Raw genomic sequence first — 55,370 nt, forward strand, 5'->3', positions numbered from 1 at the left:
GTACTCGTCCAGCGCGTCCGGTCCGGTCTCCGCGACGGCGACCTCGAACCCTTCCTTGCGCAGGACGTACGACAACGCGTCGCTGTAGCTTTCTTCGTCTTCGACGACCAGCACTCGGGTCACGAAGCTGCCTCCTTAGCGGTGTGCTCTGACGGGGTAGGCGCCAGATCGATGGCCGGCTTCTCCTGGACGGAGCAGTCGGTCGGTTGCCCGGTCGCGGGATCGAGCCGCAGCGGGAGTCTCACGGTGAAGGTCGAACCCTGGCCCTCGACGCTCCAGACCCGCACGTCGCCGCCGTGGATCGAGGCGATGTGCTTGACGATGGACAGGCCGAGTCCGGTCCCGCCGGTCTCCCGGCTGCGGGCCCGGTCGACCCGGTAGAAGCGTTCGAAGATGCGTTCCAGGTCGCTGCTCGGGATGCCCACGCCCTGGTCGCTGACGGTGATCTCGACCAGGTCCCCGATCGGGTGCGCGGCGACCGCGACCCTGGTCCCGTCGGGGCTGTAGTTGACCGCGTTCTCGACCAGGTTGCCGATCGCGATCGCGAGCTGGTCCTCGCTGCCCATCACCTCGAGCGCGGGATCGGTCTTCACGACCAGGTTGATGTCGCGGTCCTCGGCGTCCACCCGGCAGCGGTCGACGGCCTGCTCGACCACGGCGCTGATGTCGACCGGGCCGGGATTCTCCAGCGGGTCGTCGCCCTGCAGCCGGGACAGCTCGATGATCTCCTTGACCAGCCGGCTCAGCCGGGACGCCTCGATCCGCATCCGGCCGGAGAACCGCTGCACGGCCTCAGGGTCGTCGGACGCCTCGGAGACCGCGTCGGCCAGCAGGATCAGCGCCCCGATCGGCGTCTTCAACTCATGGCTGACGTTGACGGTGAAGTCGCGGCGGATGGCGTCGATGCGGCGTTCCCTGGTCCGGTCCTCGACCAGCACCAGCACCAACTGGCTGCCGAGCGGCGCGACCCGGGCACTGACGTACTGCGTGGCGCCGAGCCGGCCCCGGACGATCTCGAGGTCGCGCTGGCGTATCTCGCCGTCACGGCGAACCGCCCGGACCATGTCCAGCAGGTCGTCGGCGACCAGCCGCTCGCCCCGGACGATGCCGAGCACATGGGCAGGCGCGCTGGCCTGGAGCACCTGGTCCTCCGGGCCCATCACGACCGCCGATGAACGCAGTACGGACAAGACGGTGGCGACGCCGGTCGGGACGATCGGGTCCGGGGACTCGGGGATCTTCTGCTGGGAACGCTCACTGAGCATCAAAGCGCCGAGTGAAAGCAGAGCCAGGGCCGCGCCGATGACGCCGCCCAGCACCGCAGCCAGCGTGGGGTCCACAGTGACGATGCTACGCGGGCAACCAGCAGGGAAAGACCGAATGAGCACCCGATGACCGGAACGCGTCCTAACTGTTCATCAGGCGTTCACCACTCGTCGCCGACCGGCAACCTCGACGGCATACGGTCCACCGTGGGGCGGTACTGGCTTGTGCCCCGCCTCGGCAGGACCGGACACCACAGATCGGAAGCAGACAACGATGCGCGACACCTATCACGAGCAGCTCGACGACATCCTCGCCGAGCTCGAACGGATGACCCGGACGGTGTCGACCGCCGTACGCCGCTCCACCACCGCCCTGCTCGCGGCCGACATCAGGCAGGCCGAGGAGGTCATTGCCGCCGACATCCAACTGGACGCGGCCGGTGAGGGTGTCGAGGAGAAGGTCTTCGAACTGATGGCCCGGCAGGCCCCGGTCGCCAACGAACTGCGGATGCTGGTCGCCGCGCTCCGGATGGTCGCCGACCTCGAGCGGATGGGCGATCTGGCCGCGCACGTGTCGAAGATCGCCCGGTTGCGCTACCCGGCGCCGGCGATCCCGGCCGAGCTGCACAGCGTGATCGAGGAGATGGGCGCGGTCGCGGGCCGGATGGTCGACTCCGCCGGTGACGTGATCAAGTCCCGCGACGTCGCGGCGGCCAACGCGCTGGAGGCCGTCGACGACGAGATGGACAAGCTGCGCAGCAACCAGTTCCGCCTCATGATGGACGACACCTGGCCGCACGGCGTCGAGGTCGCCGTCGACATCGCCCTCCTCGGCCGGTACTACGAGCGCATCGCCGATCACGCCGTCTCGATGGCGCGCCGCGTCGTCTACCTGGTCACCGGCGAACTCCCGGTCGCCGTCGGCGGCACCGCAGCCGGCTCAGGCGCCGGCGCCTCCGCCCCGTCCCCGAACGGCAACTGACTCTCACGAAGTAGCCCTCGGCAACCAATCGGTTGCCGAGGGCTACTTGTTGTGCGGGTACTACGCCGTACGCGGCTCCAGCACCCAGCTCAGGCCAAGGAACCTCAGTCCTATCTGACTAGGTGGAGGCGGTCCTGTGGTCCTAGCCGATGCCGACGATCAGCCTTCGGCGGCGGGCGACCACCGACCTAGGCGCGACGCAGGAGCGCCGTGCCTGGGTGGGTGGGAGGAGCGGCGTGGGGACTGGTGTTCTTACCGGCCCTGGTTCTTGACTGCTTCGATGGCGGCGGCTGCTGCGTCTGGGTCGAGGTATTCGCCGCCCTTGACGATGGGGCGGAAGTTCTCGTCCAGTTCGTAGTACAACGGCACGCCGGTCGGGATGTTGAGGCCGACGATGGTCTTCTCGTCGAGGTTGTCGAGGTGCTTGACGAGGGCGCGCAGGGAGTTGCCGTGGGCGGTGACGAGGACGGTCTTGCCGGCGCGGAGGTCGGGGACGATCGCGTCGTACCAGTAGGGCAGCATCCGCTCGACGACGTCAGCCAGGCATTCGGTTGCCGGGAGCAACTCGGGCGGGAGGCCGGCGTACCGGGGGTCGCCGGCCTGGTCGAACTCCGAGCCGCGCTCGATCGGCGGCGGCGGGGTGTCGTAGGAGCGGCGGAAGAGCATGAACTGCTCCTCGCCGAGCTCCTCGAGGGTCTGCTTCTTGTCCTTGCCCTGCAGGCCGCCGTAGTGCCGCTCGTTCAGCCGCCAGGACCGGCGAACGTCGATCCACTGGCGACCGGCGACCTCGAGGGCGATGTTCGCGGTACGGATCGCGCGGCGCAACACCGAGGTGTGCACGACGTCGGGCAGCAGGTCGCGATCGCGGAGCAGCTCACCGCCGCGCTGGGCTTCCTCGATGCCGCCGGCGTTCAGGTCGACGTCGACCCAGCCGGTGAACAGGTTCTTGGCGTTCCAGTCGCTGGTGCCGTGGCGGAGCAGGATCAGGCGATAGGTCATGGCCACAGCCTAGCGAGGCTCCAGCCAGCCCATGAAAGCGTCCAGATTCCGGGTCGACTCGCCCCGGGACAGCCGCCACTCGTACTCCTTGCGGATCGACGACGCGAACCCGAGCTCCAGGATGGTGTTGAACGACGAGTCGGCATATTCCAGTACTGCGCCGAGCAGGCGGTCCACCTCGACCGGCGTGATCGCGTGCAGCGGGACCCGCCCGTCCAGGTGGATGTCGCCGAGGTGGTCCACCGCGAAGGCGACGCCGTACATCTTCAGGTTCCGCTCCAGCAGCCAGCGATAGACGGCCTCGTGGTTCTCGTCCGGCCGCCGGGCGACGAAGGCGTGCACATGCACCGCCTGACTACCGACGGTGAGCATCACCGTGGTCTTCAACTTCCGCTCGCCCGGCAGGTCCACGGCGAACGCGCCCGGGGTCGTCTCGGTGAAGTCCAGGTCGTTCTCGGTCAGCACCTGGCGGATCACGTCCGCGGCCGACACCCTCATCCAGTCACCTCCGCGGCGAGCTCCGCCGCCATCGTCTCCTGGGCCGTCCGGTACGCCGCCAGGGTCTTCTCGGCGGTCAGTTCCCAGCCGAATCCCCGGGCATGCTTGACCGCCGCCTGGCTCATGCTCTCGCGGGTGGCCGGATCCGTCGCGATCCGCCGCAGCGCGTCGGCGAAGTCGGCCACGTCGTGCCCACGCACCAACAGCCCCGTGGTTCCATCGCTGACCGCCGTCGTCAGCCCACCCACGGCCGCCGCGACCACCGGCGTCCCGCAGGCCTGTGCTTCCAGGGCCACCAGGCCGAAGGATTCGGAGTACGACGGTACGCAGACCACCGAGGCCGCTCGGTACCACTCCGCGAGCCCGGCCCCCGCGATCGGCTTCACGAACCGGGTGACGTCGTCGACCTTCAGCGCGCGGGCGAGTTCGGCGTGCGCCTCGGGATGCTCCATCCCGTTGCCCGACGGTCCACCGATGATCGCCACGATCAGCCTGTCCCGGAGCGCCGGATCCTGCTCGAGCATCCGGGCAGCCGCCTTGATCAGGATGTCCGGCGCCTTCAGCGGCTGGATCCGCCCCACGAACGCGAGCAGCAGCGCATCCTCCGGTACGCCGACCGCCCGCCGCGCCGCCGCCTGATCACCTGGCTTGAAGATCTCCAGATCGACACCTGGGCTGACCACACCGACCTTGGCCGGCTGCGCGCCGTACAGGTCGATCAGCTCGCGGGCCTCGTCCTCGGTGTTCGCGAGCAACCGGTCCGCCGCCTCGACGACCTGCTCCTCACCGATCAGCCGGGCCGGCGGCTCGGGTACGTCGTCGTCGGCGAGGCTGGCGTTCTTCACCTTCGCCATCGTGTGCATGGTGTGCACCAGCGGCACGGCCCACCGGTCGCGAGCGAGCAGACCGACCTGGCCGGACAGCCAGTAGTGCGAGTGGATCACGTCGTAGTACCCGGGCTCGCGGATCGCTTCAGCGCGTAGTACGGCGCGGGCGAACGTGCACAGCTGGGCCGGGAGCTCGTTCTTGGACAGGCCTTCGTACGGCCCGGCGGCGACGTTGCGAACAGTCACCCCCGGCATCAGTTCGACCTTCGCCGGCAGCGCCGACGCGGTCGCCCGGGTGAACACGTCGACCTCGATCCCCAGATCCGCCAGGCGTTTCGACAACTCCACCACGTACACGTTCATCCCCCCGGCGTCCCCGATCCCGGGCTGGTCCAGCGGAGAGGTGTGCAGACTGATCATCGCGACCCGCCTCGGAGGGCGGTCGGCGGAGGGGAAGGTCACCTGGTCAGGGTAACTCCGGGGCACCTTCCGCAGTCCGGGTGTGGAGTGGCGGCTCGACGGTGGGGGCGGTCCAGCTGGCGAGCAGGCCGAGAGCCGACTCGGACTGGGTGCCGGGCTCGGCGGAGTAGGTGACGAGCAACTGGTCCGGATCGCCCGGCATGACGAGCGTCTCGTACTGCAAAGTCAGCTCGCCGACCATCGGATGAACCATCCGCTTCACGCCGAAGCTCTTGTCCCGTACGTCGTGCCGCGCCCACTGCGTGCGGAACTCCTCGCTGTGAATCGACAGCTCACCGATCAACTCGGCCAGCTCGGGATCGTCGGGGTTGCGGCCGGCGTACATGCGCAGGTAGTCGACCGTCTCCGCGGCGATCGCCTCCCACTGCGGATAGAATCCCGCAACGCGGTCTCCATTGATAACTCTGTCGCGGCAGGACTCGTCGAGGAAGACCAGTCTGGGCATGTTCCGTTCCTTCGCGGACAGTGCCCCGAAGTCGACGATCAGCGCGGCGGCCAACGGGTTCCAGGCCAGCACGTCCATCCGGCGACCGAGCAGGAACGCCGGTACGCCGTCGAGTGCGTTCAGCAACTGTTGCATCGCGGGCCGAACCCGCTGCGCCGTACGACGTTGCTTCGGGCGACGAACCGGTTTCGCCAACCGGGCCAGGTGATCCCGCTCGTCCTCGGTCAGGCCGAGCACCTCGGCGACGGCGTCCAGGATCTCCTGCGAGACGTTGTCCGTCCGGCCTTGTTCGAGACGGACGTAGTAGTCGGCGCTGACCCCGGCAGCCTGGGCGAGCTCCTCGCGCCGCAGCCCGGGTACGCGCCGGCGACCGTTGCCGAACACCTTCAGCCCGAGATCCTCAGGACGGATCCGGGCCCTTCTGGTCTTCAGGAATTCGGTCAGTTCCGCACGGCGATCCATGACGTCAAGTATCCCCGGCGGCTGTTCTGCAAGGGTGGTCCTGTCAGAACCAGGTTCGGCAAACCCCAGGGTGAAGAGAGAGCTGGGTAGCTCCTCGCCGCCGAACGAGGCTGAGGTCATCAACCTTCACTCGTAGGAGCAAGAGATGACCGTCCTTCAGCAGCAGACCAGCACACTTCCCCTGACCGGCCGGCACGCGGTCGTGACCGGCGCCGCCAGCGGTATCGGCGCCGCGATCGCCGAACGGCTCGCAGCCGACGGCGCCTCGGTCGCCCTGCTGTCGCGCCGGACCGACCGGCTCGACGACCTGGGTGCTCGGATCACAGCGGCCGGCGGTACGGCGTACAGCGTCGGCGTGGACGTCACTTCACAGGAGTCCGTCGACCGTGGCGTCGAGGTGATCGCCGAACGGCTCGGCCGCGTCGACCTGGTCGTGAACGCGGCCGGTGTGATGCTCGCGGCACCGATCCAGGAGGTCCGCGCCGACGACTGGTCCCGGATGATCGACACCAACCTGACCGGCGTACTGCGGCTGATCGGTGCCTTCACCCCCGATCTCATCGCCGCCGCGGCCGACGGCGGAACGGCCGACCTGGTGAACATCTCCTCGATCGGCTCCCACCTGGTCTTCCCCGGCTACAGCGTGTACGGCGCGACGAAGGCCGCGCTCACCCAGTTGTCGAACGCGATCCGCGCCGATCTGTCGCCGCTCGACGTCCGGGTCACCAACGTCGAGCCCGGCCTGACCGAATCCGAACTGGGCACCCACATGTCGGACGAGCAGCAGGCGATGCTGGCCGGCATGTTCGAGGCGATCGGCCCACTCACCTCCGCCGACATCGCCGACGTGGTCGCCTTCGCCGTCTCCCGCCGCCGCGAACTCAACCTCCGCCACCTCATCGCCCTACCAACCCGCCAGGCCTGATCCCCGGCATACGAGGCTTGGCGAGAGCTGCGCACAGCGCACCGCCTCACCGTCCGCCGAGAGCCGCGTGTGCCGGCGTACCCGCGAGAGCCGGGTGCGGCGTACCGGCGTACGGGGGTGAGACGGGTGGGCAGGGTCGGGCGGGGGTTTGTCAGACTCGGGGTATGACTTCTTCGCCGCGTCCAGTCGCTGTTGTCACCGGAGCCAGTAGTGGGATCGGGGCCGCGTCGGCCCGTCGTCTCGCCCGGGAAGGGTTCGAGGTGGTGTGCGCGGCCCGTCGGCTGGACCGGATCGAGGCGCTGGCCAAGGAGATCGACGGCCGCGCGATCCAGTGCGACGTCACCTCCGCAGCAGACGTCGCGGCGCTGGCCGAAGCTGTCGGCGATCGGGTCGACCTGCTGCTGAACAACGCAGGCGGCGCCTTCGGCTTCGAACCAGTCTCCGAGGCGGACCTCGACGCGTGGCGCCGGATGTTCGAGGTCAACGTGATCGGCGTCGCCGCCGTCACCAAGTCGTTGCTTCCGGCACTCATCGCCGCCGAGGGCCAGATCATCGTGATGGGCTCGACGGCCGGCCAGGTCGCCTACGAAGGCGGTGGCGGCTACGTCGCCGCGAAGCACGCCGCCAAGGCCGTCGTCGACACCCTCCGGCTCGAGCTGTACGACCAGCCGGTCCGCGTCTGCGAGATCGCCCCCGGCATGGTCAAGAGCGAAGGCTTCGCCCTGACCCGCTTCGAAGGCGACCAGGCCAAGGCCGACGCCGTGTACGCCGGCGTCGCCGAGCCCCTCACCTCGGACGACATCGCCGACATCGTCGCCTGGATCGCCACCCGCCCCGCCCACGTCAACATCGACCGCCTAACAGTCCGCCCCCGAGCCCAAGCCGCCCAACACAAAGTCCACCGCGTCCAGTAGCTCGGCTCAGCCGACCCAACGCCGCTCGACCGGATCCCATCGCGTTTCCGCCGGAGCTTCACGAAGCAGGCCGTCGCCGAAGGTCACAACGGCATGCATCAATTCCTCGAAGTGCTGAGGAAGATGATCGCCCTCCTGACCGAGGTTCCGCCGATAGGCCGCGTACGCCGGTGACCGCAGCGCGACGATGCCGGTCACCACCTCCGACAAGGGCACCATCGGCGTACCGCGGAAGAGAACCGTCGCCATCAACGCTGCCCGTACACAGGACTGGGTGAAGGCCCGCAGACCAGTCAGCACATAGAGGTCGGCGAAATCCCGCACTCTGGTGTTGGCCGGGCCCAGCGCGATCGCAGTCGCCAGCTTCTCGGCCAGCACCGTCTCCATCGGGTAGCCGAGTATTTTGATCGGCTCCACCCCCGGCCTCAGCGCCGGCAACTCCACCAATCGGGGACCGGGCGTCACCGGATCGCCAAAATTGACGTCGAGTCGGAGCTTCACCGCCGCGGTCGCGATCCGGGCATCCATCGTGACCCGCACCCCGGCGTAGAGAGCACCGTCACGAATGAGCCGCGTCGTCAGACTGTCGGTCAGGAACTCGACTCCGTCCTCCGGGTCGTCCGCGGCCGCGATTTCCGCCACCCGAGCAGCGACCACTTCCTGGTCGCTCCGGAAGTTGCGCGCCAGCGCATCGAGATCCACCGTCGGGCGGCGCCGCCCGAAAGCGGCAAGCAGCATCCCGCCTTTGAGGACGAAATCATCGACGTGTTTCGACCGGCTCAGTCTGGCGAGCCACCGCTCAACGACGTACAGCGTCAGCAACTCCTGGGTTCCGCGACGATCCCGGCGTGCTCTGTTCTGCAAATCGAGGTAAGCACGCCCGGCCGGCGTCGAGCGATTGGTGGGAGTCATCCGGCAGAAGCCACGTCGAGAGCTGCTCGCAACGGGCCGTAGACGCCCAATTTCTCCGCATAATCCAGCAGCACTGCGGGGCGCGCGGTCGGCAGTCGGAGGTATCGCTGCAATGCCGAGTAGGCCACTGCATCACCCCAGCGGTTCCGCAGCCGCATCAGATCCACGACAGTCCTGGCCGGTTCATACACCCGCACCCATTCGTCCGGGGCGGCTTCGAGCCGGGAAAGTCCCAGCTCGAAGGTGCCGGGATCGAAACGGAATGCTGACGTCGGCGGATAGTCGATCTGCGGTGCGCGCGAGCTTCTGGGCACCGCGATCTGCACCGAGGCCGGCAACTCGTCGGTCAGGTCCTGGGTCGCCGCGGCAGACAGACAGCAGACGATCCCGCCGGGCACCCGATGGGCAACGGCGAGGAGATCTGGAAAGGTCGCCGCCGGGGCATCGGTACGGCGAAAGACCCCTCGGGACAACTCGACGATCTGCCCGCTGTCACGCCACCTGTACAAGTCGCGCGGGTGCACTCCGAGGGCACGAGCCGACCTCGTGGCGAAGGTCCTCGGCAGACGGCTTTCCAGCTCCCTCATGGATAAAAGTGTTACATGGCATTGCAGTGCGTGCGACATATCTGTCCATCCCCCAGGCCGTGACCGTGCCGTTACATCTAACCCTGAGTAATCGCTCCATCGCAAATCCGCGAAGCCGATTCACTGGATCAGTGGGCGCGGAGGCGGTCGGGGGGTGGGGAGTGGATGGGGAGGGGTGTGGTGGGGGTGGGGAGGGCGTAGCCGGCGTACAGGCGGTGGCGGATGGCTTCCAGCGGGAAGGTGCTCGGGTAGATCGCCATTTTGACGGTGATGCCTTCGAGGGTTGCTCTGAGCAACATTTCTTCGACGGTCGGGTCGGGGGCGCCGCGGGCGGCGAAGATCGAGCGGATGGCGTCTTCGACCTGGGACAGGCGGGCCGACTTGGCGGCTTCCACCTCGGCGAAGACGGGGTGGGTGCCGGGCTGCATCATCAGGGAGATCGCGAGGCGCTGGATCGGCAGGGTCGAGGCGGCTGCCATCAGGGCCCCGTCGATGATGCCGGCGAGCCGTTCGTCCGCCGTACCTGGGAGTTCGATGATGCCGGCGATGCCGTCGAGCCAGCGGTCGAGCAGTTCGGCCGCCAGCCGGGTCTTGCCGGGGAAGTAGTAGGTGACCAGCCCGCGGGACACCCCGGCACGCTCCGTGACGTCGGAGATCGACGCGGCCTCGTAGCCCTTCTCGGCAAAGACCTCGAGCGCGGCCGCGAGGATGCGTTCGCGGGACTTCTCCCGCAGTTCGGCATTGGTACTGGCGGAGCGCGGCAAGCGGATCGCTGCCCTTTCTTCCAACCCGGGAGGAACGGATCGGGGCGTTCGGACCCGGGCCGGGCCGAGCAACCCCCCACGGACACTCGGCACGCCCGGGACCGCCCCCGGAGCCTGCGGCCGCGGATCGCGACACTCATAGACTGTACGGACAGCGAACGAATGTCACAACCGGTTTCGTGGACACCGTGTGTCACCGGTACCATGGACCGGCTGCGCCCTGCCTGTCGAGTGGCACGTAGATCCCCCGTAGCCACCGCCTGAACCCATCTGGCCGAACGCCTCGCAGGCCGACGCCGACGAATTATGCTTGGAGCGCTTCCGCATGCCCCTCCGTAATGATCTGCGCAACGTGGCCATCGTGGCCCACGTCGACCACGGGAAGACCACCCTGGTCGACGCGATGCTGTGGCAGTCCGGCGCGTTCGGAGCCCACCAGCACGTCGACGAACGGGCGATGGACTCCGGCGACCTGGAGCGTGAGAAGGGCATCACGATCCTCGCCAAGAACACCGCCGTGCGGCACAAGATGGCCAACGGCGAGCAGATGACGCTGAACATCATCGACACCCCCGGCCACGCCGACTTCGGTGGTGAGGTCGAGCGCGGCCTGTCGATGGTGGACGCGATCGTCCTGCTGGTCGACGCTTCCGAGGGCCCGCTGCCGCAGACGCGGTTCGTACTGCGTAAGGCGCTCGCCCGCAACATGCCGGTCATCCTGGTCGTGAACAAGGTGGACCGGCCGGACGCCCGCATCGCCGAGGTCGTCGACGAGACCTACGAGTTGTTCCTGGACCTGCTGGACCACGACGCCGACCAGAGCGCGCTCGACTTCCCGGTCGTGTATGCCTCGGCCCGGGCCGGCCGCGCCTCGCTGAACCAGCCGGCCGACGGCGGCCTGCCGGACTCCGAGGACCTCGAGCCGCTGTTCGAGACGATCCTGGCGAACGTGCCGGCTCCGTCGTACACGGAAGGCGCTCCGCTGCAGGCGCACGTCACCAACCTGGACGCCTCCCCGTTCCTCGGCCGGCTCGCGCTGGTCCGCGTGCACGAGGGCACCCTGAAGAAGGGCGCCCAGGTCGCCTGGTGCAAGCACGACGGCTCGATCCAGAAGGTCAAGATCACCGAACTGCTGATCACCGAGGCGCTCGAGCGGGTGCCCGGCGACTCGGCCGGGCCGGGTGACATCGTCGCGATCGCCGGCATCCCGGAGATCATGATCGGCGACACGCTGGCCGACGCCGACGACCCGAAGCCGCTGCCGCTGATCACCGTGGACGAGCCGGCCATCTCGATGACGATCGGCACCAACACCTCGCCGCTGGCCGGCCGGATCAAGGGCACCAAGGTCACCGCCCGGCTGGTCAAGGACCGCCTCGACCGCGAACTGGTCGGCAACGTGTCGCTGAAGGTGCTGCCGACCGAGCGTCCGGACACCTGGGAGGTGCAGGGCCGTGGCGAGCTGGCGCTGGCCATCCTGGTCGAGCAGATGCGCCGCGAGGGGTACGAGCTGACCGTCGGCAAGCCGCAGGTGGTCGCCAAGGAGATCAACGGCAAGCGGCACGAGCCGGTCGAGCGGCTGACGATCGACTGCCCGGAGGAGTACCTCGGCACCGTCACCCAGCTGCTCGCGGTCCGCAAGGGCCGGATGGAGCAGATGACCAACCACGGCACCGGCTGGGTCCGGATGGAGTTCCTGGTGCCGGCCCGCGGCCTGATCGGCTTCCGCACCGAGTTCCTCACCGACACCCGCGGTACGGGTATCGCGCACCACGTCTTCGAGGGTTACGAGCCCTGGTTCGGCGAGCTACGCACCCGCCCGTCGGGCTCGCTGGTCTCCGACCGCACCGGCGTCACCACGTCGTACGCGATGGTGAACCTGCAGGAGCGCGGCACGATGTTCTGCGAGCCGGGCACCGATGTCTACGAGGGCATGGTGGTCGGCGAGAACTCGCGCGCCGACGACATGGACGTGAACATCACCCGTGAGAAGAAGATGACCAACGTCCGGTCGAACGCCGACGAGTTCGAGAAGCTCGTCCCGGCCCGCAAGCTGTCGCTCGAGCAGTCGCTGGAGTTCTGCCGCGAGGACGAGTGTGTCGAGGTGACTCCGGATGCCGTTCGCATCCGTAAGGTCGCGCTGACCCAGATCGAGCGCGCGAAGCTCGGCCGCAAGAGCAAGGCCTGAGTTTTCTGTCTGTAGGGCCTGAGCAATCTGTCGGTGGGGCTCGATAGGCTGAGCCCAACGCGGTGGTCGCTGACCTGGTTGTGGGATCCGGCGGGGAGAAAGTTTCGGATCGTTATCAACCAGGCGGGCCGCCGCTGCGTCTGTCTAGTTGTAAGTCACTCAGTTGGGGGAAGGAAAAAGAGACATGAGCATTCTGCGTAAGCTCGGCGCCACCACGACGGCAGTCGCGATGTTGGGTGTAGGCGTTCTGACGGCCGCCACGGCGGACGCTGCCGCACCTGTCGCCCAGGCCGCACCGGTCCTGGCGGCAGCGCCGAAGGTTGCGCCCAAGGCTGTCGTCGCGCCGAAGGTCGCCACGAAGTCGACGGCGGCCAGCACACTGGTCCCGGGCAAGCTGCGGCTGGACAAGCGCTGCATGACCGGCCGGATCCTCTGCTCGAACAAGAAGACCCGCAAGCTCGTCTTCATGGTCAACGGCAAGCTCCAGGCCGTCGTCGACGCCCGCTACGGCGCGCCGCGGACGCCGACCCGGAACGGCAGCTTCAAGGTCTACCGCAAGTCGAAGAACCACGTGTCCTCGCTGTACAAGTCGCCGATGCCGTACGCGATGTTCTTCAGCGGCGGCGAAGCGATCCACTACTCGGCCGACTTCCGCGCCCGCGGCTACAACGGCGCGTCGCACGGCTGCCTGAACGTCCGCGACAAGGCCAAGCTCGCTTGGATCTTCGCGCGCGTCCCGGTCGGCACCAAGGTGCTCATCTACAGCGCCTGATCGGTACTACGTTTTGCGCGGCGGCCCGGATTCCGGGTCGCCGCGTTCTTCGTTCTCCAGCGCCTTCGCGAACGCCTTGTAGAGCCCGGGATTGATGAGGCAGAAGGTCGCCTGGGTCACCTCGGTCGGCGTACGAAGCAATGTCCGTACTGCGATGTCGGCTGCTTCCTGCGCAGGCCAGCCGTAGATCCCTGCCGACACGGCCGGCAGCGTCATCCGGCGTACGGACAACTCGTCGGCGATCCGCAGCGCGTTGCGGTAGGCGGACTCCAGCAAGGCCGGATCGCGTTGCCCTGCGACGTAGTTGGGCCCGACGACATGGATCACGTACTGCGCGGGGAGGTTGCCCGCTGTGGTCCAGCCGGCCTGGCCCGTCGGCACCCCGTTCGGGTACCGCTCGATGCACTCGGCCAGGATCGAGGGCCCACCGGCTCGGTGGATGGCGCCGTCCACGCCGCCCCCGCCGCGAAGGGCATGGTGGGCCGCGTTGACGATCGCGTCGGTGGCGACCGTGGTGATGTCATCAGTACTGAGCACGATCTCCATCGGGCTCCTCCTTGTGTGACAGGTCACGAACTGCTCACGAGAGGTGACCCGGTTGTGTTCTGCAACCTACGCTGGGCGCGCACCGGGGTGACACTCCGGTACCGGCGCCCGCCCGGCGCCAACCAAGCGGTCCGTGAGGACGTCCCAGCTTATGCGGGGGCAGATCGACCACGAGGGGTCCCGATGCGTTTCTTCCGTAAGGCGCCGGCCTTCCGCCACGTACTGGCCGCAGCCGTCGTCACGGCCGCGATCGCCGCCGTGGCCGGTGCCGGAACGACGGCGACCGCGGCACCCTCGTCGACCGGCTCGACGGGCTCGACCGCTTCGACGGCTTCGACCGCTTCGACGGCCTCGACGGCTGAGCTGAAGACGGTGCCGTTCGAGGTGTCCGGTGAGCTGCCGATCTACCCCAAGGCGCTGTGGCGCAACGGTTCCAGCGGAGCCGACGTACGCAAGGTGGAAGCGCGCCTCGTCCAGCTCAAGCTGCTCACCAAGCAGTACCAGGACGATTCGTTCGGGACGATGACGCGGGCCGCGGTGAAGAAGTTCCAGACCGCGCACGGGATCCCACCGCTCGGCTATGTCGACCAGAACACCTGGACGAAGCTGACCGCCGCAACGCACGAGCCGACCCAGACCGAACTCTTCCCGCCCGCCCCTGTCGTCGACGGCAAGAAACTCGACCAGCGGTGCGCGACCGGCGTCGCTCTCTGCATCGACAAGACCAGCCGCAAACTACGCTACGTCGTCGACGGCGTCGTCAAGATGACGATGGACGTCCGCTTCGGCGCCCAGAAGACCGCAACCCGCGAAGGCGGCTTCACGGTCGGCTGGAAGAGCATCGACCACGTCTCCAAGCTGTACGACTCGAAGATGCCGTACGCGATGTTCTTCAGCGGCGGCCAAGCCGTCCACTACTCCTCCGACTTCGCCGCCCGAGGCTACGCCGGCGCCTCCCACGGCTGTGTCAACGTCCGAGACCTCACCAAAATCAAGTCCCTCTTCGCCCAGGTCCACGTAGGCGACAAGGTCATCGTCTACCGCTCGTAGATTCAGCTCGTACTACGGGGAAAATCCCCCGCATCGCGCCTCCTCCGTCGGCCGCTCGACCCACCCACCCCAGCACGCCGCTCCTCCGTCGCGGCTAATCGCCAAGGCGGGCCAAGTCGCCTGGCGCGATCGCCGGAACCAAGGTCGTACAACAAACGCCCGCAGCGCGCCTCCGCGTCGACCACCCACCCCACGACGCCGCTCGTCCGTCGCCGCTAGGTCGTCGGCAGCGCAGTCTGCATGCGACCGCAAGGATCACTCAGCGGTTGCGAACCAGGAGCTCCAAAGATTGGTCGCCGGACCGGTGCGTTGCGGTTGTACCGGGCCGGCGGGGCGAACCTCGGTCTGGCCTCCGTCCCAGGAGACGATGAACGCACCGCTCGCGGGCGGGCCGTCCCAGCCCGCCCAGCCGACTGGCGCAATCGCCCTTTCGCCCGGACTCAGTACGACGTACCCGGGTAAGCGAGCCTCCAGCGACACCGCCCCTATGGCGTCCAGCGGTTCCCCGTCGGCGCCGAGCGGCATGAGTCCCGGCTTGCCAGTCAGCCTGACGGGATGTTCACAGATGTTGACCGCTTCGAGCGTGCCTTCCAGTCCACCAGACGTGTCCTGCCACGCCAGCTTGAACTCGACCTCACCGGCCCGCGCCTCTGCTATCTCGATCTCGTTCATAGCTCCAGCATCCCCCCGGCACCCACCTCAGCCCGGCGACCTCTCCGGCAGCGAGCGGGCAGATGAACTACAGCGGGCGGGGGCCTCGGCGGCGGCGGATGCCCCAGCCGCCTCGGCCTCGGCCGGCGGCGGCGCGGAGGGCGGGGCGGGCGTCGACGAGGTAGACGCCGGCGGCGACGATTCCGATCAGGCCGAAGAAGCTGAGCCAGCTCTGGAAGATCTGGCTGAGGGTGAAGGTGGCCAGGATCAGGACCCAGCCGGGCTTGGTGAGCTTGTCCGCCGCGACGAAGACCGCGCGCGGGCGGAAGGCGGCGTCGAGCAACGCGACCAGCTTGAGGCCGAGCAGCACCCACCAGATGACGTCGATCGGATTCGCGAACCCCGGGAACAGGGTAGGGAACGTGGCGAGTGCGAGCATGCGTACGAGCCTAACGCAGCGATGGGTGGCCCACCTCTGCTCAGCGGCAGAAAGTGGACCACCCATGCTGGTGGTGTCACGGCCTGGCGGTCGCGGAACTACGCTCAGTCGCCGACCTTGGACGCCGCGGCCGAGGCGGCCTTGGTGGCGCTCTTCGCGGTCTTGCGGGCGCTGGTCGTGGTCGCCTTGACGTTGCGCTCGGCGGTCTGGGCCGTCTTGCGCGCGGTGGTGCGGGTGGCCTTGGCCTTGCTCACCGTGGTCTTGGCCTGCGCGACCAGGTCCTCGGTGGCCTTCTGGTGGCGGATCCGGCCGACGATCTCCTGACCGCGGGCGGCCAGTTCCTCGTAGGTCTCCTCGGCCTGGCCGAGGACGGTGGTGAGACCGGCCTGGGCGACGGCGGGCAGGCCGGCGAGCTTGGCCGGTACGGTCTTGGCGTCGGCAGCGAGCGCCTCGAAGCGCTTGGCCAGCTCGGCCTGCCGCTTGGCGAGTTCGGCCTGGAGCTCGGCCTGACGCTTGGTCAGCTCGGTCTGCAGGGTGGTCTGCACGGTCTTCTGGTCCAGCTTGGCGAAGCGGCTGGACACGTCGCCGCTGACCGCGCGGAACTTCTCGACGGCCAGGTCGCCGGCGCCGGCGATGACGTAAAGGGGCGTGACGGAGGTACGGGTTGCCATCAGGCATCTCCTCGGAGCATTGGTTTCAGCGGGGTCTGTACTGCGGTGGTTCGGGCGCGGCCGGTCCGTGAGGGGCCGGCTAGCCGGTAGTGCGTTTTCTTGCAGGGGTCTTCTTGGCGGCCGGCTTCTTCGCCGCGGCTGCCTTCTGGGCGGCCGCGGTCTGCGCCGGCTTCTTCGCCGGGGCGGCCTTCCGGGCGGTCGGCTTCGTTGCCTGGGCGACCTGCTCGGCGGCGGCGTCGGTCGCCGCTGCCTGGGCCGGGGTCGCGACCGCGGTGTCGGGTGTGTTCTCACGGACGAAGGAGCCGTACACGTCTAGCAGGACGCGCTTCTGCCGCTCGTTCAGCGCGGGATCGAGCAGTACGGCGTCAACCACGCCGGTCGCCCGGCGAGCGCCGTCGGAACCGTCGTCCGGATCGAGGATGCCGGCCCGCACGTACAGGGTCTCTGCGGAGATCCGCAACGCCTTCGCGAGCTGCTGCAGCACATCGGCCGACGGTTTCCGCAGGCCGCGCTCGATCTGGCTGAGGTACGGGTTCGACACACCGGCGAGATCGGACAACTGCCGCAGCGAAAGCTGCGCGTGCCGGCGCTGCTCGGCGAGGTACTCCCCCACCGAACCCATCCCACCGGCAACACGATCACCCAATCTGGCCATATCCCCAGTGTGCTAGCACCCGCTTGCAATTGCAAGCACTCCCCACCGTGAGCCCAATCACCCTGCACTACACGCGACTGCCGCGAGCCAGTCAGCGGTCTCTCGTGGAGAGCGAAGGCGAACTACCGTCACGTGCGCCCACTGGGGATCAGTTGTTCGTGCTGTCAGCTCCTGCTGCCTGACAGCCGTCAGTCGCCACGCCTTGCGGATCGGATGATCGGTACGCAGCCACCAGAGTGGCGATTCGCGGTGCCCGTGCCAAAGTCGTTGCCTGGTAAGGATTCTTCGCAAGGAGCGCCGAATGGCTCTGGCCAGCACCACTCGCCGTGGATAGTCGAGCCACACCAGTGTGTCGGCGCACTCCCACAGCCTCGCCCGCACCCGGGGCGGCGCCGCGGAATCCACAGGCGGCCCCTGGGAGTCGAGCAGCCAAGAGCCGGAACCGAGGAGGTGTTCGATGTCTTCTTCAAACGTCGGGGACATGCGTAAGTCGGGCCCGTAGTACATGGTGTCGAGCTCGTACACCGGCAGCCCTAGGACAGGTCCGAGGGCTCGCGCGAGTGTGGTCTTGCCGGATCCGCCGAGGCCCGCGATGAGAACCCTCTGACCGGGTCGGGCCGAGTCGCGATACGTCATAGGCCCACTCTTTTGCCGCGCCGGCGCGGTGTCCAAGCCAGATGTCGAATGAGCCGACACGCTCCGCTTATGGACGCACCGGTACGGCGGTCGGCAGCATCCCGGACTAGTTGAAGAGGGTCGGGCTCGGGTGGACCGAGCCGACCTCGACGCCGCCGCCGTACAGGGGATAGCGGGTCTGGGCGTCGATGACCTCGTTGGTGATGTCGAGGTGTTGGAGTACGGCGGCCATGACAACCGCGCGGGCTCGGGGCTGGCCGTCTTCTACCTTGACGGCGAGGCCGCGGCCGTCGGCGAGACCCACGGCGTACACGCTTTCGGCGCCTGCCTTGCAGAGGAGGCCCGGGACCGATTTCATCAGGGCGGCTTCGTCGCGCCTACTCCCGCTCGCGTACTCGGGGTAGCCGCGGAAGGCGTTCGCGATGCGACCCTCGAAGGTCTCCGGCGCCGCACTGGCGAAGAGGCCGAAGGAGCGCGCCAGGCCGGCCAGGCTGATGGCCAGCAAGGGTGCGCCACAGCCGTCGACCGCGACGTACGAGACCTTCTCGCCGGCCGAGTCCTCGATCGCGGTGCGGATCGCCTGCTGGACCGGGTGTTCGGGCGAGCGGTAGTCGTCGCGACCCCAGACGCCGTCCGGGCTCTTGGCACGCGCGTCGTCGTGGATCGGCCAGCCGTTCACCGCGCAGGTGGCGATCATCGCGGCGTGCTTGCCGGAGCAGTTCATCGTGATCGGCTCGATGGCGTGACCGGTGCGGACCCACTCGTCGCGTGCCTGCTCGTCGATCGGGTACGCCGGCGGCGTACGCAGCGCGGTCTCGTCCAGGCCGGCGCCCGCCAGGATTCGCCGTACGCCGTCCAGGTGGAACTCCTCGCCCGAGTGCGACGCCCCGGCGAGCGCGAGGAGTTCGCCGTCGAGGTCGAGCCCGCTGCGAAGCATGCCGAGTGCCTGCATCGGCTTGTTCGACGAGCGCGGGAACATCGGCCGGTCGACGACGCCGACGGACCACTCCACGGATCCGTCCGGGGCGGTCACCACGACGGAGCCACGGTGATGGCCCTCCACGAAACCGCTGCGGACGACGTCGGCGAGGATCACAGGTTCGGTCACGGCTGCACTGTACGGCTCAGACGACAGGTGCAAAAACCCAGGTTGACCATGATCCGTCTCACAGGGTTTCAGAGCCGGGCGCGGACGTGCAGACCGACCTCGGGATCGACCAGGATTTCCTGCGTCGCCGTGACGGTCGGCTGATCGTCGGCGACAACCTCCAGAACCGCCTCGGGGTCCACCGAGCGCTTGATCAACGCGAGCGCGATCGGCCCGTACTCGTGATGCCGCGCAGCCGACCCGACGAACCCGACCTGCTTGTCCCCAACCCGTACTGCGTACCCATGGCCCGGCAGGTGATCGACCGACCCGTCGAGATGCAACCGCACCAGCCGACGCGGCGGCCGCCCGAGATTGTGCACCCGCGCGACCGTCTCCTGCCCGCGATAGCAGCCCTTCTCGAGATGTACGCCGACGCCGAGCCAGCCCACCTCGTTCGGAATCGCGCGCTCGTCCGTGTCCAGCCCGAGCCGCGGCGCACCCGCCTCGATCCGAAGCGCCTCGTACGCCCACACCCCCGCAGGCTGCCCGGCCGACGCGACGTACGACGCCAACTCACCCCGCGGCACGAAAACCTCATGCCCACCAAGCGAATCCGCACCGGACCGGACCACGTAGCCCGACTCACCCGAAGGCGCTCCCGGCCGCCAGACGATCGCGTAGTCGTCGGTCACGTCCTTGATCTCGACGCGCGACATGAACACCATCTTCTGCAGCCACTCGACGAGCGCCGCCGCGGCACCCGGCTCGGTGTGCAGCCAGAACGTCTCGCCGTCGTCGAAGCCGTACATAGCGTGCTCGATGTGCCCGGTCGGCGACAGCAGCAGCGCGGTCGTCGAAGTACCGGGTCGCATGCCCTCGAAATACTGGGTCGTCAGCGCGTGCAGCCAGGTGAGCCGGTCCGGGCCGGTGATCGTGACCACGTCGCGATGGGACAGATCGACATACCCCTGACCGGCCGCCAGCGCCCGTTGCTCGCGGAGATCCGACCCGTAGTGAGCCGCCACCCCGGCGTCGAGCCCGTCGGCCTCGACCGCGCCGGGCAGGTCCAGCAAAGGGCTGCGTGCTCTCAAGGGCTTCGTTGACATATCACCAGAGTACGTCTCCCGGCGTACGCCGAACGCCTCCCGTCGTGGGATGTGGACAACCCCGATCACGGCGACGCTGGAAGCACAAACCCGGTGAGAGGAGACAACGATGACAGGCAAGCGATTCCGGTTCGGTGTGGTCGCCAGTCCGGACCGAGGCGCCGAGGCCTGGCAGTCGACCGTACGACGGGCCGCCGACCTCGGGTACAGCACGATCCTGATGCCCGACGGGCTGCAACTGCTGTCGCCGTTCCCCTCGCTGGCGATCGCGGCGGCGAGTGCCGACATCCGGGTGGGGACCTTCGTCGCGGCGGCTCCGCTGCGGCCGCCGCGAGCAGCGGCGTGGGACGCGCACACGCTGACGGTCCTGACCGATGGACGGTTCGACTTCGGGATCGGTACCGGGCGTCCGACCGCGGCGGAGTTCGCGGCCGAGCTCGGGTTGCCGTTCGGGACCGCGCAGGAGCGGCGTGCGCAGGTGCTCGAAACGCTGGATCACCTGATCAAGCTGGACGGCGAGCGGCGTACGCCGATCATGCTGGCCGCGGGTGGGCCCAAATCGCTGGCGATGGCGGCGGAGCGGGCCGACATCGTCTCGCTCGCCAAGCCGGCGATGACGCCGCGCTCGGAGGTCGCCGCGCTGGCGCGAGACCTTCGGGAGCTGGCAGGTTCGCGAGCCGACGACATCGAACTGGCGATAAATCTGTTCGCGGTCGGCGACGGCGACCTGCCGCCCTGGACGAAGCAGGCCGCTGGGGTGGACGCCGAGACGCTGGCCAAGAGCGATTCGCTGATGCTGCTGCCTGGCACGCCGCAGCAGATGGCCGACGAGCTCCAGCGCCGCCGCGACGACTTCGGCGCCTCCTACATCAGCGTCAACGCGACCTACCTGGAAGAACTGGCCCCGGTCGTCGAACTCCTCGCCGGCCGCTGACAACCACCCGGCCCGGGCCTACCGCCAGTCACCGGCGCAGGCCCGGGCTCAACGGCTCTGCGCGACCGGGCTCAGCGGCTCTGGCCGAGGCCTTGGTCGCGGGCGAGCAACGCGGCTTCCGTCCGGCCCGCGACGTGCAACTTCGTGAAGATCGAGGACGTCAGGTTGTTCACGGTCTTCAGCGACAGCCCCAGGTGTCCGGCGATCACCGAGTTCGAGCAACCGGTCGCCAGCAGGTCGAGCACCTCCCGCTCGCGCGGGGTCAGCTGTGGGAACGGGTCACGCGGCGCGGTCAGCTGCCCGAGCAGCCGGCGCGCCACCGCCGGGCCGAAGATCGCCTCGCCGGCGGCGACAGCGGTCACGGCACGGAGGATCTCGTCCTTCGTGGCGCCCTTCAGCAGATATCCCTTGGCCCCGGCATGGACCGCGCGGCTGAGCGTCCGGTCGTCGTCGGTCATGGTGAGCACGAGGACCGCGACCTCCGGCGCGACCCGGCCGATCTCCGCGGTCGCCGCGAAGCCGTCGACGTCGGGCATGGCCAGGTCCATGATCACCACGTCGGGGCGCTCGGTGACCGCGGCCCTGATCGCCTCCCGCCCGGTCGCCGCCTCACCGACCAGCGCGACGTCCGGCAGTTCGTCGAACAGCGCCCGCAATCCGTCCCGGACGACGGGATGGTCATCGGCGACGAGAACTCTGATCATGAGGCTCCCCGGTACGGCAGTACTGCGGCCACCCGACCGCCCTGGGCCGTCGGACCTGCCTCACACGCGCCACCGAGTTCGGTGGCACGGGCGCGGATCGACTCCAGACCGACGCCCGTCGGCCAAGCACGCACGGACTCGCCGTCATCGGTGATGGTGAGCTTCAGCGCGCCCGCGTCAGCAGTCAGCGACACCACGGCCTGTCGTGCGGTCGAGTGCCGGACGATGTTCGTCAGCGCCTCGCTCGCGATCCGGTAGGCGGCCACCTCGACAGCGGTCGGCAGCTCCGGCAGGGCCTGCGGCGCATCGACAGTGAGGGCGACATCGCCGAGACCATGCTCCTGCTGCCGCAGGGCCGCGACCAGTCCGAGCTGATCCAGAACCGGAGGCCGCAGCGCATACACGATGCGTCGTACGTCGGTAATTGCCTCGCGCAACTGCATCCCGAGCTGCGTCGCGAGTTGCCCGGCCCGCTCGGGATTCGTGCGGGCGGCCAGGGCGGCACCGTCCGCGGTGAACGCGGCTCCGGTCAGCACGGGGCCCAGGCTGTCGTGCAGATCGCGGTGCAGTCGGGCCCGCTCATCGATAGTTGCCGTAAGCAACCGATCGCGCGATTCCCGGAGCTGGTCGCGGAGGGCGGTCGAGTGCAATGCAACGGCCAATGGTGTAGCCAGCAGGTCGAGCACGGCCTGGTCCGCCTTCGACAGGTGCCGCTCCCCCCGGCGGGCGCCGATGACGAGACATCCGACGACATCAGCCTTGTGTCGCAACGGAAAGACCGCTACCTCGACCGGCCGGTTCCCGCTGGTGGCCACGCTCTCCTCGCCGCGTTCGATCGCGGCGTACGGAAGCCGGAGCGCCTCTCGCAGCGATTCCAGGACACCAGTGAGATCGTCGCCGGCGAGTTGACGGCCAACGACGGAGACCGCTTGGACCGGGTCGCGGCGAACGCCGTACAAGGCTTGATCGACCAGCCGCTGGAGCCGCAGGCGGACCGGGTTGAACACGAGCGCGACCACCAAAGTGGCCAATACCGGCGCACCGGCCGAGTTGAGGACCTGGTTGAGCACAGCGACCAACGCCAGATAGCTGCCAACCACGCCGGCCGTCAGTACGCCGTACAGGAGGAGTCGTGAGAGCACGAGCCGTACGTCGAACAGCCCGTGCCGGAGCACCGCGACCGTCATCGCCGCCGGGATCAGCGGGAAGCTCAGCAGCAGGAAGATCTCCCCTCCTGTCGGCAGGGAGAACCACGACGGGACGTTGACGATGATCACCAGCAGGACGGCGACGACGAGCCAGAGCAACTGTTGCCGCACCACTTCATCGGCCTTGACGAACCGCACGATCAGACCGGCGACGGTCAGCAGTACGACGAGCGGCGCGAGAACCCCCGCGACCTGCTCGCCAGTCTTCCACCACGGCGAGACCAGGTACGACGAGGCGCCGTACTCCGGGGTCGGCCCGGTCGAGAAGCCACCGATGACCGACATGATCACCGTCAACCAGATCAGCCCGCGCCACCGGGGACTGACCGGCCTGCCGGTCGGGAACAGCTGCAAGGCGAGGGGCAGGCAGCAGAAGACACCCCAGGCCCAGCTGAAACTCATGATCGTGACAACCAGCCGCAGCGCCGGCTGAGGCCAGCCGGCTTCGTTGCCCGCGGCGATCAGCGGCACCATCGCGGCCGTGAGCAGCGGCGCGATTCCGAGACCGAGCAGCAGCCAGCCGATCGGGCTCGAGGGTCGGTAGCGAGCGATCAGGTAGCCGCCCGGAGTGGCGGACAGTCCGATGGCGACGTTGGTGACCAGATAGCTCGATACCGCCGTACTCGCGTCGAGACCGACCACCAGCGCCCCGCCGACCGCGACAGTGGCGAGCAGAAGAGCGATGGCCGCGACGGCTGCCGCGAGGTTTCCCCTCCGCATACGGCCATGATCACCCCGTTCGCCCCACTCCGACAGGGAGTCGACTCCCGGCCCGGCCGGGCAACCACCCGGCACGCCTGGGAGGTGTTGCACTGCCGGCCGTCGTGCCGTCCTTCCACGATCGGAAGACTTCAACATTTCCGGAGGGGACGATGACCACTCTCAAACCAACCGCGGCCGCCGCACCGGCGGTCCGGGTCCACGACGTACGACGGTTCCGCCGGCGCGTCGCCGCGCTCGTCCTGGTGGTGCCCGCGACCAGTGTCGGCATCGGGCGGCTGTTCCAGACCAACGACGACAACACGCGCCGAGCGCTGGACCAGATCGCAACGAACCCGGAGCGCCAGTTCGTCTTCGCTCTGCTGGGCTACATCGGCATCGTGACCGTCGTACCGGCGTTCCTCGCGGCCGCTCGGCTCTCCCGGCGTCGTCGGCCGGTGCTGACCACGATCGCGCTGGGCGTGAACCTGATCGCGTACCTCGGTGCATGGGCGATGGGTGCGGTCGACAACTTGTTCCTGATCGGCGCTCAACTGCCGGCCGACCAGCGCGACACCGCGGCGGCGGTGATCGACAAGATGTGGTCATCCGGGCTGGCCGGCGTGAGCACGGGCCTGTTCGTACTGGGTCACGTGCTCGGGGCGATCCTGATGGCGTTCGCGTTGCGCGGCAGTATTCCGACGTTCGGGTGGGTCGCGATGCTGCTCACCACTCCCGCGCATGTGGTCGCGTTCGTCGTACTGCAGCAGCCGGTCGTGGACATGGCCGCTTGGCTCCTGATGACCATCAGCTTCGCCTACTGCGCAGTCGCCACTCTGCGCACTCCGGACGACGCTTGGGACGTCCCGCCCATCAGATGATCCGGCAGCACGCAGCACAGAAGACGTCCGTACTGCGTCCGCCAGGTGGTGCGTAGTACAGGTGGGCAGCGCGCTGCCCGTCGGCTCTCGGCGGAAGGAGAGAGCCGGCGGGCAGCGCTGAGGGGTGGGACAGATGGTCTAGTGGTCGCCGGGACGTCCGTCCACCGCAGCGGATGCGGTCACGGGGACCCCGGCGGTTTCCTGGACGTCACCGCCGTGGGTGTCACCGGCGGCGAAGGCCTCCTCGTCGAAGGGGTCCTCGCCGGCGAACACCTGGCGCGCCTGCTCCTTGTCGAAGGCTCCGACCCAGTGGCCGACCAGGATCGTCGCGACCGCGTTGCCGGCGAAGTTCGTCAGCGCGCGAGCCTCAGACATGAACCTGTCGATGCCGACGATCAGACCGACGCCGTCGAGCAGTTCCGGCCGGTGCGACTGCAGACCGCCGGCCAGCGTCGCCAGGCCCGCGCCGGTGACACCGGCCGCGCCCTTCGAGGCCACGATCATGAACACCAGCAGGGAAATCTGCTGCCCGATCGAGAACGGCTGGTCCATCGCCTCGGCGATGAACAGCGACGCCATCGTCAGGTAGATCGCGGTCCCGTCCAGGTTGAAGGAGTAGCCGGTCGGGACCGTGATGCCGACGACCTCCTTGCTGACCCCGACGTGTTCCATCTTCCCGATCAGTCGCGGCAGCGCCGTCTCCGACGACGAGGTCGACACGATCAGCAGGAACTCGCGGCCGAGGTACCTCAGCAACTGGAAGATCGAGACCCCGGTGACGACGCGCAGGATGGTGCCGAGGATGACGACCACGAAGAGCAGACACGTTATGTAGAAGGCGATCATGATCATCGCCAGGCTGCGCAGCGCCTGCCCGCCGGCCGCGCCGACGACCGTCGCGATGGCCCCGAAGGCGCCGACCGGAGCGGCCCACATGATCATCGACAGCACCTTGAACAGCAGCCGCTGGAGGTGCCCGATGCCGGTCAGGATCGGCGTACCGACGTTGCCCATCGTCTGCAGCGCGAAGCCGACCAGCAGCGCGACGAACACGGCCTGCAGGACCTGGCCTTCTGTCAGCGAGGACAGGATGGTCTTCGGGATGATGCCGAGTAGGAAGTCGGTGGTGCCCTCGTGGGCGCCCTTGGCCTGCTGCTGGCCGGTCTTGCGGAGCGCGTCGGTGAGGTTCAGGCCGGCCCCGGGCTTGACCAGGTTGCCGACGACCAGGCCGATGGCGAGCGCGACCGTCGACATCACCAGGAAGTAGCCGAGCGCGAGACCGCCGACCTTGCCGACGCTGGCCGCCTTGCGGACCGAGCCGATGCCGAGCACCAGCGTGCAGAAGATGATCGGGCTGATCATCATCTTGATCAGGTTCACGAACCCGGTGCCGAGCGGTTTCAGCTCGACCGCGAAGTCCGGGAACAACAGGCCGACGCCGATCCCCAGGGCGACGGCGACGATGACGGCGATGTAGAGGAAGTGGGTCCGGTCGTTACGGACCGGTGTCGGTCGGGTGGGGGTCGGGCTCGACATGGCGACTCCTGATCTTGCGTAGAACGAAGCGGGCGGACGGCCGGTCCTCAGTAACTGTGACGTGACGCACAGGCGAACTGCGCATTTCGTTCATATCGTTCGCAGCTCCCGGCCGCATCCCCGCCGCGCGGTGCGCCCCCGCAGGCGCACCCGTCCGTCGCCGAACTGTGACGCGACCAGTTCGAGCAGCCCTCCTCGCCTTCCTTCCCTTCCCTTCCCACCCACCCTCCGCCGAACCGTGATGCGACCAGTTCGAGCAGCCCTCCTCGCCTTCCTTCCCTTCGCACCCACACAGCGGTCACCGAACTGTGATGCGACCAGTTGGAGCACTGGAATGCACAATGTCGGGGTGAACCGCCGTCCGTCCGAACTGCGTCGCCAGGTGCTCTGGTTGCAGTCCGCCACGGTCGCGGTCCTGATCGTGATGGTCTGGATCACCCTGGTCAGCCGGGCCCGCTCCCAGGCCGACCGCGACGCCGCCGCGAATGGCACGACCCCACCCGGCTGGTGGGACCTGATCCAGCTCGAGCTGCGTTCGATGCTCGGTATCGCCTGCCTGATGCTCGGCGTCGCGATCGCCGGCAACGCGCTCGTCACCTGGCGGGTCCGCCGCGCCACCCGCGGCATGGGCACCCAGTCCCTGGCCTGGATGCTCGACTTCTACGAAGGCGTACTCCGAGCGGCTCGCGAAGGCCTGCTCCTGCTCGACGCCGAGCACCGCGTCCAGCTCGTCAACGAGGAGGCCCGCCGCCTGCTCGGCCTGCGCGACGTGCCGACCGGCAGCACGATCGAGGAGCTGCACCTACCGGTCGCCTTGGCAGAGCTCCTGACCGCCGGCCGGACGGCGTACGACGAATTGCACCTCGGCGCGAACGGGGTCGTCGTGGTCAACCAGCAGCCGGCGCGGTCCGGCCGGATCGTCACGCTGCGAGACCACACCCAGTTGCAGGCGCTGCTCGGCGAACTGGACGCCGTACGCAGCCTCGCCGAATCCCTGCAGGCCCAGAACCACGAGGCCTCGAACCGTCTGCACACCGTTGTCAGCCTGATCGAGATCGGCCGCCCCGAGCGAGCGCGTGAGTTCGCGGTCTCGGAGTTGCAGCTCGCCCAGGCGATGACCGACCGCGTCGTCGGCACCGTCGGGGACCCCGTGCTCGCGTCGCTCCTGCTCGCCAAACTCGCCCAGGCGCAGGAACGCGGCGTACTGCTCACCCTCGAGCTCGGCACCGAGGCGCTCAACACCCGCCTCCCCGCCCAGGACGTGGTCACCGTCGTCGGCAATCTCCTCGACAACGCGATCGAGGCGGCCCGTGGTGGACCGGCCCCGCGACACGTCGAATTGAAGGCCGGTACGACGCCGGACGCGATCGATCTCGCCGTGACCAACACCGGCGCGGAACTGGGCGCGACCGAACTGGCCCGCATGTTCGAGCGCGGCTGGACCACGAAGGCGGAGCCGGGCCACGGACTCGGGCTGGTCCTGGTTCGCAGTACGGTCGAACGCTGGCAGGGAACGTTGATGGTGGACCCTGATTCCGAGCTCGACGAAGTACCGGCCCTCACCGTCCGGGTCCGGCTGCCGCGAGCGGTGAGCGCCAGTGCCTGACGTACTCCGCGTCCTCGTCGTCGAGGACGACCCGGTCGCCGCCGAGGCCCATCGCACTTACGTGGACCGCCTCCCCGGCTTCAGCTGCCTGGGAATCGCCGGTACTGCGGCCCGCGCGCTCCAGGTCCTCAGCCAGCAGCAGGTCGATCTGGTCCTCCTCGACATGAACCTGCCGGACGGCCACGGGCTGGACGTAGTACGCCGGATGCGTGCTGTAGGCAACCAAACCGACGTCGTGATGGTGACCGCTGCCCGAGAAGTCGCCGCCGTCCAGGCCGCCGCGCGAATCGGCGTCGTGCAATATGTCCTGAAGCCGTTTGCCTTTGAAACGTTGAGGGATCGGCTCAGTGCTTATGCCCGGCAGCGACGCTCCGCCGAATCCGGCCAGGTCGTCGCCGACCAGGACGAGGTCGACCGCTTGTTGCACCCAGCAACTGTTTCCTCAGTACCGAAAGGCCTGGCAGGATCGGTTCTCGATCGAGTGGTGACCTTGTTGGGCAACCGCGAAGGCTGGACCGCCGAGGAGGTCGCCGCCTCGCTCGGCACCTCCCGCATCACCGCCCGCCGCTACCTCGAACACCTGGCCGACCAGGGCCAAGCCCTCCGCACCCAACGCTACGACGGCCGCAGCGGCCGCCCCAAGGTCGAATACTCCTGGGTCTCGGAGAGCTGACCGCTTGAACCTTGCCGGAGCCAAGACCGGCAGCAGGTCAGGCGCGGATGAGGGTGGCCCAGAGGTGGGGCTGCAGGGGCTGGCCTTCGGCGGCCATGTCGTAGGCCCACATGAGTTCGCCCTTGACCAGGCCGTACAGGCGGTGGCCGGCGGCGACCTCTTTGGCGGTGGCGGTGCGGGCGACGACGTCGGTCCGCATCTCGATCTTGGCGCCGTCGATCTCGCCGTACCAGATCTCCGCGAAGCCGGTCGGGTGCGCCAGCACGACCTCGAGCTTGTTGTCCGGCTTCGGACGCCAAAACCCGGTCTCGACCGCGAGCGGACGCTCCTTGGTGCCGTCCTCGCCGACCACGTAGGTCTGGCTCACGTAGTGCAGGTACGGCTTGCCGTTGTGGCTGAAGTCGATCTGCTGCCCGAACTCGAACTTCTCGATCGTCGGGTAGTCGCCGTGCCCGCGCCCCTCCCACCGGCCGAGCAACCAGGCCAGCGGCATCAGATCGGGATGCAGGTCCTGCGGGATCTCGAAGGCCATTGCCGTCAGCTCGCGCTGCGACCGCGGAGCAGCCGGTAGACGACGAACACGGAGAACCAGCCCATGAACAGGGTGACGAGCACCAGCAGGGTGGTGAAGACGACATGCAGCACGTCCGACAGTCTAGGCGATCGCCCGGGCGTCCTCGGCTACCGTGGCGTGATGTCCCGCACGCTGGTGATCAAGCTGACCGCAGGTGCCGAAGAACCCGAGCGCGCGAACCAGGCCTTCACCGTGGCCGCGACGGCAGTGGCCGCCGGCGCCGAGGTGTCGCTGTGGCTGACCGGAGAGGCGGTGTGGTTCGCAGTACCGGGCCGCGCTGAGGCCTTCGAACTGCCGCACGCAGCGCCACTCGCTGACCTGCTGGCCGGCGTACTGGCCGGTGGTCACCTCACGGTCTGCACCCAATGCGCCAAACGCCGCGACCTCACCCAGGACGATCTCCTGGAAGGCACCCGCATCGCCGGCGCACCCGCCTTCACCGAAGAAATCCTCACAGACAACGCTCAGGCAATCGTCTACTAACCCGTACACCGCCCACTGCGGCGCCTCCGTCGCGTTGGGTCAGTCGCCGTTGGGAGTGCGGCCGCCGGTGTCGTTGCCGCGGCCGCTGCGGTCCATCGAGCGCTGGTGCTGCTGGCCGGCTGTTTGACCACCGCGGCCCGCGACTGCGGGCTCGCCCTGCTGCCGGGTGGCTTGAGCAGGTGAGACCTGGCCGCCGCGGTACAGGCGATCAGCGTTCGCCTGCTCCTGCGGTGACATCTGCCCGCGTTGTCCCTGACCGTTCTGACCGTTCTGGCTCTGGCCGTTCTGGGTCTGGCCGTTCTGCTGGTACGTCTGACGATCCTCCGCCAGCCGCGCCTCCAGCGGATCCGCCGGCTGCTGCGCGTTCTCCTGCCGGTCCTGCTCGGCCTGGGTTTCCGGCCGCGCGTTCTGCTGCTCAGCTTCGGCGGCAGCACGCTGATCCCCACCCGTCGGGAAACCAGGCTGCGGCCCAGCATCCCCCCGCTCCTCCTGCCCCTGCCCGTCCTGCCCAGGCTGCTCCTGCTCCTGCCGCTGGTCCTGCTCCTGACCGGGCTGGTTGTCCTCCCCAATCACCGGCTGAACAGCCCCGTCCTCCGCGACGATCTGCCCTTGCCCGTCCTGCTCCCCGGCCTCCTGCTCAGCCTGCTGCCGCTCCGGCTCGTTGTCAGCCCCAATCACCGGCTGCACCGAACCATCCTCAGCAACAATCGGCCCCTGACCGTCCTGCTCCAGCGCCTCCTGCTCAGCTTGCCGCTCCGGCTCGTTGTCAGCCCCGATCACCGGCTGCACCGAACCATCCTCAGCAACAATCGGCCCCTGACCGTCCTGCTCCGGCGCCTCCTGCTCAGCCTGCTGCCGCTCCGGCTCGTTGTCAGCCCCGATCACCGGCTCAACAGCACCGTCCTCGGCAACAATCGGCCCCTGACCGTCCTGCTCCTGAGCCTCCTGCTCAGCCTGCTGCCGCTCCGGCTCGTTGTCAGCCCCGATCACCGGCTCAACAGCACCGTCCTCGGCAACAATCGGCCCTTGGCCGTCCTGCTCCTGCTCGGGCTGCTCGGCTTGCCGGCCCTGCTGGTCCGCTTCCTGGTCGGGCTGGTCGGTCTGCTGGCCGGGCTGGCTCTGGTCGGCTTCGGCCTGCGCCTCGCGGGCTTCTTCGGCCAACTCCTCGGCCGCCACCCCAGCGGCCGCACCCGCAGCCGCCGCCGGCACCACGCTCGGCCCGTCGCGTTCCGGGTCCTGCTCAGAGCGCTCTTCTTCCTCGCGCTCGTTCTCGCCCTCACCCTCGCGCTCGTTCTCGGCCTCGTCGCGCTGTTGCTCGTCGACCTCTTCGCGCTCCTCGTCGACCGCCTGGTCGTCGCGCTCGTTCTGCTGATCCTCGGTGGTGTCGCGCTGGTTCTCGACATCGTCGACACCGTCGCGGTTCAGGTCCGTCCGGTTCGCCTCCGCCTCGGCTTCGGCATCACGACGCGCGGTGTCGTCCGGGTCGCCCCGATCCCCGTCCCGATCGGCGTTCAGGTCGTCGACCTCACGCCGTACCTCGGGATCGAGGTCGTCCGTCCGCCCGCGATCCAGATCCTCCTGCATCTGCCGGGCCAGCCGCTCGCGAACCTGCTGCCGCTCCTCGGGCGACAGCGCCTGGTAGATGCGATTCGCCTCCTGGTGCTCCTGCAGCATGTTGCGGAACTCCTCGATCAGGACGCGGAGTTCGCGGTCCCGGTTCGAGTTCGGCCGGCTCTGGCGGTTGCGCAGCAGCCTGGCCGTCAGCTTCCGGAAGATCTTGTACAGGTCCCTCAGCAGGTCCTCTTCGATCGACGCCATCAGGCCACCTCGCTCGCATAAACGGAATACCCGAAACCGACCGAAACGTTCGCCTTTCCGGCCTCGGGCTGGGTCGCGTACAGGTGCAGCTCGGCGCCCGGCCGCAGCCAGACCGCCAGGTGACGGCGGCGATCACGCCACTCATCAGGGATCCGCGGATCGTTGCCTGGGCCAACGAAAACAGGGTCGCCCCAGTGCTTGCGCGCCAGCGCCAGTTGCCCCGGCCAGCGATCGTCCAGGCCCTCTTCGGCCAGCTCGACCTCGTCGGCCTCGATGTCGTACGCCGACCAGCCGCTCCTTGGGCTGTCGGGCAGCACCGCGTCGGGCAGCACCAGCATCACGGTCTCGCGCCGGGTGACCAGGCCCCAGGTGTACCGGTCGGGGTCGATGTTGCCGGGAGCCCAGGGACGCCAGCCGGTGGCGGCAGTCACCCGCGACACCAGCGCGCGGATGGCGTCCAGACCGGTCTCGGGCGGTCCCCACACCCGGTTCCAGTCGTACACCTCCGCGAGGTCGGCCATAGCGCGCTCGTCGTCGTCCGACGACCGCTGCTGCGTCCTCACCTGTCCCGCTCCTCTCGATCCGAACCTCCCCAGCCTAGAGCCGCCCGGTGCCACCGCGCAGAAGACGCACCACCCCACCACCCCGGATCCCCCTCCTGCCACCGACCCAGCCACGGAAACGCCCACCAGCCGCACAAGGCGACCGGGAGAGGAGGGCGCCGGGCAGCGCGACAGGCGGCGCGACACCCACTGGGCAGGTCGACACCCGCCGGGCAGCGCGGGAGGAGAGGGATGGGGCGACAGACCTACGGCGAGATGGTTCGAGGGTGACTTCTCGGGGTGAAGGTGTTTGTGGAAGGTAAGCGGGTGGGGGTTGTGCTGGGTGGGGCGGTGGGGTGGGGCGGCGGGCGTTCGTGAGCAGTAATCGGTGGCGCGCACCGGCGTACGGATTCCTGCGCTGTGATGGGAAGCATGAAGCTGCCCGATCCGCCGACGGAGAAGTCGTTCCCGTCGCCGCTGCATCACCCGCGCACGGCCACCATGATCGGCCGCTGGCTGGGGATCGCCGTGGCGATCTGCTTCCTCACCGGGCTCTTCAGCCATCTCCAGCAACAGACGCCCAGCTGGCTGGACATCCCGACGCGGCCTGCCTCCTTGTACCGCGTGACGCAGGGCCTCCATGTGCTGACCGGCACCGTGTCGGTCCCACTCCTCCTCGCGAAGCTGTGGACCGTCTATCCCAAGCTCTTCGCCAAGCTTCCGTGGCCGCCGAGCCGCAAAGCGCTCGGCACAGTGATCGAGCGTCTGTCCATCCTCGTCCTCGTCGCGGCGATGGCTCTCGAACTGTTCATCGGCTTCCTGAACACCCTCCAGTGGTATCCCTGGCCGTTCCCCTTCAAGGAAACCCACTACGCGCTCGCCTGGATCATCATCGGCGCCCTGCTCGTCCATCTCGCCGTCAAACTCCCGCTCATCACGGCCCATTGGCGAGCCACCCCAGCAGACCGTACGCCGATCGCCGCGCACTCCGAATCGTTGCCGCCAGCAATCACCGGGCTGACCAGGCGAGGCCTGTTCCGAACCGTGGTGGGCGCTGGAACCCTCGTCGGCATCGCCTCGATCGGTCAATCGGTCCCGGCGTTCGGGCCCATCGCAGTACTGGCTCCCCGCAGGCCAAACGTCGGTCCGCAAGGCCTGCCCATCAACCGCACCGCCAAGGACGCCGGCGTGACCGCGGTCGACGCCGACTGGCGTTTCACGGTGCAGGGACCGCAGCAGCTTTCCTACTCTCTCGACGAGCTACGTGCCCTGCCGCAGAGCCGGTCGAACCTGCCGATCGCCTGTGTCGAGGGATGGAGCCAAGGCGCCCACTGGGAAGGGATCCGGATCCGCGACCTCCTCAAGCTCTGCGGAGCCCCCGAGGACGCGCGGCTGCGAGTCGTCTCGATGGAGAAGGGCGGCTTCTACGCGACCAGTGAACTGCCACCGCAGTTCGCGTCCGATCCCCTCACCCTGCTCGCCCTCAAGCTCAACGGCGACGATCTGGACCTCGACCACGGTTTCCCTGCCCGCATCATCGCCCCGAACCGCCCCGGAGTCCTGCAGACGAAGTGGGTCCACCGCTTGGAGGTGCTCGCATGACGAGCCGCCCAGCCGACCGTGCCACTGCGGCGGAGAGCGCCGCCGCGGGCGCAGCCGTCCCGCCAAGCGAGCGCAGCGCCGACGGCACGACCGCCAGTGGCGCCACTTCCCCCCGCGCTGGAGGCGAAGGTGATCGGGCCAACAGCGCCCTGCTTGTTCGTGGGGCGCTCGCCGTGCTGGGAGTCGGAGTCGGGCTTTGGGGACTGCGGCTATTACTGCAAGCCGTCACCGGCGGGGCGCTCTTGAGACTGCCTCTCTGGCTGGGCGGCGCGGTGGTGGTCGACGATCTGCTCCTGATGCCGTTCACCCTGGCCGTCGGGTGGCTGGTCACCCGCTGGTCGACCGGCCCCGATCGGCACCGCTTGGTGACCACGGTGCGCACGACCATCCTGTACGCCGGCATCACGACCCTCGTCGCGATCCCGCTCCTGATCCGCCAGGGCAAGGGCGTCAACCCGACGGTGCTGCCCCGCAATTACCTTCTCGACTGGTTGTTGCTGGAGGCCACAATCCTGCTGACGGGAACCGTAGTGGCGGTGATTCAGCGCAGACGCTTGACGTTCAGGAGGTCACGGGCCTCGTCCGGGCTCATCGGCGGACGCTGAGCCAGCGTCGCCAGCGCGGCAGCCCGCTCGACGAGTTCCGCGTTGTGCGAAACGGGCTTGCCCTTCGCCAGAGTCAACGTGTCCTCCATGCCGACCCGCAGGTGGCCGCCCTTGGAGAGCGCCGCCAGGGCGACCGGCAGCGTGCTGCGTCCGACTCCGGTGGCGGACCACGAGGTCACGGCCGACGGAAGACCGTTGACTGCGGCAACCAACGCGTCCGTGGTACCAGGCATGCCGCCGGGGACGCCCATGACGAGATCGCAGTGCACCTTGCCGCCGTACGGCAGGCCGAACTTGTCCAGCAATCGGTGCAGCGCAGCGACATGACCGAGGTCGAACAGCTCGAACTCGGGCACGATCTCGCGTTCCTGGGTGAGCCGGTAGAGCTCGGTCACGAACGGCCAGGGGTTCATGAACACGTCGTCGCCGAAGTTGACCGTACCCATCGTGAGCGAGCAGGAGTCCGGTGCCGCGTCCAGGACCCGCAGCCGATGCTCGAACGGGTCGGTGACCGCGCCGCCGGTCGACAACTGCACGATCAACGCGGTGTTCTCGCGGACGGCGGTCACGGTCTCGCGCAGCCGGCCGAGGTCGAGCGTCGGCCGGTGCTCACCGTCGCGGATGTGAATGTGGATCATCGCCGCGCCGGCGGCCTCGCAGCGCTTCGCGGTCTCGACCAGCTCCTCGAGCGTGGTCGGCAGCGCCGGGCAGTCGGCCTTCGCGGTCTCGGCACCGGTGGGGGCAACGGTCAGCAACGTCGACGTCATGAACGAATCGTGCCAGATCCGGAGGTGAAACGAGATATTTGCCGGTCTGTGGGCGCGAATACCGGACATTCTCCCGAATGGCACACTTCTGCCCATGAGAGCTGTTGTGCAGCGGGTGACGAGAGCTTCGGTGGTCGTCGAGGGCGAGGTGGTCGGCTCGATCGACGAGCCGGGATTGCTGGTGCTGCTCGGCGTCACTCACGACGACACCGTCGAGAAGGCGGCCGCACTCGCCGCCAAGATCTGGACGCTGCGGATCCTCCGCGACGAGCGGTCCTGCTCCGACGAGGGCGCGCCGATCCTGGCGATCAGCCAGTTCACCTTGTACGCCGATACGCGGAAGGGCCGGCGCCCTTCGTGGAGTGCGGCCGCACCCGGTCCGATCTCGGAACCCTTGTACGACGCGTTCTGCGCCGCCCTGGAGGATCTCGGCGCCAAGGTCGCTCGCGGCCGCTTCGGCGCCCACATGGAGGTCACCCTCGTCAACGACGGCCCCGTCACCCTCACCCTCGAAAACTGAACCCCAACAAGCAAAACCCACCAGAGCAGACTGCCACGCGAGGAACGCGCGGGAGCACGGCGAGCACGGGAGCACGGGAGCACGGCGAGCGCGGAACGCGCGGGAGCACGGCGAGCGCGGCGAGCGCGGAACGCCCGGGAGCACGGGAGGCGCGGGAGGACGGGGGCGCGGAACGCGCGGGAGCACGGGAGGCGCGGGAGCACGGGGGCGCGGAACGCGCGGGAGCACGGGAGGCGCGGGAGCACGGGGGCGCGGAACGCGCGGGAGCACGGGGACGCGGGGGCGCGCGGAACGCGCGGGAGCAGGGACGCGGGCAGCGCGGAACGCGCGGGAGCACGGGGAGCACGGGGAGCATGGGAGGCGCAGGAGCGCGGAACGCAGGGAACGCGGGACCCGGGAACGCGGGACCCGGGAGCGCGGGGAACGCGGGAGCGCGGGGAACGCGAAACGCGGGGAGCGCGTGGGGAGCCCGGGAAGTGGGGACGCGCGGGGCGCGCAGCGCGTAGTACGGACAAGACGGACCCCCGGGCCGGATCGGTGGGATCCGGGACCGGGGGTCCGGGGTGGTGCCCGTCTGAATCGGTGAGGTTCGACTCAGGGTGGGGTGGTGGCCGGCTTGATCAGCCGATCACACCGGCGGCCGAGTGGCCCACGATCACCTTGGTGTTCAGGCTGTAGACGTCGATCACCAGGGCGTTGACAGAGATGAACCGGTCCTTGCGCACGACCTGGTTGAAGGTCAGCTTGGCGATACCGGGGATGTTCAGCGTGGCGTTCGGCTGGTTCGGCACGGAGTAGACCTTGTTGCCGACGCGGATGGAGACCACGTCCGAGCTGTAGGCCAGACCGACCTTGCCGTCCTTGGTCTTCCACGCGGACGCCGACGACTCGATCGCGCCGATGGCGAGGTTGCCGACCTTGACGCTGGCCGTCTTCGAGGTGAAGGTGATGGCGGCCTTGTCCTTGCCGATGTAGCCGTTCTTGGTGGTGGTGACAGCACCGACGAACGCGACCCGCGGGATGTTCAGCTCACCGACGGAGACCCGGACGGTCTTGCCCTCGGTGCCCTGGCAGGTGGCCTGGTACGACGTCGGGCCGGAGGTGACCAGCTTGTCGACGTTGGCCTTCGTGCCGTACGCCTCGCCCGTGACCATCGCGATGGACGGGGTGGTGACCTCGGCGCGCGTCTTCAGGATCGCGACGTCGACACCCTCGGGCACGAACTGGTTGCGCACGTTCGCGTGCACGACGACGGCCTGCGCGTACGAGTAGATGCCGGTGCTCGTCTTGACACCGCCGACGCGGTTCAGCACGACGTAGCCCAGACCCGGGATCGCGATCTTGGTGTTCGGCTTCGGGTTCAGCAGGTTCGGCAGCGACACGGCGCCGATCCGGATGGAGGCGAAGGTGGTGCTGCCCGTGTACTGCAGTTTGCCGTCCTTGTACCACGCGGTGGTCGTGGTCTTCGCGCCCGTGATGTGCAGCAGGCTGCCGAGCCGGATGTCGGCGGCGGTCGCGTTACTGGTCACACCGTTGCCGCGCGCGTCGTTGAACGAGTGCGTGTCGGTGGTGACCGTCTTCGCGACGGCCTGGTTGTTCACGTTCGCGGTCGCGAGGTCGTTGCTCTGCGACGCGTGCGGGTTCGTGGTGCAGCTGATCTGGCTGAGCACCTGCGGGCCGCTGTTGACCAGCCCGCTCTTGGCGTCGGTGCCGATCGAGTAACCGCTGTAACCGAAGACCTCGGCGGCGGACGCCGAGCCCGAAGTCAATGCGATCGTAGAAACCACGCCGACGGCGGCGGCGACGCCGACCGCGGCAAGCTTCTTGTATCCGATGCGGGGTCTCATGACCCCTCCTCCCTGAGTGATGACGTGACCCTAACGAGCGGGCCAGGACACAGACACAACTCAGGTGGTCGCGGTAGGTAACGAGAAGAGCGCCCTCCGAGATCAAACCGTTACATAGCCTCCATGGTCGAGAACTGCGAGGTCTTGTCGGCGAAAGTCGTTTGTGCGTTAGAGAAATGCCGAAAGGGCCCGGACGCGCAAGGTCCGGGCCCTTCGGGGCCTGCTACTACTTCCTGGGGACGGGGTCAGACGGCTACGGCCACCTCGGCGACCTCGCCGTACTGCGCCACGACCTGGCGGTCCACCGGCTCCGCCTTCGGGGCCAGCGTCCGCAACGTCCACGAGCCCGGCGCCGCGAAGAACCGGAAGTGCCCGGTCGCCGAGGTCGGCACCTCGGCCGTGAACTCACCAGTGGAGTCCAGCAACCGCACGTAGGCGCCGCCGACCGGCTCCTCGCCGCGCAGTACCTGGCCCTGGATCACGGCTTCCTTGTCGACGTCGACACCCTTGAGGTCGAGGCCACCCTGCTTCGCTCCGCACATGGTCAGGCCTTCCCGGGCTCGTCGCCGAGGGCAACCGGTACGCCGACCAGCGAGCCCCATTCGGTCCACGAACCGTCGTAGTTCTTCACGTTCTCCTGGCCGAGGATCTCGTGCAGCACGAACCAGGTGTGCGCCGAGCGCTCACCGATCCGGCAGTACGCGATGGTGTCCTTGCCGAAGTCGACGCCCGCGTCGGCGTACAGGGTCTTCAGTTCGTCGTCGGAACGGAAGGTGCCGTCGTCGTTGGCCGCCTTGCTCCAGGGGATGCTGGCCGCGGTCGGGATGTGACCCGCGCGCTGCGCCTGCTCCTGCGGCAGGTGGGCCGGGGCGAGCAGCCGGCCGGCGTACTCGTCGGGGCTGCGGACGTCGACCAGGTTCTTCACGCCGATGGCGTCCTTGACCTCGTCGCGGAACGCGCGGATGTCGAGGTTCTGCGGCTTCGCCTTGTACTGCGTGGCTTCGCGCTTCACGACCTCGTCGGTCAGCTCGCGGCTGTCCAGCTCCCAGCGCTTGCGGCCGCCGTCGAGCAGGCGGACGTCGCTGTGCCCGTAGAGCTTGAAGTACCAGTACGCGTACGCGGCGAACCAGTTGTTGTTGCCGCCGTAGAGCACGACGGTGTCGTCGTTGCCGACGCCGCGCGACGACAGCAGTGCCTCGAACTGCTCCTGGTTGACGAAGTCACGACGGACCGGGTCCTGGAGATCGTCCTGCCAGTCGATCTTGATCGCACCGGCGATGTGACCGGCGTCGTACGCCGAGACGTCCTCGTCGACCTCGATCAGCACGACGTTCTCGTCGGACTTGTGCTCCTCGACCCAGTCGGCCGAGACGAGCGCGGATTCCCTGCTCATGTGTGCTGCTCCTCAGGTGGTAGTAGCGGTTCAGGTAGTAGTAGCGGTGCTTGGCGTACGAATGCGTTGGATCAGCAGATAGGCCTCGCAGCCGAGGCAGAGCCCGACCGCCGCGTTCACGAACGCGGCGACCAGGGCGAAACCGGTGGCGACCACCCCGAGCACCTCGGCACCGGCCAGGTAGCCGATCAGGCCGATGACGGCGAAAACCAGCCCGACCAGCTGGGCGAACCGGGGCGGCGTGGCGTCTTCCGTCTCCTTCGGCGGATCGAGGCGAGGCCGGATCAGCCGCTTGAAGAGCTGCCCGTACGGCGAGGCCTGGACGCCGAACGCGACCGAGATCGCGAACACGACGGCCTGAACAGCCAGCGGCCACGGGCTGTTCAGTACCAGCGTCAACGCGAGGACAACCGTCGTGACGCCGGCCGCGAAGCGGAGTCCGCGGGGGTCGACCTGGGATTGTGCTGCCGTCCGACTGGACATGACGACTCTCCGGTGGGAGGTGGAACGAGCCGGGTCCGCCCGAAGACGCGGAAGGCGACGTACTGGGAACCGTGCTCAGCGACCGGTTCCGGAGCGTTCGAGACGCCGCCTGGTCAGCAGGGACGACACAGGGACGAGCGCATGCGGCAGTTGTCCACTGCCCTGCGCTTGGTCAGCCATGTCGTGTACTCCACGGCACCGAGAGTACGGAAAGCCGGCAGGCCCGGATCCGATTGTCCCACTGCTTGAGACAACTGATCACTATGCGAGAAGACACACGCTGAGTGACCGGTTGTGCGTCAGCGGTGGCGGGTCTGGTTCCCGACGACGACGTTGGTGTCCGCGACCTTGTCGTGCAGTGCCTGCTTCTTGTCGTCCCAGAGCGGCCAGAGGTAGTCGAGCAGTCCCAGCAGTCCGAACAGGGTGCCGACAAACGGGACCGCGCCGAGGATGCTGAGTGCGCCGTACAGGCCGAAGCGCTTGAGGACGGCGACCGGGGTCGGCGGACCGGCGACGTCACGGAGCCGGACACTGATGCCGACAGCCATCTTCCCCGGCGTCGCGCCCTTCCTGGTGAGGAAGAAGAACTCGTAGACGAAGTACACGAGCAGGGCGATCCCGGTGGCCGGCAGGATCCACTTGTAGACGTCCCACGGCAGTGTCGTGTTGAACCGCGGCGTCGAACCGGCACGCGCACTGTCGAACATGTCGCTCTCGTAGTCGAGAGCCGCCTGCAGGTAGTGGTACCAGAAGTAGCCGGTGAGCGGGAGGCTCACGACCATGACGATCAAGCCGTCCAGGAACCTCGCCCCGACGCGCTTCCACCAGCCCGACAACGGCACACCATCGGGCGTCGCCGGCACCACGGGCCCATAACCAAAGCCCTGCTGGCCGTACTGCGGCCCGCCGTGCTGCGGCTGCCCCTGGTGAGGCTGTCCGTACTGCGGCTGGCCGTAGTGCTGCTGTTGTCCGTACTGCGGGGCCTGGGCCGGCTGCTGCTGCGGCCGACCGAACTCGCCCTCGTACGGCGGTGGGCCCGGCCGCGGGCGGCGGTGATCGGTCCACGCCGTGCCGTCCCAGTACCGCTGCGAGGACAGGTCCTTGGGATCGTCGTACCAGCCATGCGGAAAGCTCACCGGCACAGCATCCCGCACACCGAGGTCGTCTGAGTAATCAGGCAGTGAGAACTCAGCGCGGCTGGTGGTCGACCGCCACACCCAGGGCGGCGATGACATCGGGTTTGCGAGGCTGGCCGCTGGCGCGAGTCACGATGGCGCCGGTCGCGTCGAGGACCAGCACGGTCGGCGTACGGAGGATGTCCAGCCGGCGAACCAGGTCGAGGTGCGATTCCGCGTCCAGCTCGACGTGCCGGACACCCTCGACCATCGACTCGACCTCGGCGAGCGTCCGCCGGGTCGCCCGGCAAGGCGCGCAGAAGGCGGACGAGAACTGCAGCAACGTCGCCCGCTCGCCGAGCTCGACCCCGAGGTCATCCTCGGTCAGCCGAACCTTGTCGTCCGCGTCGCTCTCGACCTGCTCTCGCACCGCTGCCTTCCTGACCGGGTGCGTCCCGCGGAAGCGCCCGTCGAACCGTGATTTGAACACGCTGAGACCGACGCCGACGGCGACCGCACAGACCAGCACGATGATCCCAGGACTCACAACAATCCACGGTACGCCGGTGCTCTTTCAGCTCAACCGCACGTTCATCCCTTGGACCCGAACGGGGGCGGGCCGAGGATCTCGATGCCGCCGTTGGCCTGCGCGGAGGCGTGGATCCGGCCGAAATCGACCACACCGGGCTGGTCGGGATCGAACGGCTCGCTCGCTCCCCAGTAGAACTCCTGGCCGATGCCGGGGGTGAGCAGGCAGAGCACCCGGGCGGTCTCCGAAACCACGAGGAACGCGTGCGGCATCCCGCGCGGGACCAGAACGAGGCCGCCCGGGCCGACCTCGCGCTGCTCGCCGTCGAGGTACATCAGGATCCGGCCGTCCAGCACATACATGGACTCGTCGGCCTCCGGATGCAGATGCAGCGGCGTCGTCTTGCCCTGCTCCATGTTGTCCTCGAACAACAGATACGCCCCGTCGGTCTCGGTCGCGGTGGCCATCCAGCGATGCGCTCCACCGCCGAAGAACCAGCGCCGGTCCCCCTCGTCGGCCGCCCTGACGATCGCGTCCCGCAGTTTGCTCACAGCCATCGCTCTCCCCGCCTTCCAAGTTTGTGAGACTAGAGTCTCACCACGAGACTGCGGTATCATGAGCGCTGTGTCAACACCGTACGAAGCCGGCGGGCGGACCCGGCAGAAGCAGCGGACCCGGGACGCCCTCGTCCAGGCGGCGAAAACGCTGGTCGCCTGCGGCGTGACGCCGACGATCGAGGAGGCGGCGGCCGAAGCCGGGATCTCCCGCCCCACGGCGTACCGGTACTTCGCCAATCAGCGCGCGCTACTGGCCGCTGCCCACCCGGAGACGGACGCGACCTCGATGCTGCCCGCCGATCCGCCGGCCGAGCTCGCGCACCGGCTGGACCTGGCGATCCGGACCTTCCTCGGGCTGATCGTCGAAACCGAGGCGCAGCAACGAACAATGCTCCGGCTGTCCCTGGAAGCCGACCCGGTCGAACGGGCAGCACTGCCGCTGCGCCAGGGGCGGGCCATCGGGTGGTTCGAAGAAGCGCTCGCACCCCTCGCGGATCAGCTTCCGGACGGCGCGATCCATCGGCTGGCGATCGCGATCCGCTCGGCGGTCGGCATCGAGGCCCTCAGCTGGCTGACCGACGTCGCCCGGCTGTCGCGCGAGGACGCCGTCGAGACGATGAGCTGGACGGCCCAGGCGATGCTGCACTCCGCCCTGGCCGGGCACCTTCCGCCGGCTCCGGTTGAATAGCGGTATGGACAACGGGCTGGTCGTGCGGGCGGGGGTGGTGATCCCCGAGTCGGAGCTGGAATGGCGGTTCTCGCGTTCCAGCGGGCCCGGTGGCCAGTCCGTGAACACCACGGACAGCCGGGTCGAGCTCAGCTTCGACGTGGCCGCGACCACAGCCCTGAACGACGTACTGCGTGAGCGCGCGCTCGAGCGACTCGCGTCGCGCCTCGTGGACGGCGTACTGACCGTCGCTGCCTCTGAGCAACGGTCCCAGTGGCGCAACCGCGAGGCCGCGCGGATCCGGCTGGCCAACCTGCTCCGCGAGGCGATCGCCGCACCACCCCGCCCGCGCCGCCCGACCCGGCCGAGCAAGAACGCGATCCGCCGCCGCGCCGAGGACAAACGCCGCCGCAGCGAAACCAAACGCCTCCGCGGCCGGCCGTTCGACTGACGCCAACGACTTCCTTCCCGAACACGTCGAGGGTGCGCTTTCCTCAACCGGTGCCGCTCGTACAAGGGACGGCTGGTGGCGTCAGTTGGTCCCCAGGGGTCGTTAGGCTTCCGCTCGTGCAGGAAACGGGGAACGCGGAGCCGGAGGAACTGCCGGATCTTCGCGATGTGAAGGTGCGCGGCCGGACACTCCGGACCTGGGTGATCGGGGCAACGATCGTCCTGCTGGCGATATCGGCGGCATTCGGCGGGCTGAAGAAGGCCGCCGACCAGACGCCGCAGGTAGCAGCCGGTACGCCCATCGACGCCGGGCGGTTCGAGGTGACGATCGACCGGGTTGTCGTCGTGCCCGACCTCAAACCGCTGTTCACCCCGGACCCGGGCGGCACGCTGATCGCGGTGGTGACCAAGCTCAAGCTCACCGACGACACCGGTGTCCGCCCCGGCGACGACGGCAACGGCCTCATCCGGCTGATCGGCGTACCGGGCATCAAGGACACCGACGCACCGCTCGGCACGACCAATGTGCGGGACCAGACCCGCGACCCAGTGCTGACGCCGGGGTACGCCGAAGAGGTCGCGTACGTCTGGAAGTTGCCGAAGGCCACCAAAACGCCGGCCGAGGTGAAGCTCACCGTCCAGGGCTACGAGCACGTCGACGAGTCCGTCCTGGATCACCACGAGAAATGGAATCCCGACAAGCTCGCCGCCGAGAGCACCGTGCCCGTGAAGGTGGTCAAATGAGCGGCCGGCGGATCGTGAACGTCGGTCTCACGGTTTTCGTACTGGTGGCGATCGTCGCGCTGTACCGATGGACACCGACCCAGCAGGACTTCCAGCAGCCGGTCGCCGTCAACGGGGTGATCGGCAAGCCCGTCCACACGCCTCGTTTCGACCTCACCGTCGACACGGTCCGGATCAGCAAGAAGCTGCGCGTCCCCAGGACGACCCCGGATCGCGACACCCTGTCGGACTTCGTCGTCATCGACGCCACGGTCAAGGCGACCAAGGAGCCGATCCACCTCGGCAAGGTGCAGATCCGTACCTCGGACGGCTACCTCTATCTCGGCTCCAACCGCAGTGGGTTGCAGGACGTCGACCTGACCGGGTTCCAGTTCGCGCCCGACATCCCGGCCCGTGGCTCGTTCGTGGTGGAGATGCCGGCCGACAAGCTGCCTGGCGCTGTCCTGCTGGTGACGGAGAAGCCGTTCTTCACCGATCTGGAGCCGCAGGCAACGATCTCGCTGGGAGTGAAGAAGGACCAGTTGGACGGTCTGCGTCAGGACGTGGCCGTTCTCACCACCGCGGACGCCTCGTGAGCGCCGCCCGGCGGTCCCGGCACGGCTGGCTGCGCACGAACACGGTCGCCCTGCTGTCGCTGGTGGCCGCGATCCCCTTGTCTGGTTGGGTCTTCGCCCACAGCGACTACGAGTCCTGGCGCAACTCCGAACCGCGCGACCCCATCGTCGTCGCGGCCGGCGGTACGGCGTACATGGGTGCCACCTGGTACGCCGCGACCACGGAGGTCGACCCGGAGCAGTCGGATCAACGCGACACCCCGGCGGAACTGCCGGCCGGAACGGTTCGGGTGCGGGTGTACTTCCGGCTGCGGGTGGACGACCTGTCCAACCTGGAGAAGGGTCTCGGCGGTTGCCAGATCCACCTGCGGGCACCCGATGGGCGGACATGGGACGAGTCGATCCTGGAGGACGCCTTCCAGGACCGGCCGACGGGCTGCACCGGTGGGTACGACGACAAGGTCCAGAGCTTCCGGCCGCCGGCGATCGCGCAGTACTACGTGAAACCGAAGGCGGGGAAGCCGTTCGAGACGGTGGCGGTGTTCGTCGTACCGAAGGAGGTCGCGGCTACTGTGCAGCCGACGATCACCTGGGCTACGTCACTGCCTCACTATCTGGCATTCCCGAGGTAGCGGCAGTCAGGTCGGTGACGCTGTTGTCGTCCGGCGACGGGACGACGGCCCTCGTCCGCGGCCGCAGGTAGCCCGCGAGACCGCCGATCATCCGGTCGTACGCCGCCGCGAGCAAGCTGATCTGCAAGGCGATCTTGAGACCGTCGGTGACCAGGCTCAGAGGTTCGTCGATAACCTTCCAGAACTCCAGCGAGTGCGGTCCGAGGACGTAGTCGCGCAGGATGATCCCGACCTCGCCGGCCAGGTACGTGACGACTGCCCAGGCGAGGAAGTAGCCGAGCATCGGCCGGATCCCCGAGCGGGCCACCAGGCGGAACGCGGAGATCACCGGCGTCCAGCGGTCCTTCCAGTCCGACACCATCGAATTCCCCGCGGCGCGGACGATCTGCGGCGTGCGCTGCCAGCGGTGCGTGATCCGGTCGAACCGCCAGCGCACCTGCTGCGGCTTCTCGGCTTTGTGCACGGCCCGGCCGTAGATCACCGCGGTCATCGTGATCCACATCAGCGGCAGCACGGCCGCGCTCCACAGATCACCGATGCCTGCAGCAAGGAATCCGGTGACGGAGTCCCAGACCTCGCGGACCTTCTCCACACCGAGCACGTGATCGAGCACCCAGATGTAGGAGTCGTGCACCCACAACCAGACCTGCCGCTCCTTCAACCAGGTCTTCGGCGAGGGGATGAACGACGTGGCCTGGTAGGCGACGACGAAGATCCACAACGCCTCGAGATAGGTGACGAACAACTTCCGGACCGGACCGCCGTCGGTTCCCTTGCGCTTCTTGAAGACCAGCCTGAGCAGGTACGCGGTGACGCCCAGCCCGATGAACAACCAGGTGGACAGCGCATGCAGCCCGGTCGGCTGCGCGGCGACCGTGCCGCCGTTCATGACGGTGGCGCCGATCTCGTTCACCCGGTGAACGGCGAGGCTGTACTCGTAGTCCATCGCCTCCGACTGGAGGAACTTGTACGCCGCGTAGAAGGCCAGGAACGGCAGGAGTGCCGACGCGATGGCGTCAAGCGGCCGGTGCTCCTTGCCAGGCTCCATCCCGTCGGGAGCCAGCACACCCTCGGCTACAGCCCTGCGATGAAAGGGCAACTCACCCCGTAGTACGAGGAACATCGATACATACATGGCCAGCGACACCAGGACGACCAGCGCCAGTACGGCGATGCCCGCGGCCTCCGCCTTCGCACCGGCCTGCACCGCGACCCACTGCACTCCGCGATGCACGAGTTGCGCGATCAAGAACACAGCGAACAACCGAGGCCAGGCCCTGCCGAACAACGCCCCGGCCCGCCCGACCGTAGTCAGCAAATCCCCCGACTCCTGTGCCACCCCCAAAACCTACCGCCCCCCAGGTCCGCCAAGCGCACACCTCGACCCTGCGGACCCGGCCTGTGGATAACTAACTCCCCACACCCACCCAAACGATTAAACTCAGCAAGGAAGAGCAGGGGCGGGCACACGCCAGCTCGGCCACCGACGACGGACGCAGCGGAAGCGCGCAGCTCCGTCGCTCAGCCGCCCGCAAAGGGTGGGAGGGCGTCTACGTCGCTCAGCCGCCCGCGAAGGGTGGGAGGGCGTCTACGTCGCTCAGCCGCCCGCGAAGGGTGGGAGGGCGTCTACCAGGGCGCCGTCGTCGAGGGGAGTGTCGAGGTCTGCGCGGTCGCCGTCGACCAGGAAACTGCAGATGCCGAGCACCCGGGCGAGCTCGGGGCGATCGGCCGAAACCGTGTCGACGAGCTCCTTCAGCGAACCCGCCTGCGCGGTCGCCGTGGACTCCCCCGCTGCAGCGCGCGCGGCGGCGAAGTACCTGATGGTCACTTCCGGCATGTGGGAGGAGCCTCACTAATCGGTTAAGTCTTCCGGTATTATGTCAGCTTGCTGTTCCAAACCAGTGTGTCTCGGGCCCCCGGCAATGACGCCGCTGGGGCCTGACGTGCATAAGGCCCGGATCACTCACCAGCGATCCGCCGACCAGCACAAGGAGACAGCGTGAGCACGTTGCTTCTGCTGACGAACGCGCTGCAGGCCTCCACCGAGGTGCTGCCCTCGCTCGCCCTGCTGCCCCACCAGATCCGGATCCTGCCGTCCGAGGTCGCCGCCCTCGTGGACGCGCCGGACGCGGACGCGGTCCTGCTGGACGCCCGCCGCGACCTGGTCACGGTCCGCGGCGTCTCCCGGCTGATCCGGACCACCGGCATCGACGTCCCGCTGTTCCTCGTCGTCACCGAAGGCGGTCTGACCGCGGTGAACGCCGACTGGGGCGCCGACGACGTCCTGCTCGACACGGCCGGCCCGGCCGAGATCGAGGCCCGGCTCCGGCTCGTCATCGGCCGCCTGGCCGCCGCGCGGAACGAGGACCCGGACACCTCGCTGATCCGCAGTGGTGACGTGGTGATCGACGAAGCTTCGTACACGGCGAAGCTGAACGGGCGCGCGCTCGACCTGACGTACAAGGAGTTCGAGCTGTTCAAATTCCTCGCGCAGCACCCCGGCCGGGTGTTCACCCGCGAGCAACTGCTCCAGGAGGTCTGGGGCTACGACTACTTCGGCGGCACCCGCACGGTCGACGTCCACGTCCGCCGGCTCCGCGCAAAGCTCGGCCCCGAACACGAATCCCTCATCGGCACCGTCCGCAACGTCGGCTACCGCTTCGTCATCCCACCCAGCACCCAACGCGAAACCGCCGACACCACCGTCTGAGCCGCCACCCTCCGACCGCCTTGCGCGGGCGTACCGACGGGCAGGAGGTACTGGGCCTGACGCCCGGCCGCCACGCTCACGGGAGGGGCGCCCAGCAGGCGTCACGGACGGACCTCCTGTCCGTCGGTGCACCCAGCGCTCGCCAGTACGTCGCCGGCGCTCGAAGCGGGCTGAAAATCCACCTTGGACCAAGGCGTGTTTTTGCTGCTACCGTGCGTATTCGGTCTTTTCACGGAAGGTGACCGATGGCGCACGTTGCTCCGACTTCGCACCGCCGCGCGACCCGCGCTTCACATCGCGGCGACCGCACCGCGGACGGGCCGATCCAGACCATGACCTGGCTCGGACTCACGTTCGCACTGATCTTCGGCCTGGTACTCATCGGCCGCGCCCACGTCGGCGTTCACGCGGCCGGGGTCACGCTGTTGGTCATGCTGGTCCCGCTGACCATCGCCGTGTTCGGCGCCGCCCTCCGCCGAGGCCTCGGCTCCGGCAAGGCGGCCCTCTCGACCGCTCTTGCTCTCGCCTTCGTCATCGTCAGGTTCCTGATGTAGCCACCGGATCAGCCCGAGACGCCACACGGCCGCCCGTCGCGCTCGGGATGGAGCGCGGCGGGCGGCCGGCGTACCGGCGTACGGTCAACAGACCCCGGCGGGTGAGCTCAGGAGATGCTGATGCGGTCGGTCGGGCCCGGGGTGTACGGGTCGTGGGCGGTGAGGTAGTTGGCGAACGCGTCGATGTCGAGACCGCCGAAGAACTTGTCCGTCGCGGTGGTGAAGGCCGGGAAGCCGTCGCCGCCGTCGGAGAGGAAGTTGTTCGTGACGATCCGGTACGTCGTGGCGTCGACCAGCGGCTGACCGGCGATCTTGATCGAGTCGGCGACCACCTTCGCACCCGGCGTCCCGGCCGGGTTGTAGGTGTAGGTGATGCCGGCGACCTGCAGCACCTTGTTCGACGCCTGGTTGAGGCCGGAGAACTGCTGCTCCAGCAGGGCCCTGATCTGCGTACCGGTCATGTCCATCGAGACCAGGTAGTTGTTGAACGGCTGCACGGTGAACGCGGCGCCGAAGGTGACCGCGCCTCCGGTCGAGGCGAGATCCGCCCGGATACCGCCCGGGTTCATGAACGCGACCACCGGTGTCTTGCCGTTCGTGACGGTGGACGGATCGGCCAGCTGAGCATCGGCGATCAGGTTGCCCAGCGGCGACTCCTGCGAGTCGTCCGGAGTCTTCACGACCGACGGCGTGGTGATGTGGCCGATCACCTTGGACTCGATCGGCGCGACCAGGGTCTGGTACTTCGTGATCAGCTTGGTCAGCCGCGGGTCCTTCGGCACGTCCTGGGTGACGATGTGGTTGTTGGCCATCGTGTTCAGCCGGTCCACGTCGTGGGTGGCGTTGTCGATGCTCAGCCGGATCTCGGTGACGATCTTGCCGAACGAGGACGCGCTGGTGACGAGCCGCGGCTTACCCGCCGGGTCGTTGATCGAGCAGTTGTACGACTGATGGGTGTGACCGGAGACGACCGCGTCGATCGCCGGGTCGAGGTTCTTGGCGATGTCGGTGATCGGGCCCGAGATGCCGGGGCAACTGTTGAACGCCTTCGGGTCGGACGGCAGGCCGCCTTCGTGGATCAGGACGACGATCGCCTCGATGCCCTGCTTCTTCAGCTTCGGCACCAGCGCGTTGGCGGTCTCGACCTCGTCCTTGAAGGCCAGCCCCTGAACGCCGGACTTGGTGACGATGTTCGGGGTGTTCTCCAGCGTCATGCCGATGAACGCGACCTTCTGGCCGTCGCGGAACTTCTTCACCGTGTACGGCGCGAACAGGGTCTTGCCGGTGTTCTCGTAGAACACGTTGGCCGACAGGTACTTGAAGTCCGCGCCCTCGAACTTGTGGTCCGGGCAGGAGTTCTGGTTGTTCTGGCCGTCGCCGTCGTTCAGGCAGCCACCCTTCTGCATCCGCAGAAGTTCCTTGTACCCCTCGTCGAACTCGTGGTTGCCGACCGAGGTCGCGTCCAGGCCCATCTCGTTCATCGCTTCGATGGTCGGCTCGTCGTGGAACGCGGCCGACAGCAGCGGCGAAGCTCCGATCAGGTCACCCGCGGCGACCGTGGCGGTCTCCTGCCCTTGCGCGCGGGCGGACCGGCGCAGCAGGTCCAGCTGGGTCGCCAGGTACTCCGCGCCGCCGGCGGGCGTGCCGTTCACGTTGCCACTCGAACTGGTGGCCGGGTTCGGTGCCAGGTTGCCGTGGAAGTCGTTGATCGCGAGCAGCTGGATCTGGGTGTGCGTCGGCTTGGGTCTCGCCGGCGCAGCCTGGGTCACGGTTCCCCCCGTGGCCAGCCCGAGCACCACAGCGGCACCGGCGGCCACCAGGCCGACGGCCCTCGGTCCACTCAGCCACTTCTTGTCTCGTCCTGTGAAGGCCATGTTTTCTCCGTCGTCGTTTCGATCACCGCTGGTGCGCGGTTCCGGGAAAATTACCCCGCGACGGCGTGCCCGGCCAATGTCTCGACGATGAACTCGACCGGACCTTTTACGGTATTGAGGTGACACTCGAAGCCGTACCTTCCCCCTTGCCCCCGGCCACCGCCGCAGCCGTCACCGAACTCGCTCGTTCGGCTGCTCACAGCGACGGCGTCAACCCGCTCTCCGAGCACACGCTGCTGCACCTGGACGGTGAGCATCCAGATGACGTTCACGTGCTCGCGTACGCCGGTGATCCCGGCGCGAGCGACCTCGCCGGCTACGCAGCCCTGGGACCCGATGGATCGGCCGAACTGGTGGTTTCCCCGCAGTACAGGCGTCAGGGCTTTGGTACTTCGCTGTTGCGGATGCTCCTCGATCACGGAGGTTCGCGGTTGCGGGTGTGGGCCCATGGGCGGCTTCCCGGTGCTGACGAATTGGCCGGTCGGCTGGGACTCGAGGTCGCGCGGGAGCTGTACTTCCTTCGCCGGCCGAGCGCTCCCGTACCGGCGGCGGTTTGGCCGACCGGGATTTCGGTGCGGACGTTCGTACCGGGTGAGGACGACGCGGCCTGGCTTGCGGTGAACTCGGCCGCCTTCGCGCATCACCCCGAGCAGGGCAGCTGGGACCAGTCCGATCTGAACGACCGGCTACAACAGCCGTGGTTCGACCCGGCCGGCTTCTTTCTCGCTGTGGACGACGCTTCGGGCGAGGTGGTCGGATTCCACTGGACGAAGGTGCACGAGGACGAGGGTGAGTCGCCGCACGGCGAGGTGTACGTCGTCGGCGTCGCGCCGGCGTACCAGGGGACGGGTCTCGGGAAGGCGCTGACGTTGGAAGGAATCCGCCATCTCCAGGAGGACCGCGGACTGGACTCGGTGGTGCTCTACGTGGATGGGACCAACACTGCCGCTCACGCTCTGTACACGAAACTCGGCTTCGAGACTGCGTCCCTGGACGTCCAGTTCGCGCCTGTGAACGGTCTCGCACCGGATTCGTCCCCTCACATCGCGTCATAACAGCCCGCGCCACCCGTCTCATCACCAGCCAGGAGCCGTCCGAGCCACTTACCCCCCAGCCGGGCGGCTCCTGGCCCTCCCCGAGTTATCCACAGCCTGCACCTTTTGCCATCTCCCCCGCACCCACTCCCAGTTACCATCGTGGTCGACTACGGAGAGGTGACAAGCGTGACTACCCGCAACAGGTCCACAACCCCCACCCGCCTAACCCTGGCCTGCCTAGCCACCCTCGCCCTAACCGCCTGCACCCCCAACTCCCCCAAAGCCGGCCAACCAGACGCAACTGCGCCCACCACGCCGAGCACGTCAACCTCCGCGCCGCCCTCCACGCCTCAGCCATCCGGTCCTCCCGATCGCCCTCAGGCAGCCGAAGGACTAACCCTCTCCGCCGCCGAAGCCTTCATCCGCTATTACAGCGACCTGATGAATTACGCATCTGACACTGGCGATAGCACCGCTCTGCTCAACGCAAGCGAGCCTGGCTGCGAGAACTGCAAGGCTTATGCGGATTTTGTGAAGAAATCGAGTGCCGCCAATGGCCTGCTGACCGGTGATTTCCACGAGCACCTCAAGGAGGTCTCCGAACTCGTCCGCGGTCCCAGCGGCCGCCTCGGTGGATCCGCCACCGTCACCGTTGGCAAATATGTCAGTCGTCAAACTCCCACAGCGCCTCCGTTCACGAGTAAGCCGAGAACCTACACCCGCGAACTGGCCCTATCGCCCCAGAGCGGCAGTTGGGTGATGTATGAGATGAAGCAAGTAGAGCAATGAGGTCGCTGAACTGCTGGGCACGACAGGCAGCGAGCCTGATTGGTGTAGCGGCACTTGGCTTCTGGTCGCTACCGGCGGTCGCGTCGAGTTCTGTAGACCATCAGACCGCCCCGCAGTGGGCGTCTACTCCGCGGCCTCCTGACATCACCGTCGACCCCACGAAGGACGGCGTCACCGTGAGGGGAAATGCCAAGGTCGACGGTCGACTCGGCGCGAGCCACCCGAAGTCCACGTCGAAGCACACGCCTGCCAAGCATGTCCCGACCGTGGTCGATGCGAAGAACCTGACGAAGCCGCTCAGACGAGACGATCTTCGGCTGAATCTGGGGATTTGTGGGCGGGTGGGGACTGATGGGACTGTGCCGGGGCCTACGCGGTGTCAGCCGTTTACGCCTGATCGGCCGGATGTGCCTCCGCCTCCGGGTGGGGTGGTGCGGCGGTTGCCTCGGCCGGAGGATGTTACGTGGGAGCAGATATTGGCGCAGTACAGAAATGTGTTGTTTCCGAAGTTGGGGGTGAAGGTCCAGCCGGTGGGGCGGACGCTGGTCAACTTGGATACTATTGTTTATACGGACGAGAGCAAGGTGTCCGTGAATACTGTGACGTTGCTGGGGTTTCCGGTGGTGGTTGAGGCTACGCCGGTGAGTTATACGTGGCATTTCGGGGACGGGGCGTCGGTGACGACGACTACGCCGGGGGAGGCGTATCCCGCCAAGGAGATCACGCACAAGTACATGAAGCGGGGCAACGTGAAGGTGACGTTGACTACCAATTACGCGGCGCGGTACAACGTCGCAGGTACAGGGTGGCAGTACGTCGATGGGACCGTGCCGATCGTCGGGCCGGCGACTGCGCTGCTCGTGCGTGAAGCGGTGCCTGTGTTGGTTGATCCGCAGCGCTGAAGGATCAGAAGAGGGCTTCGCGGAGGCGGGTTGCGATGCGGAGTTGGGCGGCTCGGGTTTCGCCGCCGAGGGCGAGGATGTTCGCGAAGCCGTGGATCATGCCGGGTTCGCAGATGTGGGTGACCTGGACGCCTGCATCCGCCAGGAGGGCGGCGTACTCGTTGCCTTCGTCGCGGAGGGGGTCGAAGCCGGCGGTGACGATGTGTGCCGGGGCTAGGCCCGAGAGGTCCTTGGTGAAGATCGGTGAGACGAGCGGGTTCGAGCGCACGGCCGGGTCCGGGGTGTAGTGCTCGCGGTACCAGATGATGTCTTCTTCGGTCAGGTAGAAGCCCTCGCCGAAGAGATCCCGGCTCGGGCGGCGGCCGACCATGTCGAGGGACGGGTAGAGCAGCAACTGGAGTGCCGGCGCCGGCAGGCCGCGTAGTACGCACTGCTGGGCGACGACGGCGGAAAGGTTGCCTCCGGCACTGTCTCCGCCGACCGCAACCAGAGCGGGGTCCGCGCCGAGATCTTCAGCGTGCTCGACGGCCCAGCTGAAGGCTGCGATGGCGTCCTCCGCCGCGACCGGCGCTTCCGCCTCGGGCGCGAGCCGGTAGTCCACCGCCAGCACTCTGATCGAGGCTTCCGCTGCGAGATCGCGGCAGTAGGCGTCGTGGCTGTCCAGGTCGCCGACGACCCAGCCGCCGCCGTGGAAGAAGACGAGCAGCCCGCGACCCGCAGTACGAGGTACGTAGAGGCGGGCGCCGAGTTGGCCGTCGGCGCCGCGGACGGTGAGTTCGGTCACGCGCTGTAGTTCGCGGGGGTGCCCGGCGACGAGTTTGGACATCGTCACCAGGCCCGAGCGGGCGTTCGCGACCGACCTGCGGCCCGACGGCAGCAGGTTTTCCAGGCGCATCAGGACCTGCAGATCCGGGTCGAGGACGTTGCCGTCGATCTGGATCGGGGCGCCGGCCAGGCGGTGCCGGAGTGCCTGGGGCAGTACGGTCACCGGCTTCAGGGCGTTGCCCTGCACCGTGCCCAGCGCGGTTCGCAGCAGGGTGTCCACTCGTCGGTTCACAAGGAGCGACGCTAGCAACAACTCCCGGCTCGCCGCCTGCGCAACCTCCTGTTCACCCGGAGATGCAATGCTGGACGACGTGGCTGGAGACTTGTTGGCGTCGCACAACCGGGAGTACGACGTCGAGCCCCCGTACGACATCGCGGAGGCCGGCGATCTGCCGCCGGACCGGTTCTCGGACCGGGAGCTGAGCTGGCTCGCGTTCAATCAGCGGGTGCTCGAACTGGCCGAGGACGAGCGCGTGCCGCTGCTCGAGCGGGCCAAGTTCCTGGCGATCTTCGCGAACAACCTAGACGAGTTCTACATGGTCCGGATCGCCGGTCTGAAGCGCCGGATCGCGGCCGGCGTCGCGGTCAGGGCCGCCAGCGGGCTGCTGCCGCGTGAGGTGCTCGACCGCAGCCTGACCCGGAGCCGGGAGCTGATGGATCGGCAGGCGGAGACCTGGCGGAAGATCGTGCAGCCGGCGCTGACCGAGCAGGGCATCGAGATCCTCCGCTGGGACGAGCTGGACACCGCCGAGCGGGAAGGGATGACGACGTTCTTCAAGGACCGGGTCTTCCCGGTGCTGACCCCGCTGGCCGTCGACCCGTCGCACCCGTTCCCCTACATCTCCGGCCTGTCGCTCAACCTGGCCGTCGTGGTCCGCAATCCCGACTCCGGTGGCGAGCACTTCGCCCGGGTGAAGGTGCCGCCGTTGCTGCCCCGGTTCGTCCGGGTGGCGGACGACCGGTTCGTGCCGCTCGAAGACGTCATCGCCGTCCACCTCGGCCAGTTGTTCCCCGGAATGGAGGTGACCCAGGTGCACACCTTCCGGGTCACCCGCAACGAGGACCTGGAGGTCGAGGAGGACGACGCCGAGAACCTGCTCGCCGCGATCGAGAAGGAGCTGCTGCGGCGCAAGTTCGGTCCGCCGGTCCGGCTCGAGGTCGAGGAGTCGATCGAACCGCAGGTGCTGGCGCTGCTGGTGTCCGAGCTCGGCGTGACCGACGCCGAGGTGTTCAAGCTCCCCGGTCCGCTGGATCTCCGCGGGTTGTTCGCCATCGCGGCGCTGGATCGGGCCGAGCTGAAGTATCCGGCCTTCGTACCGTCGACCCACCCGCACCTCGCCGAGGTGGAGACCTCCAACCCGGCCGACCTGTTCCACGCGCTCAAGCAACGCGACGTACTCGTGCACCATCCGTACGACTCGTTCTCCACGAGCGTGCAGCGGTTCATCGAGCAGGCCGCGGCCGACCCGCACGTGCTGGCGATCAAGCAGACGCTCTACCGCACGAGTGGTGACTCCCCGATCGTGGACGCGCTGATCGACGCCGCCGAGGCCGGTAAGCAGGTGCTGGTGCTGGTCGAGATCCAGGCGCGCTTCGACGAGCAGGCGAACATCAAGTGGGCCCGTCAGCTGGAGCATGCAGGCTGCCACGTCGTGTACGGCGTGATCGGGCTCAAGACGCACTGCAAGCTGTCGATGGTGGTCCGCGAGGAACCGGACGGCCTGCGCCGCTACGTCCACATCGGCACCGGCAACTACCACCCGAAGACCGCACGGCTCTATGAGGACCTCGGGCTGCTGACCAGCGACAGAGTGGTCACCGAAGACGTCGCGAACCTGTTCAACCACCTGTCCGGCTTCGGTCGCAGCAGCGGCTACCGGCGGCTCCTGGTCGCGCCACAGTCCGTACGCCGTGGTCTGCTCGAGCGGATCGAGCGAGAGGTCCAGCACCACCTCGCTGGTCGCCCGGCACGGGTCCGGATCAAGGTGAACAGCCTGGTCGACGAGGCCTTGTCGGATGCGCTGTACCGCGCATCGCAGGCCGGCGTACCGGTGGACCTGTGGCTCCGGGGCATCTGCACGATCCGGCCCGGCATCCCAGGCGTGTCCGACAACATCCGGGTCCGCAGCATCCTGGGCCGGTTCCTCGAGCACAGCCGGGTGTTCTGGTTCGAGAACGGCGGCGAGCCGGAGGTCTGGATCGGCTCGGCCGACCTGATGCACCGCAACCTGGACCGCCGGGTCGAGGTGCTCGTCCAGCTCAAGGAGGCCGACCACGTGACCGAACTGGGCGACCTGTTCGACATGGGCTTTGACGAAGGCACCGGGTCGTGGTGGCTGCAGCCCGACGACACCTGGCAGGCCCGGCTGACCGGTCCGGACGGCGAGCCGCTGCGCGATCTGCAAGAACGTCTGATCGCGACTCGGGGGCGCCGCCGTCTCCCGACCGATCCGACTCCGTAGGGTTGAGGCTGTGAGTACGGCGACAGTGATCGCCGCGGGCGGCGTGGTCTGGCGGGAGCACCGCGGCGAACGCCAGGTCCTGCTGGTGCATCGCCCCCGGTACGACGACTGGTCTCTCCCGAAGGGGAAGCTGGTCGCCGGCGAGCACGTGCTGGCGGCCGCGCGCCGCGAGATCGAGGAGGAGACCGGTCAGCGGGTGATCCTCGGCCCGCCGCTCGGCGTCCAGCGGT

60 protein-coding genes (2 of these 60 only partly in view) are annotated in these 55,370 nt (G+C 68.1%); 26 read left to right on the forward strand and 34 right to left on the reverse strand.

Annotation, left to right across the window (positions count from 1 at the left end; genetic code table 11):
* Both EV138_RS12140 and EV138_RS12145 read right to left on the reverse strand, forming a co-directional pair.
* A protein-coding gene (locus EV138_RS12140; protein WP_112244672.1) for a response regulator crosses the window boundary here: on the reverse strand, positions 1–123 show its 5' portion. It extends 558 nt beyond the left edge of the window; only the first 123 of its 681 coding nucleotides appear in the window; its start codon is at positions 121–123; its stop codon lies beyond the left edge, outside the window.
* Positions 120–1,340: a sensor histidine kinase gene (locus tag EV138_RS12145; RefSeq protein ID WP_133978746.1), complete on the reverse strand. Its 1,221-nt coding sequence runs from the start codon at positions 1,338–1,340 to the stop codon at positions 120–122. The genes EV138_RS12140 and EV138_RS12145 overlap by 4 nt, the downstream gene beginning before the upstream one ends.
* Positions 1,341–1,539: 199 nt before the next feature.
* Here EV138_RS12145 and phoU point away from each other — a divergent pair, with 199 nt between their 5' ends.
* Positions 1,540–2,247 carry a phosphate signaling complex protein PhoU gene (gene phoU, locus EV138_RS12150; RefSeq protein ID WP_133978748.1) on the forward strand — a complete coding sequence of 236 codons (708 nt, stop codon included), beginning with the start codon at positions 1,540–1,542 and terminating at the stop codon, positions 2,245–2,247.
* Between the two features lie 252 nt (positions 2,248–2,499).
* On the opposite strand, the gene EV138_RS12155 is transcribed toward phoU, so the two are convergent.
* The 4 genes from EV138_RS12155 to EV138_RS12170 are packed head-to-tail and all read right to left on the reverse strand — an operon-like array spanning position 2,500 to position 5,958.
* Positions 2,500–3,246 (reverse strand): phosphoglyceromutase, encoded by a 747-nt coding sequence (locus EV138_RS12155; RefSeq protein WP_133978750.1) that lies wholly within the window; start codon positions 3,244–3,246, stop codon positions 2,500–2,502.
* 9 nt (positions 3,247–3,255) lie between these two features.
* Positions 3,256–3,744, reverse strand: coding sequence for a type III secretion system chaperone family protein (locus EV138_RS12160; RefSeq protein ID WP_133978752.1), 489 nt, complete (start codon positions 3,742–3,744; stop codon positions 3,256–3,258).
* Positions 3,741–5,033, reverse strand: a complete 1,293-nt coding sequence (mshA, locus tag EV138_RS12165) for a D-inositol-3-phosphate glycosyltransferase (protein WP_439648979.1) — start codon at positions 5,031–5,033, stop codon at positions 3,741–3,743. Before mshA ends, EV138_RS12160 begins: the two co-directional genes overlap by 4 nt.
* A gap of 4 nt (positions 5,034–5,037) precedes the next feature.
* On the reverse strand, positions 5,038–5,958 hold the full coding sequence (locus EV138_RS12170; protein ID WP_133978754.1) for a helix-turn-helix transcriptional regulator: 921 nt from the start codon (positions 5,956–5,958) through the stop codon (positions 5,038–5,040).
* A gap of 145 nt (positions 5,959–6,103) precedes the next feature.
* On the opposite strand from EV138_RS12170, the gene EV138_RS12175 reads away from it, so the two are divergent.
* Positions 6,104–6,883, forward strand: coding sequence for an SDR family oxidoreductase (locus EV138_RS12175; protein WP_133978756.1), 780 nt, complete (start codon positions 6,104–6,106; stop codon positions 6,881–6,883).
* Positions 6,884–7,047: 164 nt separating this feature from the next.
* A complete protein-coding gene (locus EV138_RS12180) occupies positions 7,048–7,797 on the forward strand; it encodes an SDR family NAD(P)-dependent oxidoreductase (RefSeq protein ID WP_133978758.1) in 750 nt (249 codons plus the stop codon).
* 6 nt (positions 7,798–7,803) lie between these two features.
* Here EV138_RS12180 and EV138_RS12185 read toward each other — a convergent pair whose 3' ends face one another.
* From EV138_RS12185 to EV138_RS12195, 3 genes are all read right to left on the reverse strand, one after another.
* A complete protein-coding gene (locus EV138_RS12185) occupies positions 7,804–8,709 on the reverse strand; it encodes a nucleotidyl transferase AbiEii/AbiGii toxin family protein (protein ID WP_133978760.1) in 906 nt (301 codons plus the stop codon).
* Positions 8,706–9,296 carry a type IV toxin-antitoxin system AbiEi family antitoxin domain-containing protein gene (locus EV138_RS12190; RefSeq protein WP_133978762.1) on the reverse strand — a complete coding sequence of 197 codons (591 nt, stop codon included), beginning with the start codon at positions 9,294–9,296 and terminating at the stop codon, positions 8,706–8,708. The genes EV138_RS12185 and EV138_RS12190 overlap by 4 nt, the downstream gene beginning before the upstream one ends.
* Before the next feature lie 128 nt (positions 9,297–9,424).
* Entirely contained in the window at positions 9,425–10,060 is a 636-nt protein-coding gene (locus EV138_RS12195) for a TetR/AcrR family transcriptional regulator (RefSeq protein WP_133978764.1), read from the reverse strand.
* A gap of 325 nt (positions 10,061–10,385) precedes the next feature.
* Here EV138_RS12195 and typA point away from each other — a divergent pair, with 325 nt between their 5' ends.
* Both typA and EV138_RS12205 read left to right on the forward strand, forming a co-directional pair.
* The gene (typA, locus tag EV138_RS12200; RefSeq protein WP_133978766.1) at positions 10,386–12,248 is read left to right on the forward strand and encodes a translational GTPase TypA; all 1,863 of its coding nucleotides are present in this window, start codon (positions 10,386–10,388) and stop codon (positions 12,246–12,248) included.
* 184 nt (positions 12,249–12,432) lie between these two features.
* Positions 12,433–13,020 (forward strand): L,D-transpeptidase, encoded by a 588-nt coding sequence (locus EV138_RS12205; protein ID WP_133978768.1) that lies wholly within the window; start codon positions 12,433–12,435, stop codon positions 13,018–13,020.
* A gap of 6 nt (positions 13,021–13,026) precedes the next feature.
* Here EV138_RS12205 and EV138_RS12210 read toward each other — a convergent pair whose 3' ends face one another.
* Positions 13,027–13,566: a macro domain-containing protein gene (locus EV138_RS12210; protein WP_133978770.1), complete on the reverse strand. Its 540-nt coding sequence runs from the start codon at positions 13,564–13,566 to the stop codon at positions 13,027–13,029.
* Positions 13,567–13,749: 183 nt separating this feature from the next.
* Here EV138_RS12210 and EV138_RS12215 point away from each other — a divergent pair, with 183 nt between their 5' ends.
* The gene (locus EV138_RS12215) at positions 13,750–14,616 is read left to right on the forward strand and encodes a L,D-transpeptidase family protein (protein ID WP_133978773.1); all 867 of its coding nucleotides are present in this window, start codon (positions 13,750–13,752) and stop codon (positions 14,614–14,616) included.
* A 255-nt stretch (positions 14,617–14,871) separates the two neighbouring features.
* Here the strand turns inward: EV138_RS12215 and EV138_RS12220 are convergent, their stop codons facing one another.
* The 6 genes from EV138_RS12220 to ygfZ all read right to left on the reverse strand — a co-directional run bounded on the left by EV138_RS12220 (position 14,872) and on the right by ygfZ (position 19,864).
* Positions 14,872–15,288 (reverse strand): DUF4232 domain-containing protein, encoded by a 417-nt coding sequence (locus EV138_RS12220; RefSeq protein WP_133978775.1) that lies wholly within the window; start codon positions 15,286–15,288, stop codon positions 14,872–14,874.
* 67 nt (positions 15,289–15,355) lie between these two features.
* Complete coding sequence (locus tag EV138_RS12225) at positions 15,356–15,706, reverse strand: DUF2516 family protein (RefSeq protein ID WP_112244708.1); 351 nt, start codon at positions 15,704–15,706, stop codon at positions 15,356–15,358.
* A gap of 104 nt (positions 15,707–15,810) precedes the next feature.
* Complete coding sequence (locus EV138_RS12230) at positions 15,811–16,377, reverse strand: hypothetical protein (RefSeq protein WP_133978778.1); 567 nt, start codon at positions 16,375–16,377, stop codon at positions 15,811–15,813.
* A gap of 79 nt (positions 16,378–16,456) precedes the next feature.
* Positions 16,457–17,032: a helix-turn-helix domain-containing protein gene (locus tag EV138_RS38470; RefSeq protein ID WP_202866698.1), complete on the reverse strand. Its 576-nt coding sequence runs from the start codon at positions 17,030–17,032 to the stop codon at positions 16,457–16,459.
* 742 nt (positions 17,033–17,774) lie between these two features.
* Complete coding sequence (locus tag EV138_RS12245) at positions 17,775–18,776, reverse strand: asparaginase (RefSeq protein ID WP_133978782.1); 1,002 nt, start codon at positions 18,774–18,776, stop codon at positions 17,775–17,777.
* Between the two features lie 68 nt (positions 18,777–18,844).
* Complete coding sequence (gene ygfZ, locus EV138_RS12250; RefSeq protein WP_133978784.1) at positions 18,845–19,864, reverse strand: CAF17-like 4Fe-4S cluster assembly/insertion protein YgfZ; 1,020 nt, start codon at positions 19,862–19,864, stop codon at positions 18,845–18,847.
* 109 nt (positions 19,865–19,973) lie between these two features.
* Here ygfZ and EV138_RS12255 point away from each other — a divergent pair, with 109 nt between their 5' ends.
* Complete coding sequence (locus tag EV138_RS12255) at positions 19,974–20,798, forward strand: LLM class flavin-dependent oxidoreductase (RefSeq protein ID WP_133978786.1); 825 nt, start codon at positions 19,974–19,976, stop codon at positions 20,796–20,798.
* A gap of 71 nt (positions 20,799–20,869) precedes the next feature.
* On the opposite strand, the gene EV138_RS12260 is transcribed toward EV138_RS12255, so the two are convergent.
* Together EV138_RS12260 and EV138_RS12265 are read right to left on the reverse strand one after the other, a co-directional pair.
* On the reverse strand, positions 20,870–21,502 hold the full coding sequence (locus tag EV138_RS12260; RefSeq protein WP_133978788.1) for a response regulator: 633 nt from the start codon (positions 21,500–21,502) through the stop codon (positions 20,870–20,872).
* Positions 21,499–23,430, reverse strand: coding sequence for a GAF domain-containing sensor histidine kinase (locus EV138_RS12265; protein ID WP_166678563.1), 1,932 nt, complete (start codon positions 23,428–23,430; stop codon positions 21,499–21,501). The genes EV138_RS12260 and EV138_RS12265 overlap by 4 nt, the downstream gene beginning before the upstream one ends.
* 152 nt (positions 23,431–23,582) lie before the next feature.
* Between EV138_RS12265 and EV138_RS12270 the strand changes: the two genes are divergently transcribed.
* The gene (locus EV138_RS12270) at positions 23,583–24,290 is read left to right on the forward strand and encodes a hypothetical protein (protein WP_133978792.1); all 708 of its coding nucleotides are present in this window, start codon (positions 23,583–23,585) and stop codon (positions 24,288–24,290) included.
* Positions 24,291–24,428: 138 nt separating this feature from the next.
* On the opposite strand, the gene EV138_RS12275 is transcribed toward EV138_RS12270, so the two are convergent.
* Positions 24,429–25,826, reverse strand: a complete 1,398-nt coding sequence (locus EV138_RS12275) for a cation:dicarboxylate symporter family transporter (protein ID WP_133978794.1) — start codon at positions 25,824–25,826, stop codon at positions 24,429–24,431.
* 349 nt (positions 25,827–26,175) lie between these two features.
* On the opposite strand from EV138_RS12275, the gene EV138_RS12280 reads away from it, so the two are divergent.
* Both EV138_RS12280 and EV138_RS12285 read left to right on the forward strand, forming a co-directional pair.
* On the forward strand, positions 26,176–27,432 hold the full coding sequence (locus EV138_RS12280; protein ID WP_238158081.1) for a sensor histidine kinase: 1,257 nt from the start codon (positions 26,176–26,178) through the stop codon (positions 27,430–27,432).
* Positions 27,425–28,105 (forward strand): response regulator, encoded by a 681-nt coding sequence (locus EV138_RS12285; RefSeq protein WP_133978798.1) that lies wholly within the window; start codon positions 27,425–27,427, stop codon positions 28,103–28,105. The genes EV138_RS12280 and EV138_RS12285 overlap by 8 nt, the downstream gene beginning before the upstream one ends.
* Before the next feature lie 37 nt (positions 28,106–28,142).
* Here EV138_RS12285 and EV138_RS12290 read toward each other — a convergent pair whose 3' ends face one another.
* Entirely contained in the window at positions 28,143–28,637 is a 495-nt protein-coding gene (locus tag EV138_RS12290; protein ID WP_133978800.1) for a heme-binding beta-barrel domain-containing protein, read from the reverse strand.
* A gap of 162 nt (positions 28,638–28,799) precedes the next feature.
* Here EV138_RS12290 and EV138_RS12295 point away from each other — a divergent pair, with 162 nt between their 5' ends.
* Positions 28,800–29,162: a DsrE family protein gene (locus EV138_RS12295; RefSeq protein ID WP_133978802.1), complete on the forward strand. Its 363-nt coding sequence runs from the start codon at positions 28,800–28,802 to the stop codon at positions 29,160–29,162.
* Between the two features lie 39 nt (positions 29,163–29,201).
* Here EV138_RS12295 and EV138_RS12300 read toward each other — a convergent pair whose 3' ends face one another.
* Both EV138_RS12300 and EV138_RS12305 read right to left on the reverse strand, forming a co-directional pair.
* Entirely contained in the window at positions 29,202–30,980 is a 1,779-nt protein-coding gene (locus EV138_RS12300; protein WP_133978804.1) for a putative sodium/potassium/calcium exchanger, read from the reverse strand.
* The gene (locus EV138_RS12305; protein WP_238158082.1) at positions 30,980–31,543 is read right to left on the reverse strand and encodes a hypothetical protein; all 564 of its coding nucleotides are present in this window, start codon (positions 31,541–31,543) and stop codon (positions 30,980–30,982) included. Before EV138_RS12305 ends, EV138_RS12300 begins: the two co-directional genes overlap by 1 nt.
* A 411-nt stretch (positions 31,544–31,954) precedes the next feature.
* Here EV138_RS12305 and EV138_RS12310 point away from each other — a divergent pair, with 411 nt between their 5' ends.
* Together EV138_RS12310 and EV138_RS12315 are read left to right on the forward strand one after the other, a co-directional pair.
* Positions 31,955–33,124 carry a molybdopterin-dependent oxidoreductase gene (locus EV138_RS12310; RefSeq protein WP_133978806.1) on the forward strand — a complete coding sequence of 390 codons (1,170 nt, stop codon included), beginning with the start codon at positions 31,955–31,957 and terminating at the stop codon, positions 33,122–33,124.
* Positions 33,121–33,729 (forward strand): hypothetical protein, encoded by a 609-nt coding sequence (locus tag EV138_RS12315; protein ID WP_133978808.1) that lies wholly within the window; start codon positions 33,121–33,123, stop codon positions 33,727–33,729. Before EV138_RS12310 ends, EV138_RS12315 begins: the two co-directional genes overlap by 4 nt.
* Here EV138_RS12315 and EV138_RS12320 read toward each other — a convergent pair.
* On the reverse strand, positions 33,666–34,496 hold the full coding sequence (locus tag EV138_RS12320) for a beta-keto acid cleavage family enzyme (protein WP_133978810.1): 831 nt from the start codon (positions 34,494–34,496) through the stop codon (positions 33,666–33,668). The two genes, EV138_RS12315 and EV138_RS12320, sit on opposite strands and share 64 nt — an antisense overlap.
* Positions 34,497–34,590: 94 nt before the next feature.
* Between EV138_RS12320 and dtd the strand changes: the two genes are divergently transcribed.
* A complete protein-coding gene (dtd, locus tag EV138_RS12325) occupies positions 34,591–35,016 on the forward strand; it encodes a D-aminoacyl-tRNA deacylase (protein ID WP_133978812.1) in 426 nt (141 codons plus the stop codon).
* A 620-nt stretch (positions 35,017–35,636) separates the two neighbouring features.
* On the opposite strand, the gene EV138_RS12330 is transcribed toward dtd, so the two are convergent.
* The 7 genes from EV138_RS12330 to EV138_RS12360 form a co-directional block, all read right to left on the reverse strand.
* Positions 35,637–36,863 carry a choice-of-anchor P family protein gene (locus EV138_RS12330; RefSeq protein WP_133978814.1) on the reverse strand — a complete coding sequence of 409 codons (1,227 nt, stop codon included), beginning with the start codon at positions 36,861–36,863 and terminating at the stop codon, positions 35,637–35,639.
* Positions 36,864–37,108: 245 nt separating this feature from the next.
* Entirely contained in the window at positions 37,109–37,405 is a 297-nt protein-coding gene (locus EV138_RS12335; protein ID WP_112247742.1) for a DUF1416 domain-containing protein, read from the reverse strand.
* A gap of 2 nt (positions 37,406–37,407) precedes the next feature.
* Positions 37,408–38,256: a sulfurtransferase gene (locus EV138_RS12340; RefSeq protein WP_112247744.1), complete on the reverse strand. Its 849-nt coding sequence runs from the start codon at positions 38,254–38,256 to the stop codon at positions 37,408–37,410.
* Positions 38,257–38,286: 30 nt separating this feature from the next.
* Positions 38,287–38,739, reverse strand: a complete 453-nt coding sequence (locus tag EV138_RS12345; protein WP_133978816.1) for a DUF4395 domain-containing protein — start codon at positions 38,737–38,739, stop codon at positions 38,287–38,289.
* A 299-nt stretch (positions 38,740–39,038) separates the two neighbouring features.
* Entirely contained in the window at positions 39,039–39,875 is an 837-nt protein-coding gene (locus EV138_RS12350; RefSeq protein WP_166678564.1) for an RDD family protein, read from the reverse strand.
* A gap of 52 nt (positions 39,876–39,927) precedes the next feature.
* The gene (locus EV138_RS12355; protein WP_202866699.1) at positions 39,928–40,401 is read right to left on the reverse strand and encodes a TlpA family protein disulfide reductase; all 474 of its coding nucleotides are present in this window, start codon (positions 40,399–40,401) and stop codon (positions 39,928–39,930) included.
* Positions 40,402–40,445: 44 nt separating this feature from the next.
* Complete coding sequence (locus EV138_RS12360) at positions 40,446–40,940, reverse strand: quercetin 2,3-dioxygenase (RefSeq protein WP_133978820.1); 495 nt, start codon at positions 40,938–40,940, stop codon at positions 40,446–40,448.
* A gap of 67 nt (positions 40,941–41,007) precedes the next feature.
* Here EV138_RS12360 and EV138_RS12365 point away from each other — a divergent pair, with 67 nt between their 5' ends.
* From EV138_RS12365 to EV138_RS12385, 5 genes are all read left to right on the forward strand, one after another.
* A complete protein-coding gene (locus EV138_RS12365) occupies positions 41,008–41,628 on the forward strand; it encodes a TetR/AcrR family transcriptional regulator (RefSeq protein WP_133978822.1) in 621 nt (206 codons plus the stop codon).
* Between the two features lie 4 nt (positions 41,629–41,632).
* Positions 41,633–42,058, forward strand: a complete 426-nt coding sequence (arfB, locus tag EV138_RS12370) for an alternative ribosome rescue aminoacyl-tRNA hydrolase ArfB (protein WP_133978825.1) — start codon at positions 41,633–41,635, stop codon at positions 42,056–42,058.
* A 116-nt stretch (positions 42,059–42,174) separates the two neighbouring features.
* A complete protein-coding gene (locus EV138_RS12375) occupies positions 42,175–42,801 on the forward strand; it encodes a hypothetical protein (protein WP_238158083.1) in 627 nt (208 codons plus the stop codon).
* A complete protein-coding gene (locus tag EV138_RS12380) occupies positions 42,798–43,376 on the forward strand; it encodes a hypothetical protein (protein ID WP_133978827.1) in 579 nt (192 codons plus the stop codon). The genes EV138_RS12375 and EV138_RS12380 overlap by 4 nt, the downstream gene beginning before the upstream one ends.
* On the forward strand, positions 43,373–43,987 hold the full coding sequence (locus tag EV138_RS12385; RefSeq protein WP_133978829.1) for a hypothetical protein: 615 nt from the start codon (positions 43,373–43,375) through the stop codon (positions 43,985–43,987). The genes EV138_RS12380 and EV138_RS12385 overlap by 4 nt, the downstream gene beginning before the upstream one ends.
* Here EV138_RS12385 and EV138_RS12390 read toward each other — a convergent pair.
* Positions 43,950–45,326: a hypothetical protein gene (locus EV138_RS12390; RefSeq protein ID WP_238158084.1), complete on the reverse strand. Its 1,377-nt coding sequence runs from the start codon at positions 45,324–45,326 to the stop codon at positions 43,950–43,952. The genes EV138_RS12385 and EV138_RS12390 overlap by 38 nt on opposite strands.
* A 258-nt stretch (positions 45,327–45,584) precedes the next feature.
* Complete coding sequence (locus EV138_RS12395; RefSeq protein ID WP_133978831.1) at positions 45,585–45,824, reverse strand: MoaD/ThiS family protein; 240 nt, start codon at positions 45,822–45,824, stop codon at positions 45,585–45,587.
* Positions 45,825–45,986: 162 nt separating this feature from the next.
* On the opposite strand from EV138_RS12395, the gene EV138_RS12400 reads away from it, so the two are divergent.
* Positions 45,987–46,697, forward strand: a complete 711-nt coding sequence (locus EV138_RS12400) for an MtrA family response regulator transcription factor (protein ID WP_133978833.1) — start codon at positions 45,987–45,989, stop codon at positions 46,695–46,697.
* A 245-nt stretch (positions 46,698–46,942) separates the two neighbouring features.
* The gene (locus tag EV138_RS12405) at positions 46,943–47,251 is read left to right on the forward strand and encodes a hypothetical protein (protein ID WP_133978835.1); all 309 of its coding nucleotides are present in this window, start codon (positions 46,943–46,945) and stop codon (positions 47,249–47,251) included.
* Positions 47,252–47,358: 107 nt separating this feature from the next.
* Here the strand turns inward: EV138_RS12405 and EV138_RS12410 are convergent, their stop codons facing one another.
* Positions 47,359–49,125 carry a bifunctional metallophosphatase/5'-nucleotidase gene (locus tag EV138_RS12410; protein ID WP_133978837.1) on the reverse strand — a complete coding sequence of 589 codons (1,767 nt, stop codon included), beginning with the start codon at positions 49,123–49,125 and terminating at the stop codon, positions 47,359–47,361.
* A gap of 119 nt (positions 49,126–49,244) precedes the next feature.
* On the opposite strand from EV138_RS12410, the gene mshD reads away from it, so the two are divergent.
* The 3 genes from mshD (at position 49,245) to EV138_RS37245 (ending at position 51,853) form a co-directional block, all read left to right on the forward strand.
* Positions 49,245–50,180 (forward strand): mycothiol synthase, encoded by a 936-nt coding sequence (mshD, locus tag EV138_RS12415; protein ID WP_133978839.1) that lies wholly within the window; start codon positions 49,245–49,247, stop codon positions 50,178–50,180.
* 168 nt (positions 50,181–50,348) lie between these two features.
* Entirely contained in the window at positions 50,349–50,951 is a 603-nt protein-coding gene (locus tag EV138_RS37960) for a DUF6318 family protein (RefSeq protein ID WP_238158085.1), read from the forward strand.
* A 476-nt stretch (positions 50,952–51,427) separates the two neighbouring features.
* Complete coding sequence (locus EV138_RS37245) at positions 51,428–51,853, forward strand: PKD domain-containing protein (protein WP_166678565.1); 426 nt, start codon at positions 51,428–51,430, stop codon at positions 51,851–51,853.
* 4 nt (positions 51,854–51,857) lie between these two features.
* Here EV138_RS37245 and EV138_RS12430 read toward each other — a convergent pair whose 3' ends face one another.
* A complete protein-coding gene (locus tag EV138_RS12430) occupies positions 51,858–52,910 on the reverse strand; it encodes an alpha/beta hydrolase (protein ID WP_238158086.1) in 1,053 nt (350 codons plus the stop codon).
* A 67-nt stretch (positions 52,911–52,977) separates the two neighbouring features.
* Between EV138_RS12430 and EV138_RS12435 the strand changes: the two genes are divergently transcribed.
* Both EV138_RS12435 and EV138_RS12440 read left to right on the forward strand, forming a co-directional pair.
* Positions 52,978–55,140 carry an RNA degradosome polyphosphate kinase gene (locus tag EV138_RS12435; RefSeq protein ID WP_133978845.1) on the forward strand — a complete coding sequence of 721 codons (2,163 nt, stop codon included), beginning with the start codon at positions 52,978–52,980 and terminating at the stop codon, positions 55,138–55,140.
* 10 nt (positions 55,141–55,150) lie between these two features.
* Positions 55,151–55,370, forward strand: the start of a protein-coding gene (locus tag EV138_RS12440; RefSeq protein WP_238158087.1) for an NUDIX hydrolase. It continues 659 nt past the right edge of the window; 220 of the gene's 879 nt are visible here — the first part of the coding sequence; it begins with the start codon at positions 55,151–55,153; its stop codon lies beyond the right edge, outside the window.

Source organism: Kribbella voronezhensis (genome assembly GCF_004365175.1).
Taxonomy (GTDB): Bacteria; Actinomycetota; Actinomycetes; order Propionibacteriales; family Kribbellaceae; genus Kribbella; species Kribbella voronezhensis.

Coding starts and splice junctions, on each gene's coding strand:
- phoU (WP_133978748.1), top strand. CDS start 1,540: ATGCGCGACACCTATCACGAGCAGCTCGACGACATCCTCGCCGAGCTC.
- EV138_RS12155 (WP_133978750.1), bottom strand. CDS start 3,246: ATGACCTATCGCCTGATCCTGCTCCGCCACGGCACCAGCGACTGGAAC.
- EV138_RS12160 (WP_133978752.1), bottom strand. CDS start 3,744: ATGAGGGTGTCGGCCGCGGACGTGATCCGCCAGGTGCTGACCGAGAAC.
- EV138_RS12170 (WP_133978754.1), bottom strand. CDS start 5,958: ATGGATCGCCGTGCGGAACTGACCGAATTCCTGAAGACCAGAAGGGCC.
- EV138_RS12175 (WP_133978756.1), top strand. CDS start 6,104: ATGACCGTCCTTCAGCAGCAGACCAGCACACTTCCCCTGACCGGCCGG.
- EV138_RS12180 (WP_133978758.1), top strand. CDS start 7,048: ATGACTTCTTCGCCGCGTCCAGTCGCTGTTGTCACCGGAGCCAGTAGT.
- EV138_RS12185 (WP_133978760.1), bottom strand. CDS start 8,709: ATGACTCCCACCAATCGCTCGACGCCGGCCGGGCGTGCTTACCTCGAT.
- EV138_RS12190 (WP_133978762.1), bottom strand. CDS start 9,296: ATGAGGGAGCTGGAAAGCCGTCTGCCGAGGACCTTCGCCACGAGGTCG.
- typA (WP_133978766.1), top strand. CDS start 10,386: ATGCCCCTCCGTAATGATCTGCGCAACGTGGCCATCGTGGCCCACGTC.
- EV138_RS12205 (WP_133978768.1), top strand. CDS start 12,433: ATGAGCATTCTGCGTAAGCTCGGCGCCACCACGACGGCAGTCGCGATG.
- EV138_RS12210 (WP_133978770.1), bottom strand. CDS start 13,566: ATGGAGATCGTGCTCAGTACTGATGACATCACCACGGTCGCCACCGAC.
- EV138_RS12215 (WP_133978773.1), top strand. CDS start 13,750: ATGCGTTTCTTCCGTAAGGCGCCGGCCTTCCGCCACGTACTGGCCGCA.
- EV138_RS12220 (WP_133978775.1), bottom strand. CDS start 15,288: ATGAACGAGATCGAGATAGCAGAGGCGCGGGCCGGTGAGGTCGAGTTC.
- EV138_RS12225 (WP_112244708.1), bottom strand. CDS start 15,706: ATGCTCGCACTCGCCACGTTCCCTACCCTGTTCCCGGGGTTCGCGAAT.
- EV138_RS12230 (WP_133978778.1), bottom strand. CDS start 16,377: ATGGCAACCCGTACCTCCGTCACGCCCCTTTACGTCATCGCCGGCGCC.
- EV138_RS38470 (WP_202866698.1), bottom strand. CDS start 17,032: ATGGCCAGATTGGGTGATCGTGTTGCCGGTGGGATGGGTTCGGTGGGG.
- ygfZ (WP_133978784.1), bottom strand. CDS start 19,864: ATGTCAACGAAGCCCTTGAGAGCACGCAGCCCTTTGCTGGACCTGCCC.
- EV138_RS12255 (WP_133978786.1), top strand. CDS start 19,974: ATGACAGGCAAGCGATTCCGGTTCGGTGTGGTCGCCAGTCCGGACCGA.
- EV138_RS12260 (WP_133978788.1), bottom strand. CDS start 21,502: ATGATCAGAGTTCTCGTCGCCGATGACCATCCCGTCGTCCGGGACGGA.
- EV138_RS12265 (WP_166678563.1), bottom strand. CDS start 23,430: ATGCGGAGGGGAAACCTCGCGGCAGCCGTCGCGGCCATCGCTCTTCTG.
- EV138_RS12270 (WP_133978792.1), top strand. CDS start 23,583: ATGACCACTCTCAAACCAACCGCGGCCGCCGCACCGGCGGTCCGGGTC.
- EV138_RS12275 (WP_133978794.1), bottom strand. CDS start 25,826: ATGTCGAGCCCGACCCCCACCCGACCGACACCGGTCCGTAACGACCGG.
- EV138_RS12290 (WP_133978800.1), bottom strand. CDS start 28,637: ATGGCCTTCGAGATCCCGCAGGACCTGCATCCCGATCTGATGCCGCTG.
- EV138_RS12295 (WP_133978802.1), top strand. CDS start 28,800: ATGTCCCGCACGCTGGTGATCAAGCTGACCGCAGGTGCCGAAGAACCC.
- EV138_RS12300 (WP_133978804.1), bottom strand. CDS start 30,980: ATGGCGTCGATCGAAGAGGACCTGCTGAGGGACCTGTACAAGATCTTC.
- EV138_RS12310 (WP_133978806.1), top strand. CDS start 31,955: ATGAAGCTGCCCGATCCGCCGACGGAGAAGTCGTTCCCGTCGCCGCTG.
- EV138_RS12315 (WP_133978808.1), top strand. CDS start 33,121: ATGACGAGCCGCCCAGCCGACCGTGCCACTGCGGCGGAGAGCGCCGCC.
- EV138_RS12320 (WP_133978810.1), bottom strand. CDS start 34,496: ATGACGTCGACGTTGCTGACCGTTGCCCCCACCGGTGCCGAGACCGCG.
- dtd (WP_133978812.1), top strand. CDS start 34,591: ATGAGAGCTGTTGTGCAGCGGGTGACGAGAGCTTCGGTGGTCGTCGAG.
- EV138_RS12330 (WP_133978814.1), bottom strand. CDS start 36,863: ATGAGACCCCGCATCGGATACAAGAAGCTTGCCGCGGTCGGCGTCGCC.
- EV138_RS12335 (WP_112247742.1), bottom strand. CDS start 37,405: ATGTGCGGAGCGAAGCAGGGTGGCCTCGACCTCAAGGGTGTCGACGTC.
- EV138_RS12340 (WP_112247744.1), bottom strand. CDS start 38,256: ATGAGCAGGGAATCCGCGCTCGTCTCGGCCGACTGGGTCGAGGAGCAC.
- EV138_RS12345 (WP_133978816.1), bottom strand. CDS start 38,739: ATGTCCAGTCGGACGGCAGCACAATCCCAGGTCGACCCCCGCGGACTC.
- EV138_RS12360 (WP_133978820.1), bottom strand. CDS start 40,940: ATGGCTGTGAGCAAACTGCGGGACGCGATCGTCAGGGCGGCCGACGAG.
- arfB (WP_133978825.1), top strand. CDS start 41,633: ATGGACAACGGGCTGGTCGTGCGGGCGGGGGTGGTGATCCCCGAGTCG.
- EV138_RS12380 (WP_133978827.1), top strand. CDS start 42,798: ATGAGCGGCCGGCGGATCGTGAACGTCGGTCTCACGGTTTTCGTACTG.
- EV138_RS12395 (WP_133978831.1), bottom strand. CDS start 45,824: ATGCCGGAAGTGACCATCAGGTACTTCGCCGCCGCGCGCGCTGCAGCG.
- EV138_RS12405 (WP_133978835.1), top strand. CDS start 46,943: ATGGCGCACGTTGCTCCGACTTCGCACCGCCGCGCGACCCGCGCTTCA.
- EV138_RS12410 (WP_133978837.1), bottom strand. CDS start 49,125: ATGGCCTTCACAGGACGAGACAAGAAGTGGCTGAGTGGACCGAGGGCC.
- EV138_RS12435 (WP_133978845.1), top strand. CDS start 52,978: ATGCTGGACGACGTGGCTGGAGACTTGTTGGCGTCGCACAACCGGGAG.